The sequence below is a fragment of the Salinispora sp. H7-4 genome, assembly GCF_013416675.1.
Lineage (GTDB): Bacteria > Actinomycetota > Actinomycetes > Mycobacteriales > Micromonosporaceae > Micromonospora > Micromonospora vitiensis.
In genome coordinates, this window is record NZ_JABZED010000007.1 from 409,063 (window position 1) to 466,733 (window position 57,671).

The 57,671-nt window shown below is 71.4% G+C and carries 46 protein-coding genes (1 of these 46 running past the window's edge); 15 read left to right on the forward strand and 31 right to left on the reverse strand.

Annotation, left to right across the window (positions count from 1 at the left end; all coding sequences use genetic code 11):
- Nucleotides 1-189: 189 nt before the first annotated feature.
- Together H0524_RS09775 and pruA are read right to left on the reverse strand one after the other, a co-directional pair.
- Nucleotides 190-705, reverse strand: a complete 516-nt coding sequence (locus tag H0524_RS09775; RefSeq protein WP_180198337.1) for a PadR family transcriptional regulator — start codon at nucleotides 703-705, stop codon at nucleotides 190-192.
- 155 nt (nucleotides 706-860) lie between these two features.
- Nucleotides 861-2,489 (reverse strand): L-glutamate gamma-semialdehyde dehydrogenase, encoded by a 1,629-nt coding sequence (pruA, locus tag H0524_RS09780; protein WP_180198338.1) that lies wholly within the window; start codon nucleotides 2,487-2,489, stop codon nucleotides 861-863.
- A gap of 270 nt (nucleotides 2,490-2,759) precedes the next feature.
- Between pruA and H0524_RS09785 the strand changes: the two genes are divergently transcribed.
- Nucleotides 2,760-3,764, forward strand: coding sequence for a hypothetical protein (locus tag H0524_RS09785; protein ID WP_180198339.1), 1,005 nt, complete (start codon nucleotides 2,760-2,762; stop codon nucleotides 3,762-3,764).
- A 75-nt stretch (nucleotides 3,765-3,839) separates the two neighbouring features.
- Here H0524_RS09785 and H0524_RS09790 read toward each other — a convergent pair whose 3' ends face one another.
- Nucleotides 3,840-4,346 carry a DUF6912 family protein gene (locus H0524_RS09790; RefSeq protein ID WP_180198340.1) on the reverse strand — a complete coding sequence of 169 codons (507 nt, stop codon included), beginning with the start codon at nucleotides 4,344-4,346 and terminating at the stop codon, nucleotides 3,840-3,842.
- Nucleotides 4,347-4,561: 215 nt separating this feature from the next.
- On the opposite strand from H0524_RS09790, the gene H0524_RS09795 reads away from it, so the two are divergent.
- Together H0524_RS09795 and H0524_RS09800 are read left to right on the forward strand one after the other, a co-directional pair.
- Complete coding sequence (locus H0524_RS09795) at nucleotides 4,562-4,792, forward strand: helix-turn-helix domain-containing protein (RefSeq protein ID WP_180198341.1); 231 nt, start codon at nucleotides 4,562-4,564, stop codon at nucleotides 4,790-4,792.
- A 110-nt stretch (nucleotides 4,793-4,902) separates the two neighbouring features.
- Nucleotides 4,903-5,496, forward strand: coding sequence for an Rv3235 family protein (locus H0524_RS09800; RefSeq protein WP_180198342.1), 594 nt, complete (start codon nucleotides 4,903-4,905; stop codon nucleotides 5,494-5,496).
- A 43-nt stretch (nucleotides 5,497-5,539) separates the two neighbouring features.
- Here H0524_RS09800 and secA read toward each other — a convergent pair whose 3' ends face one another.
- Nucleotides 5,540-8,446 carry a preprotein translocase subunit SecA gene (gene secA, locus H0524_RS09805; RefSeq protein ID WP_180198343.1) on the reverse strand — a complete coding sequence of 969 codons (2,907 nt, stop codon included), beginning with the start codon at nucleotides 8,444-8,446 and terminating at the stop codon, nucleotides 5,540-5,542.
- 311 nt (nucleotides 8,447-8,757) lie between these two features.
- Here secA and H0524_RS09810 point away from each other — a divergent pair, with 311 nt between their 5' ends.
- Nucleotides 8,758-9,885: a GNAT family N-acetyltransferase gene (locus H0524_RS09810; protein WP_180198469.1), complete on the forward strand. Its 1,128-nt coding sequence runs from the start codon at nucleotides 8,758-8,760 to the stop codon at nucleotides 9,883-9,885.
- Between the two features lie 119 nt (nucleotides 9,886-10,004).
- Here the strand turns inward: H0524_RS09810 and hpf are convergent, their stop codons facing one another.
- The 13 genes from hpf to H0524_RS09875 form a co-directional block, all read right to left on the reverse strand.
- Nucleotides 10,005-10,631, reverse strand: coding sequence for a ribosome hibernation-promoting factor, HPF/YfiA family (gene hpf / locus H0524_RS09815; protein ID WP_180198344.1), 627 nt, complete (start codon nucleotides 10,629-10,631; stop codon nucleotides 10,005-10,007).
- A 244-nt stretch (nucleotides 10,632-10,875) separates the two neighbouring features.
- Entirely contained in the window at nucleotides 10,876-11,577 is a 702-nt protein-coding gene (locus H0524_RS09820) for a ComF family protein (protein WP_180198345.1), read from the reverse strand.
- 6 nt (nucleotides 11,578-11,583) lie between these two features.
- The gene (locus H0524_RS09825; RefSeq protein ID WP_180198346.1) at nucleotides 11,584-13,353 is read right to left on the reverse strand and encodes an LpqB family beta-propeller domain-containing protein; all 1,770 of its coding nucleotides are present in this window, start codon (nucleotides 13,351-13,353) and stop codon (nucleotides 11,584-11,586) included.
- On the reverse strand, nucleotides 13,350-15,101 hold the full coding sequence (mtrB, locus tag H0524_RS09830) for an MtrAB system histidine kinase MtrB (protein ID WP_180198347.1): 1,752 nt from the start codon (nucleotides 15,099-15,101) through the stop codon (nucleotides 13,350-13,352). The genes H0524_RS09825 and mtrB overlap by 4 nt, the downstream gene beginning before the upstream one ends.
- A gap of 12 nt (nucleotides 15,102-15,113) precedes the next feature.
- The gene (gene mtrA, locus H0524_RS09835; RefSeq protein ID WP_011904877.1) at nucleotides 15,114-15,803 is read right to left on the reverse strand and encodes an MtrAB system response regulator MtrA; all 690 of its coding nucleotides are present in this window, start codon (nucleotides 15,801-15,803) and stop codon (nucleotides 15,114-15,116) included.
- Nucleotides 15,804-16,129: 326 nt separating this feature from the next.
- The gene (gene ahcY / locus H0524_RS09840; protein WP_180198348.1) at nucleotides 16,130-17,620 is read right to left on the reverse strand and encodes an adenosylhomocysteinase; all 1,491 of its coding nucleotides are present in this window, start codon (nucleotides 17,618-17,620) and stop codon (nucleotides 16,130-16,132) included.
- 273 nt (nucleotides 17,621-17,893) lie between these two features.
- Nucleotides 17,894-19,057: a mannose-6-phosphate isomerase, class I gene (manA, locus tag H0524_RS09845; protein WP_180198349.1), complete on the reverse strand. Its 1,164-nt coding sequence runs from the start codon at nucleotides 19,055-19,057 to the stop codon at nucleotides 17,894-17,896.
- 3 nt (nucleotides 19,058-19,060) lie between these two features.
- On the reverse strand, nucleotides 19,061-20,032 hold the full coding sequence (locus tag H0524_RS09850; RefSeq protein WP_180198350.1) for a cation diffusion facilitator family transporter: 972 nt from the start codon (nucleotides 20,030-20,032) through the stop codon (nucleotides 19,061-19,063).
- Nucleotides 20,033-20,075: 43 nt separating this feature from the next.
- Nucleotides 20,076-21,272 (reverse strand): SIS domain-containing protein, encoded by a 1,197-nt coding sequence (locus H0524_RS09855; protein WP_180198351.1) that lies wholly within the window; start codon nucleotides 21,270-21,272, stop codon nucleotides 20,076-20,078.
- The gene (locus H0524_RS09860; RefSeq protein WP_018218673.1) at nucleotides 21,269-21,454 is read right to left on the reverse strand and encodes a Trm112 family protein; all 186 of its coding nucleotides are present in this window, start codon (nucleotides 21,452-21,454) and stop codon (nucleotides 21,269-21,271) included. The genes H0524_RS09855 and H0524_RS09860 overlap by 4 nt, the downstream gene beginning before the upstream one ends.
- Before the next feature lie 59 nt (nucleotides 21,455-21,513).
- Nucleotides 21,514-22,899, reverse strand: coding sequence for a phosphomannomutase/phosphoglucomutase (locus H0524_RS09865; RefSeq protein WP_180198352.1), 1,386 nt, complete (start codon nucleotides 22,897-22,899; stop codon nucleotides 21,514-21,516).
- A 96-nt stretch (nucleotides 22,900-22,995) separates the two neighbouring features.
- Nucleotides 22,996-23,898 (reverse strand): hypothetical protein, encoded by a 903-nt coding sequence (locus H0524_RS09870; RefSeq protein ID WP_180198353.1) that lies wholly within the window; start codon nucleotides 23,896-23,898, stop codon nucleotides 22,996-22,998.
- A gap of 178 nt (nucleotides 23,899-24,076) precedes the next feature.
- A complete protein-coding gene (locus tag H0524_RS09875; protein WP_180198354.1) occupies nucleotides 24,077-25,516 on the reverse strand; it encodes an aldehyde dehydrogenase family protein in 1,440 nt (479 codons plus the stop codon).
- 75 nt (nucleotides 25,517-25,591) lie between these two features.
- Between H0524_RS09875 and H0524_RS09880 the strand changes: the two genes are divergently transcribed.
- Genes H0524_RS09880 through H0524_RS09890 form a run of 3 tightly spaced genes read left to right on the forward strand, consistent with a single transcriptional unit; the run spans nucleotide 25,592 to nucleotide 28,802 of the window.
- On the forward strand, nucleotides 25,592-26,872 hold the full coding sequence (locus H0524_RS09880) for a GAF domain-containing protein (protein ID WP_180198355.1): 1,281 nt from the start codon (nucleotides 25,592-25,594) through the stop codon (nucleotides 26,870-26,872).
- A gap of 41 nt (nucleotides 26,873-26,913) precedes the next feature.
- Nucleotides 26,914-28,419 (forward strand): aldehyde dehydrogenase family protein, encoded by a 1,506-nt coding sequence (locus H0524_RS09885; protein WP_180198356.1) that lies wholly within the window; start codon nucleotides 26,914-26,916, stop codon nucleotides 28,417-28,419.
- A complete protein-coding gene (locus H0524_RS09890; RefSeq protein WP_180198357.1) occupies nucleotides 28,419-28,802 on the forward strand; it encodes a DUF779 domain-containing protein in 384 nt (127 codons plus the stop codon). The genes H0524_RS09885 and H0524_RS09890 overlap by 1 nt, the downstream gene beginning before the upstream one ends.
- A 70-nt stretch (nucleotides 28,803-28,872) precedes the next feature.
- Here H0524_RS09890 and H0524_RS09895 read toward each other — a convergent pair whose 3' ends face one another.
- A complete protein-coding gene (locus H0524_RS09895; RefSeq protein ID WP_026322755.1) occupies nucleotides 28,873-29,244 on the reverse strand; it encodes a DUF3499 domain-containing protein in 372 nt (123 codons plus the stop codon).
- Between the two features lie 151 nt (nucleotides 29,245-29,395).
- Between H0524_RS09895 and H0524_RS09900 the strand changes: the two genes are divergently transcribed.
- Nucleotides 29,396-29,845: a metallopeptidase family protein gene (locus tag H0524_RS09900; RefSeq protein ID WP_018727238.1), complete on the forward strand. Its 450-nt coding sequence runs from the start codon at nucleotides 29,396-29,398 to the stop codon at nucleotides 29,843-29,845.
- Between the two features lie 118 nt (nucleotides 29,846-29,963).
- Here the strand turns inward: H0524_RS09900 and H0524_RS09905 are convergent, their stop codons facing one another.
- The 3 genes from H0524_RS09905 to H0524_RS09915 all read right to left on the reverse strand — a co-directional run bounded on the left by H0524_RS09905 (nucleotide 29,964) and on the right by H0524_RS09915 (nucleotide 34,358).
- Complete coding sequence (locus tag H0524_RS09905) at nucleotides 29,964-30,221, reverse strand: WhiB family transcriptional regulator (RefSeq protein ID WP_018218664.1); 258 nt, start codon at nucleotides 30,219-30,221, stop codon at nucleotides 29,964-29,966.
- A gap of 625 nt (nucleotides 30,222-30,846) precedes the next feature.
- Nucleotides 30,847-33,357 carry a bifunctional FO biosynthesis protein CofGH gene (locus tag H0524_RS09910; protein ID WP_180198358.1) on the reverse strand — a complete coding sequence of 837 codons (2,511 nt, stop codon included), beginning with the start codon at nucleotides 33,355-33,357 and terminating at the stop codon, nucleotides 30,847-30,849.
- Between the two features lie 89 nt (nucleotides 33,358-33,446).
- A complete protein-coding gene (locus H0524_RS09915; RefSeq protein WP_180198359.1) occupies nucleotides 33,447-34,358 on the reverse strand; it encodes a hypothetical protein in 912 nt (303 codons plus the stop codon).
- Between the two features lie 99 nt (nucleotides 34,359-34,457).
- Here H0524_RS09915 and cofD point away from each other — a divergent pair, with 99 nt between their 5' ends.
- Nucleotides 34,458-35,405 (forward strand): 2-phospho-L-lactate transferase, encoded by a 948-nt coding sequence (gene cofD / locus H0524_RS09920; protein ID WP_180198360.1) that lies wholly within the window; start codon nucleotides 34,458-34,460, stop codon nucleotides 35,403-35,405.
- Nucleotides 35,402-36,490 (forward strand): coenzyme F420-0:L-glutamate ligase, encoded by a 1,089-nt coding sequence (locus tag H0524_RS09925; RefSeq protein ID WP_180198361.1) that lies wholly within the window; start codon nucleotides 35,402-35,404, stop codon nucleotides 36,488-36,490. Before cofD ends, H0524_RS09925 begins: the two co-directional genes overlap by 4 nt.
- Nucleotides 36,491-36,539: 49 nt before the next feature.
- Here the strand turns inward: H0524_RS09925 and H0524_RS09930 are convergent, their stop codons facing one another.
- Complete coding sequence (locus tag H0524_RS09930) at nucleotides 36,540-37,574, reverse strand: hypothetical protein (RefSeq protein ID WP_180198362.1); 1,035 nt, start codon at nucleotides 37,572-37,574, stop codon at nucleotides 36,540-36,542.
- Between the two features lie 64 nt (nucleotides 37,575-37,638).
- Here H0524_RS09930 and H0524_RS09935 point away from each other — a divergent pair, with 64 nt between their 5' ends.
- Complete coding sequence (locus H0524_RS09935; protein ID WP_180198363.1) at nucleotides 37,639-38,238, forward strand: NUDIX hydrolase; 600 nt, start codon at nucleotides 37,639-37,641, stop codon at nucleotides 38,236-38,238.
- Here H0524_RS09935 and H0524_RS09940 read toward each other — a convergent pair.
- Both H0524_RS09940 and H0524_RS09945 read right to left on the reverse strand, forming a co-directional pair.
- Nucleotides 38,207-39,304, reverse strand: a complete 1,098-nt coding sequence (locus H0524_RS09940; RefSeq protein ID WP_180198364.1) for a sugar phosphate nucleotidyltransferase — start codon at nucleotides 39,302-39,304, stop codon at nucleotides 38,207-38,209. The two genes, H0524_RS09935 and H0524_RS09940, sit on opposite strands and share 32 nt — an antisense overlap.
- A 55-nt stretch (nucleotides 39,305-39,359) precedes the next feature.
- Nucleotides 39,360-40,505 carry a glycosyltransferase family 1 protein gene (locus H0524_RS09945; RefSeq protein ID WP_026184987.1) on the reverse strand — a complete coding sequence of 382 codons (1,146 nt, stop codon included), beginning with the start codon at nucleotides 40,503-40,505 and terminating at the stop codon, nucleotides 39,360-39,362.
- Nucleotides 40,506-40,654: 149 nt separating this feature from the next.
- On the opposite strand from H0524_RS09945, the gene H0524_RS09950 reads away from it, so the two are divergent.
- Nucleotides 40,655-41,344 (forward strand): TIGR03089 family protein, encoded by a 690-nt coding sequence (locus tag H0524_RS09950; RefSeq protein WP_180198365.1) that lies wholly within the window; start codon nucleotides 40,655-40,657, stop codon nucleotides 41,342-41,344.
- 42 nt (nucleotides 41,345-41,386) lie between these two features.
- On the opposite strand, the gene H0524_RS09955 is transcribed toward H0524_RS09950, so the two are convergent.
- Together H0524_RS09955 and H0524_RS09960 are read right to left on the reverse strand one after the other, a co-directional pair.
- On the reverse strand, nucleotides 41,387-43,384 hold the full coding sequence (locus tag H0524_RS09955) for an acetoacetate--CoA ligase (RefSeq protein WP_180198366.1): 1,998 nt from the start codon (nucleotides 43,382-43,384) through the stop codon (nucleotides 41,387-41,389).
- 186 nt (nucleotides 43,385-43,570) lie between these two features.
- The gene (locus tag H0524_RS09960) at nucleotides 43,571-44,089 is read right to left on the reverse strand and encodes an acyl-CoA thioesterase (RefSeq protein ID WP_180198367.1); all 519 of its coding nucleotides are present in this window, start codon (nucleotides 44,087-44,089) and stop codon (nucleotides 43,571-43,573) included.
- A gap of 56 nt (nucleotides 44,090-44,145) precedes the next feature.
- Between H0524_RS09960 and H0524_RS09965 the strand changes: the two genes are divergently transcribed.
- The gene (locus H0524_RS09965; RefSeq protein WP_180198470.1) at nucleotides 44,146-44,763 is read left to right on the forward strand and encodes a hypothetical protein; all 618 of its coding nucleotides are present in this window, start codon (nucleotides 44,146-44,148) and stop codon (nucleotides 44,761-44,763) included.
- Nucleotides 44,764-44,829: 66 nt separating this feature from the next.
- Here H0524_RS09965 and H0524_RS09970 read toward each other — a convergent pair whose 3' ends face one another.
- Both H0524_RS09970 and H0524_RS09975 read right to left on the reverse strand, forming a co-directional pair.
- Nucleotides 44,830-46,665, reverse strand: coding sequence for a hypothetical protein (locus H0524_RS09970; RefSeq protein WP_180198368.1), 1,836 nt, complete (start codon nucleotides 46,663-46,665; stop codon nucleotides 44,830-44,832).
- A gap of 581 nt (nucleotides 46,666-47,246) precedes the next feature.
- Complete coding sequence (locus H0524_RS09975; protein ID WP_180198369.1) at nucleotides 47,247-48,410, reverse strand: acyl-CoA dehydrogenase family protein; 1,164 nt, start codon at nucleotides 48,408-48,410, stop codon at nucleotides 47,247-47,249.
- Between the two features lie 250 nt (nucleotides 48,411-48,660).
- Here H0524_RS09975 and H0524_RS09980 point away from each other — a divergent pair, with 250 nt between their 5' ends.
- Entirely contained in the window at nucleotides 48,661-50,088 is a 1,428-nt protein-coding gene (locus H0524_RS09980) for a UDP-glucose/GDP-mannose dehydrogenase family protein (protein ID WP_180198370.1), read from the forward strand.
- A 127-nt stretch (nucleotides 50,089-50,215) separates the two neighbouring features.
- Nucleotides 50,216-55,123: an SCO7613 C-terminal domain-containing membrane protein gene (locus tag H0524_RS09985; RefSeq protein ID WP_180198371.1), complete on the forward strand. Its 4,908-nt coding sequence runs from the start codon at nucleotides 50,216-50,218 to the stop codon at nucleotides 55,121-55,123.
- 25 nt (nucleotides 55,124-55,148) lie between these two features.
- Here the strand turns inward: H0524_RS09985 and purE are convergent, their stop codons facing one another.
- The 3 genes from purE to H0524_RS10000 form a co-directional block, all read right to left on the reverse strand.
- Nucleotides 55,149-55,640 carry a 5-(carboxyamino)imidazole ribonucleotide mutase gene (purE, locus tag H0524_RS09990; protein ID WP_180198372.1) on the reverse strand — a complete coding sequence of 164 codons (492 nt, stop codon included), beginning with the start codon at nucleotides 55,638-55,640 and terminating at the stop codon, nucleotides 55,149-55,151.
- Entirely contained in the window at nucleotides 55,637-56,818 is a 1,182-nt protein-coding gene (locus H0524_RS09995) for a 5-(carboxyamino)imidazole ribonucleotide synthase (protein ID WP_180198373.1), read from the reverse strand. The genes purE and H0524_RS09995 overlap by 4 nt, the downstream gene beginning before the upstream one ends.
- 149 nt (nucleotides 56,819-56,967) lie before the next feature.
- Nucleotides 56,968-57,671, reverse strand: partial view of a thioredoxin domain-containing protein gene (locus H0524_RS10000; protein WP_180198374.1) — the final stretch only. It continues 1,396 nt past the right edge of the window; the window shows 704 of its 2,100 coding nt (coding positions 1,397-2,100); the start codon falls outside the window, past its right edge — the gene reads right to left on this strand; it ends in the stop codon at nucleotides 56,968-56,970.

The window sequence follows — 57,671 nt, forward strand, 5'->3', positions numbered from 1 at the left end:
CGCGAGTCGGCGCGAGTCGGCGCGAGTCGGCGCGAGTCGGCGCGAGTCGGCGCGAGTCGGCGGGCCCCGCAGCCCACGCCGCAGCCGCCCCGCGGCCGAGGCGGGGGCTGCGTCAGGGCCGGTCAGATCCGGGGCAGGGTCCTCCGGACCTGGGGCTTTGTGCGCCCAGGCATGGGGGCTACCGCCGGGTCAGTTGACCTGGGCGGATTTGAGCCAGGACAGGGCGGCCTTGTGGTACGCGACGGCGAACTCCAAGGCGCTGGCGTCGTATGTGTCGCCTTCCTTCTTCGCATTCTTCACCTGCTCCCGCACCCGGGCCAGGGCCTCCGTGTGGTACTCGTTCGCAGCCGTCTGAAGGTTCTGGAGCTGGCTGGCCGAGTGCAGGTTCCCGAAGGCGAACCGCAGCGCGATCGGGTTTCGAATGGTGTCCCGACCGGGCTCCTCCGTCAGCCATCGGGAGAAGGTCCGTTTACCCGCAGCGGTGATCGCATACGGCTGGCTCATCCGCGGCCCCGGTTTACCGAGCCGCACCAGACCTTTCTCGGCCAGCACGGGCAGCTCTCGGTAGACCTGACTGCGGGTCATTGACCAGTACGGCGCCAACCGGCGCTCGGCGGCGGCCATCAGCTGACCACCTGTCATCGGGCCCTCGTGAAGCAGCCCGAGCAGGGCCGCCGCCGTGGGATTGACTCCGGAATCCGCCATGCCTCTCACGCTGCCACTTTGCAGTCGCGACGTCCAGGATTTCACGTTTTCGCCACCCGTCAGGGCTTCCTATGTGCACTGTCTATCCATATGGAGTGGATGAAAGGACCCCTCCCCCAAGCCGGGCGGTCGACCTGGCGAAGGGGTCCTTCTGGTTAGCGCATGTGGGGATAGGTGTGGTCGGTCGGCGGGACGAAGGTTTCTTTGATCGTGCGGGGTGACATCCATCGGACCAGGTTCTGCCAGGATCCGGCCTTGTCGTTGGTGCCACTGGCACGGGCACCGCCGAACGGCTGCTGACCGACCACCGCACCGGTGGGCTTGTCGTTGATGTAGAAGTTGCCGGCCGCGTACCGCATCCGCTCGGCGACCCGGTCGACCACCTGCCGGTCGGTGGCGAAAATGGCGCCGGTCAACGCGTACGGCGCGATCGACTCGGCCTGAGTGACCACCTCGTCGAAGCGGGCGTCATCGAAGACGTGCACGCCGAGGATCGGGCCGAAGTACTCGGTGGTGAAGGTCTCGTGGGCGGCGTCGGTGCACTCGAAGAGGGTCGGCCGGACGAAGTAGCCGACCGAGTCGTCGGCGGTGCCGCCGGCCACGACCTGGCACGAGTCATCCCCTGAGATCAACTTCAGGGCGGCGGTGTGCCGCGCGTACGCCTTGGCGTCGATGACGGCGCCACCGAAGTTACTGAAGTCGGTGACGTCGCCGTAGGTGAGCGCCTCCGCGGTAGCGGCGAGCCGGTCCCGCAGCCCACCCGCCCACAACGACCGTGGAATGTACGCCCGGGAGGCCGCGGAGCACTTCTGACCCTGGAACTCGTACGCGCCCCGGATCAGCGCGGTGTGCAGCGCGTCCACATCAGCGCTGGGGTGGGCGACCACGAAGTCCTTGCCGCCGGTCTCACCGACCAGGCGCGGGTAGGTCCGGTAGTGGGCGATCTCCTCACCGACGGTTCGCCAGAGCTGCTGGAAGACCTTGGTGGAGCCGGTGAAGTGGATGCCGGCCAGGTCGGGGTCGGTCAGCACCACGTCGGACACCTCCGCGCCCCGCCCGGTGACCATGTTGATCACGCCGGGGGGCAGGCCCGCCGCCTCGAAGAGCCGCATCGTGAAGTGCGCGGCGAACTGCTGGGTGGGGGCCGGCTTCCAGACCACCGTGTTGCCGAGCAGGGCCGGCGCCGAGGGGAGGTTGCCGGCGATCGCGGTGAAGTTGAACGGGGTGATCGCGTAGACGAAGCCCTCGAGCGGACGGTGGTCGAACCGGTTCCAGGTGCCCGACGAGGAGAGGGGCTGTTCGGCGAGGAGCCGGCGAGCGAAGTGGACGTTGAACCGAAGGAAGTCGATGAACTCACAGGCCGCGTCGATCTCCGCCTGGAACGCGGTCTTCGACTGGCCGAGCATCGTGGCGGCGTTGAGCGTGTCCCGCCAGGGCCCGGCGAGCAGGTCAGCGGCGCGCAGGAAGATCGCTGCCCGCTCCGCGAACGGCAACGCCCGCCAGCCGGGCGCCGCGTCCTTGGCGGCCTGCACCGCGGCGCGAGCGTTGTCGTGGGTGGCGTGGGCGGTGACGCCCAGCACGTGCGCGTGTCGGTGGGGCTGCACCACGTCGATCGAGGCACCGCCGGCCATCCGTTGCTCGCCCGCGATGGTCATCGGCAGGTCGATCCGGTCGCTGGCCAGCTCGACCAGCCGCCGTTGCAGCCGGTCCCGGTCGGTGTCCCCCGGCTCGTAGTGGCGTACCGGCTCGTTGTGGGGCTCGGGCACGGAGAAGACGGCGTCCATCACAAGGCTCCTGGGCGTTCGGGGCAGTGGGGGTAGCGGACCCGCGGAGCGTCGGCCGGGTGGCCGGACGCCAGACACCGGGGCCGCAGGGGCCAGACACGGCGGCGGGACCTCGACTGATACTCCCACGTTTGGACCCTTTTCCCCACCACCCAACTCTCCGCGCACCGGCCGACACGGCTCCCGGGCCGACGACGACGGACGCGTACCCTGGTGGGCCGGTGAAGCACCGGCCGCGCCGCCGGCCGACTGCCGGTCGAAGGGACAACGATGACGAAGCAGCCCGGCGACTCCGCCACCACGGAGCCCCCGAACGCGGCGGGCTCGCGCGCGACCGGCACGCCATCGGCGCCGACAAGGGCCGGCCTACCCGCCACCGGCGCGCCGATGCTCGGCCTGCTGGCGCTCGGCTGGCTGACCGCCATGCTCTGGTCGACCCGCGCGGTGATCGACTCGGCGGCGGCCGGATTCACCGTGATCAGCCTCTCCGCCTTCGCCCTACCCGGAGTGATCTCTGCCGCGCTCGTCGCCGGCACCGCCTTCGCGCTGTTCGGAGCGGAGTTGCTCGCCCAGCAGGGTCGAGACCGGGCCACCCTGCGCTTTGTCGTGGCGGTCGCCAGCGGACTGCTGATCGGGCTCGCCGCCGCCTTCGCCATCAACCTGACCTACGCCGACACGGCCACCACCAACGTGATCGCCGGCACCACCGCCGCCGCCGCCATCATCGGCGGGGGCATCGCCGCGGCGCGGACCGCCCCGGTGATCGGCGCGGTGGTGGCCGCCGGTCTCGGCACGCTCCTCTTCGTCGTGGCGTTCAGCTGGGCGCGGGACCCACTCTTCAACCTCTTCGGCGCCGGCGAAACCCAGGAGTCGCTGCTCAACGCCGCGACGTGGGTCTCCCGTACCGAATCCCTGCTCGCCGGCCTGGTGGCGGGGCTGTTGGCCTTCGGCTATCTGACCTGGTCCCGGCGCCGGGCGGCGATGCACCGCAACGATCCGCCCACCCTGCGCTGGCCGGCCTACCTGGTCGCCGGGGCCGGCCCCGGCCTGCTGCTGCTCGTCGCCGAGGTGATCCTGCGCATCGGTGGGCGGCGGCTGCTCGACCTGGCTGGCGCGCTCAGCGAGGCGGACGCCGTGGCACAGACCTCGCTCGGCACCTCACGGGTGGACAACGGGATCTGGGTGCTCTTCGTCGGCGCGCTGACCGCGATGATTGCCTTCGGCCGTACTCTCGGCCCGGCTCCGCTGGACGAGGAGGACCCGGACGGGGCGTAGCCCGCTTCCGACCGGAGGGCGTTCGGAGCCAGCCCGGAGCAGACCGGGTACGGCCGGCCGGGTCGAGCGGCTGGGCTAGCCCAATTCGAGGAGTTGGTCCAGCTCCGTGCTGTCGTACCACTCCAGCTCATGGTCCTCGGCGCCGTCAACGGCGAACTGCGCATCCGGATCACCGCCGAGGGCATCGGTCACCACCCGGGCCGCGGCGGCGACATCCTGGACCGCGTCCACCCCGTCCACGTGGATGGCGGCCACCGCCCCCACCGGTACCGGGCCGGCCAGCTCGACCGTGCTGGACCCCAGGTCCGCGTCACCCGGTCCGACCGTTGCCGCGGGCAGATCGGCCGAGACGACGACCCGGCGGCGTGGCGCCGTCTCGTCGGCCTGCAGGAGTTGGAGCGCGTCCTGGGCCGCTCGGGTGAACGCGACGTACTCCAGCTCCTCCTCGTCCCCCTCGGCGTACCACTCGCGCAGCGCCGGGGTGACCGCGTGTGCGGAGGCCGCGGGAAGCCCGGCGGTCCGCAGCAGGGTCAGCATCGGCACGGTCGCCGGGACATACACCCGGACATGCTCATTGGTCACCGGTTCTCCCTGGTTCAGCTCCACCGGCGGATGCCGGTCTGGGTGCGCCGGTCATGCCGTACGCCGTGACCGTCATACACCCCGGGCTGACTGGACGAAAGCCGGGCTCCCGGAGTGTTGCCGAGCGCACTCGCGGTGGCCCGGTGGACCCCACTGCCTTTGGGGCCCTGCTGGTGGCAAACTAAGGCAAACGCAGCCAACTCAGGGGAGTTTGCGTGGCGGAGCCGAGGTTCCTGCTGCTGTCCGAGGTCGCCACCGAGCTGAACGTGTCGGACTCGCAGGTTTACCACATGGTACGCAGCGGTGAGCTGCCGGCGATCAAGATCGGCGGACGTGGTCAGTGGCGGGTGGAGCGCACGCGGCTGGAGGAGTACATCAACCACAAGTACGCGGAGACCGCCGAGTGGGTTCGTGACAACCCGCTCGTCGAACGGGAGCCGGAGTAACCCCGCCAGCCGTCCCGCATCCACAGGCATTGACCGTTGCCTCTTTCGTCCTCCAGAATCGTGGCTGCCGTAGGCAAACGAAGGCAAACACAAGAATCTGGAGGGCCGGGATGCCTGCTGTCCGCCGCCCCGAGCCGACTCGTCCCCCCGTCCGGCTTCGCCCGGCCCCGTCTATCGACCCGCCCTGCGTCGAGGACGACCCCGCCCACTGGCCGATCGACGGGCAACTCGCCCTCGACCTGTTCCAGCTGGGCCCAGGCCCGCTGCCCCGCTCGCCCGACCAGCGTCGCGGAGTCGGGCCGGGCCCAGCCCGGCCCCGGCGCGCACCGACCCGACTGCCCGCCAGCGCGCTGGCCACCGCCACCCCCGAGGCGACCCGGGTTGCGCATCGGTTCGTCACCACCTGCCTGGAGGTGATCAACGGCTACCGACCCCACAGCCAGCTGCGCCGGCTACTCGACCCAGGCCGGGCGGCCGAGCTGGCGGCCGAGTTGACCCGCGCCACCGCCCGGGCGGGGCCGGCGCGACGCCGCTCCACCCGGCCCGGCACGCGCCTACGTCGGCTGCGGGTATGCCAGCCGCGAGCCGCGGTCATCGAGGCAGCCGCCGTGCTGGCCGGGCCAGCCGGCAGGACCTGGGCGATGGCGATCCGCCTCGAACAGCGTCGCGGCAGCTGGCACTGCACCGCTCTCAACGTTCTGTGAGAAGGTGCGCACACGTTGCGTGCACACCGTCAGCACAGGTCGGTCAGGCGCCGCCGTTGGGCGAGCCGTGGCAGCGCTTGTACTTACGGCCCGAGCCGCACGGACACGGCGCGTTTCGCGACGGACCGTTGCCGCCCTCGGCCTGCCCCGGTGCCGCCCGGCGGGCGGTGCCGGCGGCGACGGCGTGGCCAGGCGCACCGCGGCCCGGCCGTTGCGGGGCGGGCGGCGCGCTCTGCCCGGGGGCGGCCGGAGCGGTCCGGGCCTTCCGCGGCGCCGGCTCGTCGGCCTGCTCCACGGCGACCGAGCCGCGCCCGGCCTCCCCGTCGATGGTCGGCGCGGAGTATTGCAGGCCCTGCTGCTGTGGCGTGCGACCGAGGCCCTTGGCCCGGACCTCGACCGGCTTCTCCAGAAGCTTGACCTCGTCGGCCGCCGGCTCCGGCTCCTGAACCTGCACGTCCAGGTTGTAGAGGAAGCCGACCGTCTCCTCCTTGATGCCGTCCATCATGGTGGCGAACATGTCGAAACCCTCGCGCTGGTACTCCACCACCGGGTCCCGCTGGGCGTAGGCCCGAAGACTGATGCCCTCCTGGAGGTAGTCCATCTCGTAGAGGTGCTCACGCCACTTGCGGTCGATCACCTGGAGCAGGACCATCCGCTCGAGCTGCCGGACCCCCTCCGTGCCGAGCTGCTCCTCGCGGCGGCCGTACGCGGCGTTCGCGTCCTCCTTGAGCCGGCTGAGCAGGAAGTCGACATCGATGCTCGCCCGGCTTCCGCCGGCCTCCTCCTCCAGCTCCTCGATGGTGATGCCCACCGGGTAGAGCTGCTTGAGGCTGGACCAGAGCTGCTCGAAATCCCAGTCCTCGGCGTAGCCCTCGGCGGTGGCGCCGCGGACGTACGCCTCGACGACATCGTCGATCATGTTCCGGACCTGGTCCGACAGGTCCTCGCCGTTGAGCACCCGAAGCCGCTCAGCGTAGATCACCTGCCGCTGCTTGTTCATGACCTCGTCGTACTTGAGGACGTTCTTGCGGATCTCGGCGTTCTGAGACTCGATCTGGGCCTGCGCGGTCTTGATCTGGCGGGTGACCATCTTGGACTCGATGGGCACGTCCTCCGGGATGTTGAAGCGCTCCATGACCGCCTCGACGGCGCCGGAACGGAAACGCTTCATCAACTCGTCCTGCAGCGACAGGTAGAAACGGGACTCACCCGGGTCGCCCTGGCGACCCGATCGACCGCGCAGCTGGTTGTCGATGCGCCGCGACTCGTGCCGCTCAGTGCCCAGCACGTAGAGGCCGCCGGCGGCAGAGACCTCCTCCGCCTCGGCGTCGCAGGCCTGCTTCCAGGTGGGCAGGACCTCCTCCATCGCCTTGGCGTACTCCTCCTCGTGCTCGGCCGGGTCGAGCCCACGCTGGCGCAGCTCGTTGGCGGCGAGGAATTCCGGGTTACCGCCGAGCAGGATGTCGGTGCCGCGGCCGGCCATGTTGGTGGCGACGGTGACCGCGCCCTTCCGCCCCGCCTGGGCCACGATCTCCGCCTCACGCGCGTGGAACTTCGCGTTCAGCACCGAGTGCGGGATGCCGCGACGGCGCAGGAGCTGCGCGAGAATTTCGGAATTCTCCACCGAGACCGTGCCGACGAGCACCGGCTGGCCGGCCTGGTGCCGTTCGACGATGTCTTCGATGACCGCGTTGAACTTGGCCTTCTCGGTCTTGTAGATGACGTCGGAGCGGTCCTCCCGGACCATCGGCCGGTGCGTGGGGATGGTCACCACCCCGACCTGGTAGACCTTGTTGAACTCGCCCGCCTCGGTCTGGGCGGTACCGGTCATCCCGGCGAGCTTCCCGTAGAGACGGAAGTAGTTCTGGAGGGTGATGGTGGCCAGGGTCTGGTTCTCCTGCTTGATCTCCACCCCCTCCTTGGCCTCGATCGCCTGGTGCATGCCCTCGTTGTAGCGGCGCCCGTGCAGGATGCGGCCGGTGAACTCGTCAACGATCAGGACCTCGCCCTCGCTGACGATGTAGTCCTTGTCCCGCTTGAAGAGCTCCTTCGCCTTGATCGCGTTGTTCAGGTAACCGACCAGCGGCGTGTTGACCGACTCGTAGAGGTTGTCGATGCCGAGCCGGTCCTCGACCTTGCCGACTCCCCGCTCGGTCACCGCGACCGTGCGCTTGGCCCGGTCGACCTCGTAGTCGCCCTCACCCTCCTTGCCGACCTGGAGGCGGGCGACCACCGCGGCGAACTCGCCGTACCAGCGGGCGGAGTGTTCGGCCGGGCCGGAAATGATCAGCGGGGTGCGGGCCTCGTCGATCAGGATCGAGTCGACCTCGTCCACGACGGCGAAGTTGTGGCCCCGCTGGACCAGGTCCTCCTTCGACCACGCCATGTTGTCGCGCAGGTAGTCGAAGCCGAACTCGTTGTTGGTGCCGTAGGTGATGTCGCACTCGTAGGCGGCGCGGTGCTCGGCGGCGGGCCGGTTGGGCAGCACGACGCCGACGGTGAGCCCGAGGAACTCGTGCACCCGGCCCATCCAGGCGGCGTCCCGCTCGGCCAGGTAGTCGTTGACGGTGATCACGTGCACGCCGTCGCCGGAGAGCGCGTTGAGGTAGACCGGCATGACCGAGGTGAGGGTCTTCCCCTCACCGGTCTTCATCTCGGCGATGTTGCCGAAGTGCAGCGCCGCGCCACCCATCACCTGGACGTCGTACGGGCGCTGGCCAAGCACCCGGGCGGCGCCCTCGCGACAGACCGCGAACGCCTCGGGCAACAGGTCATCGAGGGTCTCGCCCTCCGCCAGCCGCTCCCGGAACTGCGCGGTCATCTCCCGCAGCTCGTCGTCGGTGAGGTTGACGTAGTCGTCCTCGATGGAGTTGACGGCGGCGGCGATCGCCTTGAGTCGGCGCACCAGGCGCCCCTCGCCCGCACGGAGGACCTTTTCCAGAATCGACACGGATCAACGCTCCCCTAGACAGTCTCGAACCATCGTAGGCGCTCCATCGCGGCGATGGTCACTGGTGGCGGGGTCCGCTCTGCCAAAGCGGACATAACGCACCCGGTCCGAGCGGGCGGGACCAATCCGGTTACGCCGTGGGCGAACAATCCGGCACGATGACCCAGGTGAGACGAATCGAGATCAATGAGCCGGACGGAGACCTCCCCGCGGAGCCGCCGGCCGGGACCGAGACCGGGCCGCGGCGGACCGAGACCGGATCGAGACCGGGGCCGGACCGATCGACACCGCGCCCCGGGCCGGCGGCGGCCATGACACCGGAGACCATCGACGGGCCCGGGATCAGGCTGCGCCTGTCCCGCCTCGAGGACATCCCCGACACCGCAGCCGCCTGCTCCGACCCGCTGGTCCAGCACTTCCTGCCAGCGCTGCCATCGCCGTACACCGAGGCGGACGCCCGGTGGTGGATCACCGAAGGGGCGCCCGCGGCCTGGGCCGGCGGTGGGGCCGCGTACGCCATCACGGACCGCGAAACGGATCGGCTCCTCGGCACGGTCGGGCTGAACGACCCGGCCCCCAGCCGCCAGGAGGCGGCGATCGGTTACTGGGTCGCCCCGTGGGCGCGGGGGCGCGGCGTCGCCACTGCGGCGACCCGGACCCTCGCCGAACGGGCCTTCGCCAGCGGGATTCGCCGGCTGGAACTCCTCACCGTCCCGGAGAACATCGCCAGCCAGCGGGTGGCGCTGGCCGCCGGCTTCCGCCCCGAGGGCGTACGCCGGTTGGCGAGCCGCGGCCGAGACGGCGAATGGGCTGATCTCCTCACCTGGGCGCGGCTCGCCGACGACCCCCCGGGGCCGGCTCCACGGTTGCTGCCGGACCTACCCGACGGCCGGCTCACCGACGGCGTGGTGGAGCTCCGACCGCGCGGCCCGCAGCACGCGGAGGCCATGTACCACCTGCACACCCAGCCCGAGACGGTCGCGGTCATGGTGCCGTCGGAGCCGCCGCGGCGGGCGGACATCGAACGGAACTGCCGGGAGGTGCAGTCCCGCTGGCTGCGGGACCAGGTCGCGAACCTGGTCATCATCGACGCGAGCAGTGGGGTCACCGCCGGCATCTGCCAACTGGTCCTCGACAACCCGCAGTTCCAACAGGGCATGGTCGGCTACGGCCTGCTGCCGGCCTGGCGCGGACTCGGGTACGCGTCCCGGGCGGTCCGACTGCTCGCCGAGTGGGGATTCACCGAGGTCCGGCTCGGCCGGATCTGGGCGGACACCCACGCCGGCAACATCGCCTCGGAGCGGGTGTTGGAACGGGCCGGGTTCCGCCGGGAGGGACGGGTACGCGGGCGCTTCCCCGCCGGGGACGGGCTACGGAGGGACAGCACGCTCTTCGGCCTGCTCCCGGGCGACCTGACCGAGGCGCCCGGAGCACGCTGAGCCCGCTGACCAGCCCCGGCTCCAGGCCGGTCAGCGAAGCGCTGCTCGGCCTGAAGCCCAACCCCGACGGACCGTGTCCGGGGGCCGGCCACCGATGTGCTCGGCCCGTACCTGGGGTGTCAGACGGCCAGGGAGATGATCCCGTAGTCGTAGGCATGCCGCCGATAGACGACGCTGGGCCGGCCGGACTCCTTGTCCTGGAACAGGTAGAAGTCGTGCCCGACCAGCTCCATCTGGAACAGGGCGTCGTCGATGGTCATCGGCTCGGCCGGGTGGATCTTCTCCCGGGCGATGTGCCACGGCTGGTCGTCGCGCTCCTCCTCGGTCCGCTCGGCAACCGCTGTCGACGTGGCAGCGTCGGCGGACAGCGGCCCGGCGACGAGGTCGGTCACCGGCAGTCCGGCGGTGGCGGCGGCGACGGAGATGGGGGCATGCCGGCCGTGGTGGACCCGACGGCGGTCGGCCGCCCGGCGCATCCGGGCGTCCAGCCGGGCGATGGCCGCGTCGAGCGCGCTGTAGAAGTCGCTCGTGCCCGCCTCGGCCCGCATCACCGGGCCCCGCGAAACGCAGGTGATCTCCACCCGCTGACAGTGGTCCGCCTGACGCGGATTGCGCTCATGGAACAGCTCGACATCAACCCGGATGATCTTGTGGTCGTAGCGTTCGATCTTGGCGAGCTTCTCCGCTACGTGCACCCGGAAATGATCTGGAACTTCGACGTTCCGGCCCTTGACCACGATGTCCACGTGACCTCCCTCGTTCGGATGGTCGTTACTGCGGTACCCCGGTCGCGCCCTCGGGACGGTCCCACCCAGCGTCGACCGGTCAGTGCGGCTACGCCTCCCTTCACCGCCGGGAGGTGGGAGAACTCCTACTTCCCCCGACAGCAGAACGCTAACTCCTGTTCGGCCGACCGTCACCCCTGGTTTTCAGGACAGTCCAGTATTTTTCCTGAATCGTTCACCCAGGGGAGAAAGAAATTACGGTCAGTTACCGGCGCCTCCGCTCGGTCGCCGCAAGCACCGCCGCGACCGAAGGCACCCCGCCAGTCGCGGTCAGCACCCGACTCACCGCGGTGAGCGTCGAGCCGGTGGTGACGATGTCGTCCACCACAACCAGCGCCGCACCCGCCGGCATCGGCCGCCACCGGCGCCGGGCCCGAAACGCCACGGCGGCCGATGCCGCCCGGCCCGCGCTGTCCAACGTCACCGAGTCCGGCCGGGGCAGCGCCCGCACCGCGGAACGGACCTCGACCGGCCAGCCGGCCCGCCGCAACCGGTCCGCGCAGTGCCGGGCCAACCGGCTCAGGTGGTCGCCGTACCGGGCCCGCGCCGCAGCCGGGGTGTCCGGCACCGGCACCAACGACACCGGACGCACCGGGCCGACCGCGGCCGCCACCACCTCGGCGAGCAGCGCGCCCAGCGGCCGAGCCAGCCCGTGCCGGCCATGGTCCTTGTACGCGAGCAGCACCTCGCGCAGCGGGCCCGTGTAGGGGCCGAGCGCCACGCAGGGCGGCAGCCCCTCCGGAGCCGGCGTCGGACGTACCGGCCGCGGACGCAGGTCGCCCAGCACCGCGACGCACTCCGGGCAGACACCGTGCCGCAGCCCGGGTCGCCGGTCCCGACATCCGGCGCACTCCACCGGCAGCACCAGTGTGCCGAGATCCTGGACGACTCGACCGAGGCCCCGCATCGCTGATCAGAAAAGCAGGAGGGGCGCGGACGGGTCGCTGGTCTGGGCGTCGTTCGGCGCGAGGTCCCGTACCTGCTCCGGGGTGATCCGCTCGAACGGAAAGCCCTGGTACGCCACATCGTTGGCCTCATACATCACCGTGCGGTACGGGGCCTCCGGATGCACCGGGTACGCCGCCAGGTGCGTCACGATAGCGCCGGTGACATGCAGCTTGGTCTCCCGGGACCCATCCACTCCGACCTCGTAGAGCACTCGTTTGCCGCCCTTCGAACCGGCCACCACCAGGCTGTTCTCGCTGTACCAGTCGACCGCGGTGAGCCCGCCGAGGGAGGTGTGGGTCCGGCGGGGCGGCCCGACGGCGAGGGTGTCCCCATCGTGGCTCACCGCCGCCAGGTAGAGCTCGCCTTCGCTGACGATCGCGAGTCGATGGCCGTCCAGGGCACCGGCCACCGCTGTCACGCCCCCGAGGCTCAGCTGCACCGGCTCCAGCTTGGCCGCCTCGTCAAAGCGGTACAACCGGTCGTCGGCGACGACCAGGCCGACCGGCCGCTGCGGTTGCGCCGAACGCAGCCAGACCGGACGACCCACCGTCCGGAACGTCTCCTGACTCGCGGTGAACGAGGTGAGGGGGGCGGAACCGACCTCGACCGCGAGTCGCTGCCGCCCATCCCCGGCATCAACCGCGAGCGCCGCGAGGGTGCGTTGCCCGGAATAACTGATACCGGCCGAGAGCACCTTGTCGTTCTCGGCCGTCGTCACCGGCGCAGCGGTCGGGCCGAGGGAACGGATCGCCCCCTCGTAGACGCAGAAGGGCTGCGGGATGGTATTGACCTGATACACCGGATTCAGCCTCCGGTGCTCCCCCACATCCTTGATGGTCACCTGCGACTGGTTGCGGATCTTGAGTTCGAGCTGCCCGGTCAGCTCCGGCAGCGACCACACCAGCTGGGTGGCGAGCAGATTCAGCCGGGTACTGTCCGCACCGGCCATGTCCAGGTTGACCTCCCAGCGGTCGTCCGTCCGGGTGGCGTTGTTGATCAGGTTGGTACCGTCCGGCAACCCGCTGATCGCCCGCTTCAGCCAGGCGGAGTGGCCACCGACCAGCCACCGGACCACCTCACTGACCAGCCGGTCCTCGGGCACGGCGAGCGCCAGGTAACGCTGGTCCGGCACCAGGCGCAGCCGATCCGAGCTCCAGAAGTAGATCGTCCAGGGCTTGTAGTAAAACTGCAGCGCCTCGACGCTGAGCAGGAGCACGTTCGGTGGATTCGTCACATACCACTCAACGTCGTCCCCACCCTCCGGCGCGAACGGCCGCAGGCCGAATTCGTACGTGGCCGGGGTGGCCTCCGGTGGCGCCAGCACCCCGTCGGCGGTCAGCTGCCCGACCTGCTGCACCGTCAGGGTGACCTGGATCTCCTCCGGCCCGGGGACGATGACCGGCTCCGCGAGCAGCCGCACCACGGTCAGCGCTACCTCGCTCCCCTCTTTCCGCGGCAACCGGGCTCGGTCCTCGGGAACGACGAACTCGCTAACCCGGTCGTACGCCCCACCCGGCTCCCCGGCCGTGGCGGCGAGGAAGTTGTCGACAAACTCCTCCCGGCTGTCCGCCGCGGTACGAGGCGGCGGCGCGAACCGGCCCCCGCTACTCGTACCCGTCTCGGCCGCCGGGCCGGGGCCCTCGACGCGTACCTCGGTCTCTCCCGGGATCCCGCAACCGCCCGCGGTGACGAGGAGAACGCCACCGAGCAGGCCGGCGAGCACCTGCCGGCTCACGGTCGGGCCTCCGCGCCATCGGTCGGTGCGGGACCGACCGCCAGCGCCCCCGCGCTGCCCGGACCGATGGCGAGCAGGCCGCCCTCGCGTGGGCCGCCACACGGCAGCCGCACGTCGGCGGGAACCAGCCGCAGCGGCGAGGAGGTCAGCCGGTCGCCGGCCCGCGCCGGCAGGGTGAGCCGGAACTGGGCCCCCTGCCCTGGTGCGCCCCACGCCTCCAGCCACCCGCGGTGCAGCCGGGCGTCCTCAAGGCTGATCGACAGGCCCAACCCGGTGCCCCCGGTCTGTCGGGCCCGCGACGGGTCAGCTCGCCAGAACCGGTTGAAAATCAACTTCTCCTCCCCCGGTTTGAGCCCCAACCCACGGTCACGCACCGTGACCGCCACCGCGGTCTCGTCCGCCCCCAGGGTGATGTGCACCGGCTTACCCTCGCCGTGCTCGACGGCGTTGCCGACCAGGTTCCGCAGCACCCGCTCGACACGACGCGGATCGACCTCGGCGATGACCGGGCCTCCCGGCAGATCCAGCTCGACGGTGACCCCGACCCGCTCGGCGAGGCAGGCCAGCCGACCCACCACCCGGTGCACGACCGGTACCAGATCGGTGGGTTCGGCATCCAGCGCGGCGAAGCCGGCATCGAATCGGCTGATCTCCAGCAGGTCGGTCAGCAGTTCCTCGAACCGGTCCAGCTCCGTCTGGAGCAGCTCGGCGCTCCGGGCCACGGCCGGATCGAACTCATCCCGCTCGGCGAAGATCAGGTCTGCGGCCATCCGGACCGTGGTCAACGGCGTCCGCAGCTCGTGCGAGACATCCGAGGTGAAGCGGCGCTGCAGCCGCGACATCTCCTCCAACCGGAGGATCTGCCGTTGCAGGTTGGTCGCCATCTGGTTGAAGGACTCGGCGAGCAGCGCCAGATCGTCCTCGCCGTTGACCGCCATCCGCTGGTCGAGCAGGCCGGCGGAGAGGCGTTGCGCGGTCCGGGCCGCCACCCGGACCGGCAACACCACCAGCCGGGTCACCAGAGCGGCGAGCAGCCCGAGCAGCACCACCAGGGCGATACCGGTCCCGACCACGGTCGCCCGCGCGTCGGCGGCGGTGGCATCCTGCCGGGTTAACGGAACGAGGTAATAGAGCTCTACCTGACCGAACTGGGTCGGTACCGGCGAGCCGTAGGTCAGATACTTCGTATCGGTCTCACCGAGCCGGCCGGTGCTGATCTGACTGGCGACCTCGCCCGCGGCGACAGTGGCGCGCATCTCTGGGCCGATCAACGAGCCGAAGTTGTCCACCGCCGGGGCGGTTCGGGGCTGGATCACCCCCTCGGCATTGTCCGCGATCAGGGCGACCACCACCCCGGTCGCCTGCTGGGGGCCGCCGCCGGCCAGGTAGTTCACCGTCCCGTCAACGGTCTCCTGGAACTGCGCCTCTTCTGGCTTGTGGTAGAGCCCGAGCTGTTTGGCCGCGTACGCCGCACCACTGTTCAGCCGGTCCTGCACATCGGCTTCGGCGTTCTCCAGCAGGATGTTGGTGATCTTGTCTGCGATGAGGTAGGCGAAGCCACCAACCAGCAGGCTGGAGGTGAGGAGCGTAATGGTCACGACCCGCACCTGCAACGAGCGCCGCCAGCCCTGGTGCAGCCCGGCGACCAGCCGAGCGCCCCACCCGCCGACGGCACGCCACAGTTCCCCGGCGCCGAGGCGGCGCGGGGAGCCGTTCGTGGTGGAGTCGGGAACCAGGGAGTTGGCCACAGTGTGGCCAGGTTATCCGGTACCCGCCTTGTAGCCCACGCCGCGCACGGTGAGGATGATTTCCGGGCGCTCCGGATCTGGCTCGATCTTGGCCCGGAGCCGCTGGACGTGCACGTTGACCAGGCGGGTGTCGGCGGCGTGCCGGTACCCCCAGACCTGCTCCAACAGGACCTCCCGGGTGAAGACCTGCCGCGGCTTACGGGCGAGCGCGACCAGTAGGTCGAACTCCAACGGCGTCAGCTTCACCTCCTCGCCGTTCCGGCTGACGGTATGCGCCGGCACGTCGATGGTGATCTGGTTGCCCGGGGGACCAATGGTGAGCAGTTCGGGGGCGGCATCCTCGCCCCGGCGTAGCCGGGCCCGCATCCGGGCCACCAGTTCCTTCGGCTTGAAGGGCTTCACCACGTAGTCGTCCGCCCCGGACTCCAGCCCCAGGACGACATCAACCGTGTCGCTCTTGGCAGTCAGCATGACGATCGGTACACCCGACTCGCCCCGGATCGACCGGGCCACGTCAATGCCGCTCATGCCCGGCAGCATCAGATCGAGCAGTACGATGTCCGGCCGGTTCTCCCGGAACGCGGCCAGCGCACGTTCGCCGTCGGCCACGAACGAAGGCAGGAAGCCCTCGCTGCGCAGGACAATGCCCAGCATCTCGGCGAGGGCGGGGTCATCGTCAACCACCAGTACCCGAGCTCTCATGGGATTAATCTTCCATCCCCATCTCCGTCATGGGATCCACGTCCGCCTCCGTGGCGGGATCCACGTCCGCTGGCACCGATGCCGTCGGCCGCCGTTACCCAGCACCCCGCGGCCCGGACGTCACCGTCGGCCGCACGGTCGGCTGATCGGACCAGCCTGTCACCATGATCCCTGGCAGCGCCCACCGACGCCAGTACCGAACGTGGGATCCGGTGCTCGCCCGGGCTGGCGGCGGGCAGCAGCGGCCGCCCCGGGCTGGCCGGCCCCGCCCAGTTGGGCGGCGCCGGCCAACACACGAGATAGCCAACCGTGCAGGGCGTCGCGCCTCAGTAGCGGTAGTGGTCCGGCTTGAACGGACCCTCCTGCTGCACCCCGAGGTACGCCGCCTGCTCCTTCGTCAGCGTTGACAGCCGCGCACCCAGCGCGTCCAGGTGCAGCCGCGCGACCTTCTCGTCCAGGTGCTTCGGCAGCACGTACACGCCCGTCGGGTACTCGTCGGTCTTCGTGAACAGCTCGATCTGAGCGATCGTCTGGTCGGCGAAGCTGTTGGACATCACGAACGACGGGTGGCCGGTCGCGTTGCCCAGGTTCAGCAGCCGCCCCTCCGAGAGCACGATCACCGCGTGCCCGTCATCGAACCGCCACACATCCACCTGCGGCTTGATGTTCTCCCGCGTCACATCCGTCCGACGCGCCAGCCCCGCCATGTCGATCTCATTGTCGAAGTGCCCGATGTTACCGACGATCGCCTGGTGCTTCATCCGCGCCATGTGCTCGTTGGTAATCACATCGAAGCAACCGGTCGCCGTGATGAAGATATCGGCGGTCTCCACCACGTCTTCCACCGTGGCGACCTGGTAACCGTCCATCGCCGCCTGGAGCGCACAGATCGGGTCGATCTCGGCCACCACCACGCGGGCTCCCTGGCCACGCAGCGATTCCGCGCACCCCTTGCCCACGTCGCCGTAGCCGATGACCACCGCGACCTTGCCACCGATCAACACGTCGGTGGCGCGGTTGATCCCGTCGACCAACGAGTGCCGACACCCGTACCGGTTGTCGAACTTGCTCTTCGTGACCGCGTCATTAACATTGATCGCCGGGAACAGCAGCGAGCCCGCCCGGTGCATCTCATACAGGCGGTGTACGCCCGTGGTCGTCTCCTCCGTCACGCCACGGATGCCGCTCGCCAACCGGGTCCACTTTCCGCCGTCGCGCTCCAGCGACTGACGCAGCAGGTCAAGGAAGACCGTGAATTCTTCGCTGTCATCGGCGCCCGCAGCCGGCACCGCACCGGCCCGCTCGAACTCGACGCCCTTGTGCACCAGCATTGTGGCGTCGCCACCGTCGTCGAGGATCATGTTCAGACCCTCGTCACCCGGCCAGGTCAGCGCCTGCTCGGTGCACCACCAGTACTCCTCCAGCGACTCGCCCTTCCAGGCGAAGACCGGCACACCCGCCGGCGCCTCCGGGGAGCCCTCCGGACCCACCACCACCGCGGCAGCGGCGTGGTCCTGGGTGGAGAAGATGTTGCAGGACGCCCACCGGACCCGTGCCCCCAACACGACCAACGTCTCGATCAACACGGCCGTCTGCACCGTCATGTGCAGTGAACCCGAAATCCGCGCACCAGCCAACGGCCGCGACTGCCCAAACTCCTGCCGAAGCGCCATCAGCCCCGGCATCTCATGCTCCGCGAGCCGAATCTCCTTGCGCCCAAACTCAGCAAGCGACAGGTCCGCAACCTTGTAGTCACCGTCGGAGACGGTGGTGGGCTGGGACGTCCCGCTGGCGGACGCCGGAAGGGTGCTGGTCATGAAGTACTCCTGTCGACGATGTGCAGCGCGATAGACACCTTACGCGCGCGTACCGGCTGACCGCGCCCCTCCCCGGACAGCGCACGGGGCGGCCGGCACCGGGGCGAACGCTCCGCCCCTGGTCCGACCGCCCCGCACATCCCCCCGGTTTGGTTCCCCACACGCCCCCGCGACCGTCGTCGCGACAACGCTGCACCCAAAGAGTCACACCACTATCCCGGCAAGTCAAGCCATTCCGGAAAAATCGGACTTGCGAGTTGCGGGGGATGCGACTCAGCGCAGCCCAGAGCTCGCCACGTACGCCTCACCCGTACCCACGATCCGCAGCGCGCCGGCGGCAGCCGGGCTCACCGCGGCCTGCCCCGGCCCCAACTCCACCGGCCCGGCACCGTCGTCCACGGTGAGGGCGCCGGCGCTGCAGAGCACCACCCGCGGCCCGACCAGCGGCACCGTCACCTCCGGCCGATCCGAGCCCACCTGGACCTGATGCAACGCGAAGTCGTCCACCGGCACCGGCCAGCAGACCAGACCCGGCGCGACCGGCACCGCCCGCACCACCGGATCGTCCAACACCTCGAACCGCAGCACCCGCAACAGTTCGTCGACGTCGATCCGCTTCGGCGTCAACCCCCCGCGCAGCACGTTGTCGCTCGCCGCCATGATCTCCACGCCGGTTCCGCGCAGGTACGCGTGCAGGTTCCCGGCCGGCATCCAGATCGCCTCCCCCGGCGCGATCCGCACCCAGTTGAGCAGCAGCGCCACCAGCACACCGGGATCGCCCGGGTAGCTGTCGGCGAGCGACCGGGCCAGCCGCGCGTCCGGAGTGTCCAACGCCGCCGCCGCCACCGCCGCCACCAACCCCGCACGCTGATCGGCGGGGAAGGTCAGCAGGAGACGTACCGCGTCGGCGAGGCCCGCCGCGCCCGTCCGCAGGGCGGCCACCACCGGCTCCAGCGACGGTACGCCGAAGGCGGCGAGCACCTCCGCGGACTCCGCCGGAGCACGGAACCCGCAGAGCGCCTCCATCGGCGTCAGCGCCACCAGCAGCTCCGGCTTGTGAAACGGATCAACGTAGTTGCGCTGCCCCGCCTCCCGCGCCGCATCAGCGGCGTGGCCGGCGCGGGCCTGCTCCGGATCGGGGTGGGCCTGAAGACTGAGCGGCGCGTCGGCGGCGAGAACCTTGAGCAGGAACGGCAGCCGAACGCCGAACCGATCAACGACCTGCTGGCCCAGCCAGTGCCCCGGCTCGGCCGACAACAACTCGACCAGACTGACCCGGGCCCCGTCCCGGTCCACGCTGGCCGGTGCACCCGGATGCGCGCCCAACCACAGCTCCGCCTCCGGCTCCGGACTCGGCGTAGGTCGCCCCTGAAGGGTGGCGATCGCCGAGCGAGAGCCCCAGGCGTAGTTTCGGATCGGCCCGTACAACAATTCCATGGGTCAACCCCCAGACAGCCCGGCGTTCTCGCCGGGTTCACTTACGGTCCGCTCAGCACCAGACGCGACAAAGACGTCCGGCTCCAGATAGATCACGCGAGCAATCGGCACGGCGGCGCGGACCCTTGCCTCCACCGCGTTGATATCCCGGGCCAGCTCCTCGGCGCTGCCAACCGCGGTAACGGCGATCTTCGCCGCCACCATGAGCTCCTCGGGGCCGAGGTAGAGCGTCTTCATGTGAATGATTCGCTCCACCTCGCCACCGGAGGTCATCGCCTGCTCGATTGCCTGGATCTCATGCTCCTCGGCGCCCTCACCGAGGAGCAGGCTCTTGGTCTCGATGGCGAGGATGACCGCGATCACCACCAACAGGACACCGATCATCGCGGTACCGGCGGCGTCCCACCGGCCATCGTTGGTGACCAGGGTCATGCCGACCCCGAAGAGCGCGAAGATCAAGCCGACCAGCGCACCCAGGTCCTCCAGGAGCACCACCGGCAGCTCGGGAGCCTTGGCCCGCCGGACGAACCGCACCCAGGACTGCTTTCCCCGGACGCGATTCGACTCCTGGATCGCGGTCCGAAAAGAGAATGTCTCCATCACGATGGCGCTCACCAGAACCACGACCGGCACCCACTGCCAGCTTTCGATACCCTCCGGGTGCGACCACTTGTGGTACGCCTCGTACAGTGCGAAGAGGCCACCGACGCTGAACAGCACGATGGCCACGATGAACGCGTAGATGTAGCGTTCCCGGCCGTACCCGAACGGGTGCTGTGGGGTGGCGGCGCGCTTCGCCCGCCGCCCGCCGAGCAGCAGCAGGCCCTGATTGCCGGCGTCTGCGACCGAGTGGATCGATTCGGCCAACATCGACGACGAGCCGGTCAGTAAGAATGCGACGAACTTTGTTACCGCGATACCCGTGTTGGCCAACAGGGCGGCGATGATTGCCCGTGTCCCACCACCGGCGCTCACGTCCCGGCCCCGCTTCGCTGGGTCGCGGCGGCCCTACCTGCGCTCACTGATTGGCCAACTCCTTCATCTCGGTGACCGCGGGAACGGCCATCGGATCCAGGCCATGCGCCAGCGCAAGATAGATCGAGGCGAAGTCCGGCACCGCCACCAGCGAGGCGAGCCGCTCCAGCGCCGAGCCGCCTTCGGCGGTGACCACGTCAACGCGCACCCCCCGCCGCTCGGCGAGGGTCTGGACCGCGTCGGCACGCCGCTCCTCAACCGCAAGCGGCTCGTCGGCGTCGTCCTCCGGGTTGAGGCCGCCGTCACGCAGCAGCACCAGCCGCAGTCGAGTCCCCACCGTCGCCGTGAGGTCAGGATCGGCGAAGATGTCCCGCTCCCCCTCAGCCAACCCGCCGAAGACCCCGTCGAGCAGGCCGACCCGGCCGCGCCCGGCCTCGCCGAGCGCCCCGGAGACAACCGGGTACCGGGCATTCGCCGAGAGCGTGTCGCCGAAGCGGCGGGCCGCGACGGTGGCCAGTGGGGACGACCCCCAGACGATCGGAATCGAGCCGGCCAGACCCAGCGCGAGGGACTTGGCCGGATTGACGAAGGACTCAGCGGACGACCGACACCGGTCAGCCTCAGCGTCCAGGCGGGCCGCGGTCTCCGCCAGATCCGCCTCGTTGACCTTGACCAGACCGAGCATCCGGGCGGCCAGCAGCACCGGCACGGTCAGCGCCCAGAGACTCGCTCGCGCCGGGGCCCGTCGGGGTACCGGGATGAACGGCGCTCGGGCCCGCTCCGCGACCGACTGTAGCCGGGAATCCGGGGCACCGACCGCGACCAGGCGGGCGCCCCGCCGGTGGGCCGCCTCGGCCGCCCCAAGCGCCTCCGGGCTACGGCCAGAGGCGCTGACCGCGATCACCACGTCGGCGGCGCCCACCCAGCCGGGCACGCCGGCACTGCGATGTGGGATCACCGGCACCGGGCAGCGCGGCCCGGCGACCGTCGCCAGCACGTCACCAGTACGCCCGGCCGTGCCGATTCCCGCGATAACCACCGCGCGCGGACGGCCCTCGTCGGCCAACACCGACAGGTTGGCCTCGGCGGCGAGGGCGGCCGACTCGCGGACCTGCGCCCCGCCGGACGCGATGTGCCGCAGCATCCCACCGGGGTCCCGCTCGATGAGCGCGGCCAGATCGTCCAGCCGGGCCTCGTCGACGTCCTGGTGGCCGCTGACGCCAGCCGTACCGTCGATCACGACCGCTCCGCCGGGCCGCCGCGCGCCTCATCAAGTAGGAGTACCGGCACATCGTCGCGGACCTCGAAGATCCGGCCGCACTCGGTACAGGTGAGCGTCTGCGCGTCGGCGTCATAGTCGAGTGGGGCGTGATGTGTGTCCGGGCAGGCGAGAATCTCCAGCAACTGCGGATCTAGGGCCACGGCGCGGCTCCTTCCACCTCTGGGTTACCGGTCGGTGGCGCCGACCGGCGCACGGGATCTTATCGGCGAACCCGGTCGAGCACCGCATCGCGGAGCGAGGCCATGCGTTCCCGGGTCGGGGCTTCGACGTTGAGTCGCAGCAACGGTTCAGTGTTGGAGGCCCGTAGGTTGAACCAGGCGCGGTCGGCGAAACGCAGGGTGAGGCCGTCGGTCTCGTCAACCTCCGCGTCCGGGTACGCGGCCCGCACCTCGGCCACCCGCGCCGCCTGGTCCTCGACGGTCGAGTTGATCTCGCCGGAGGCGACGTACCGCTCGTACTCTCCGGCCAGCACCGACAACGGCAACGACTGCTCGCCCAGCGCTGCCAGGGTGTGCATCGCGGCGAGCATCCCGGTGTCGGCGAACCAGAAGTCCCGGAAGTAGTAGTGCGCGGAGTGCTCGCCGCCGAAGACGGCGTTGGTCCGGGCCATCTCGGCCTTGATGAACGAGTGCCCGACCCGGGACCGGACCGGTTGCCCACCGTTCTCCCGGATGATCTCCGGTACGGCAGCCGAGGTGATCAGGTTGTGGATCACCGTCGAGCCGGGGTGCTTGGCCAGTTCCCGCGCGGCGACCAGCGCGGTGATCGCCGACGGCGACACCGGCTCCCCACGCTCGTCGACCACAAAGCAGCGGTCCGCGTCGCCGTCGAACGCCAGGCCGATATCCGCCCCGCCGGCCCGCACGGCCCGCTGCAGGTCAACCAGGTTCTTCGGGTCCAGCGGGTTCGCCTCGTGGTTGGGGAAGGCGCCGTCCAGCTCGAAGTAGAGCGGCACAATCTCGAGCGGCAACGCGGCCAGCGCGGCATCGCCGAGCACCGTCGGGACCGTGTAACCGCCCATGCCGTTACCGGCGTCCACCACGACCTTCAGCGGTCGAATCCGGGTCAGGTCAACCAGCTTGCGCAGGTACGCCGCGTAGTCCGCGAGTAGGTCGCGCTGCTGGACCGGCGCGCTCGCCCCACCCACCGGCGGGGCCGCACCCTCGTCCAGCAGCGCCTGGGCCCGCGCCCGGATCTCGGCCAGACCGCTGTCCTGCCCGATCGGACGCGCACCCGAGCGGCACATCTTGATGCCGTTGTACCCGGCCGGGTTGTGGCTCGCCGTGAACATCGCCCCCGGCAGGTCAAGCGATCCGGAGGCGTAGTACAGCATGTCGGTCGAGGCCAGGCCCAGCTCGATGACCCCCCGGCCGGCGGTCCGGACGCCGGTGGCGAAGGCCGCCGCGAGCCCGGGCCCACTGTCCCGCATGTCGTGCGCGATCAGCACCGCGTCACCGGGCTCCCCGCCAGCGTTGAGAACCTGGGCGAAGGCGGCGCCGAGCACCTCCGCGACCTGTTCGTCCCACTGGTGCGGCACCACCCCACGCACGTCGTAGGCCTTCACGATCTGGGACAGGTCAGTCACCGTGCTCCGCTCCTCGCGCTGGCGTCGTCAACGGCCTGAGCGTATCGGAGCACGGACGATCGCTCCGGCCCAGCCGAAGAGCTGACAGTACCCAGCTCAGTCCGGCAGCCGGGGGATGAACCGGGTGCGGTCGTCCGGTGCCGGCGCGCCCGGCCCGCGCTGGCCGGGAATTGGGGGCACCGGCGGGATGCCCGGCGGCTGACCGGGGCCGGCATACCCGTACCCGGCAGGGGGGTGGGTGCCGCCGGCGGGAACCGACCGGTCCTCCCGGAACCGCCGGACCAGCAGGATGATCAGGACGACGCCGACCGCGACCATGGCCAGGCCGGCGTAGAGGAAACCCGAACCGCCGGACGACCGCGCCGGTGCCGCGCTGTCCGCGTCACCCCCCGGATCGGTTACCGCGTCAACAGCCGTTGACGCCGCCGTAGTTGCGGCCGCCGTCGCCGCGACGGTCGGCACCGGCGTGGCGCTGGGCGTCGGAGCCGCGGCGGGGCTACCGCCGATCACCTTGGCGGCGTCGGAATCTCGACCGATTACCTGACCGTCCGGGCTGACGGCCTCACCGACGACGGTGAGCTGCCCGTCCACCGTGTCCGCCGCGAACGCCACCTCGTACCGCAGCTTGACGCGCTTGCCCCTGCAGAGCTGCGGGTTCTCTGGCGAGGCCGCGGCGGTGGCCACCCCGCCCCGACCGGCCGAGAGCTCCACCGGAAGCCACCTACCCCCGGCATTGACCTGCACCCGCACCTGATCCGGCCGGAGGCCCTCGAGGTAGAGGGTGAGCGCGGCCTGCAGCTGTACGCAGCCCTCGGTGCGCTTGCGCACCTCGACCACGACCTCCTCCGCCGAATCACCGGCCCTGAACTTCCCGGCCGCGCTGACCCGCACCGTGTCCTCGGCGGCCTGCGCGGGCGACACACCGAGCGCCAGCAGGGTGCCAGCACCCACGCAGACCGCCGCGAGCCGTGCCGTGGAGCGCCACACCGCCATGATCACCTCGCCGTTTCTCGCTGCCGGGATTCGCCGGTCAGGCTACTACCGCGAACAACCGACGCTTGGCCCGCCGGCGTCCCGTGCCGACGGGCCGACGGGCCGACGCGGGCCCGCCCGAGGGGCGGCGGCCTGTCGCGGCGGCGGCCCGACCAAGCCGGCGCAGACCTTGACCGGCGCAGACCTAACCGGCGATGTCGGTGAGGACCAGGACCCGGGGTTCGGTGTAGTCGTCCATCGCACTGCGAACCCCCTCCCGCCCGACGCCAGAGCCCTTCACCCCGCCGTACGGCATCTGGTCGGCCCGGAACGACGGCACGTCCCCGACGATCACCCCACCCACCTCCAGCACCTGCCCGGCCCGGAACGCGGTGTCCAGCCGGTGGGTGAAAACGCCCGCCTGCAACCCGTACGCCGAGTCGTTGACCGCGGCGAACGCGGCGTCGTCGGTGCTCGCCCGGGCGATCACCAACACCGGTCCGAACACCTCCTCCACACTGACCTTGGCGTCCCTCGGCACCCCGGACAGCACCGTGGGCGGGAACGCGGCCCCGACCCGGCGCCCACCGACCTCGACTGTGGCGCCCGCCGCGACCGCCTCGTCCACCCACTCCTCGACCCGGCGGGCGGCTGACTCCGAGACCAGCGGACCGACCTCGGTCAGCTCGGACGAGGGATCACCCGTGCGCAGCGCCCGCACCGCCGCGACCAGGCGGGGCAGGAATCCGTCGTAGAGCCACTCGTGCACGTAGACCCGCTGCACCGCGATGCAGGACTGGCCGGCCTGGTAGTTCGAGAACGTCGCGATCCGCTGCGCGGCGTGGGTCAGATCCTCCTCCGTGCTCCAGTCCTCGCAGATCACCACGGCCGCGTTGCCGCCCAGTTCCAGGGTGACGTGTTTCTCCGGTACCGAACGGCGGATAGCCGCGCCGACCGGGCCGGAGCCGGTGAACGACACCACCGGCAGCCGCGGGTCGGCGACGAGGCCGGCGGCCTGCTCGTTGGGGAGCGGCAGGACCGAGAACATCCCCTCCGGCAGGTCGGTCTCGGCCAGCAGCTCACCGAGAAGCAGCGCGGACAGCGGAGTGGCCGGTGCCGGTTTGACGATGATCGGTGCGCCGACCGCGATCGCCGGCGCGACCTTGTGCGCCACCAGGTTCAGCGGAAAATTGAACGGGGAGATCCCCAGCACGGGGCCCCGTGGTGCCCGCCGGACCAGAGCCAGCCGGCCGGCGGCGGCCGGGTCGGTGTCCAGACGTTGCAGCTCACCGGAGAAGCGCCGGGCCTCCTCGGCGGCCCACCGGAACGTCTCGACCGCCCGCCCCAGTTCGGCGCGCGCCCACTTCACCGGCTTGCCGTTCTCGGCGGTGATCAGTGCCGCCACCTCGTCGGCCCGCTCGGCGAGCCGCCGGGAGACATGCTCCAGAGCCGCCGCACGCCGGTAGGCGGGGAGGGCCGCGGCCGTCGGGGCCACCGCGGCTACCGCCGCGACGGCCGCCTCGACCTGATCACCGGTGGCGAAGGTGGTACGCGCGACAACACGGCCATCGTACGGATGGCGCACGATCAGCTCCTGCGCACCGTGGGCGGGGCGGGAGGCGACATGGAAGGCGATGGACTCCACATCTAGCAGCGTAGACGACACATCACTTGGCGATCCGGGGTGAGCTGGGTCACGATGGGCGCCAGGAGGTCGCCGATGGCTGACCCGTGGCTCGCCCTGGAAATCGGCGTCGATCCGGCGGAGCGGATCGCGCAGGTGGGTGCCGCCCACGCGGCCTTTCTCACCGGGGCGAGGCCGCAGCGGGTGCGGGAGGTGGTACGCCGGTCGTGGGAACGGTCGATGCCACTGGACCCGGAGGGCACCCCACCCGTTGACCTCGTTGACGACATGCTGGAGAGCTACCGGGCCGGGCACCCGCTGGCCCCGGTGCTGCCGATCTTCCGAGACCTGCTCGGTGGGATCGCCCAGGACGGCGCACACCTGATGGCGGTCTGCGACACCCACGGCCGGCTGCTCTGGGTGGAGGGGCACCCGGGGGTACTGCGCCGGGCCGAACAGATGAACTTCGTGCCCGGTGCCCGCTGGGACGAGACGCACGCGGGCACCAACGCACCCGGCACCGCTCTCGCCATGGACCACAGCGTGCAGATCTTCGCCACCGAACATTTCAGCCGCCGCGCCCAGCGCTGGACCTGTGCCGCCGCGCCGATCCATGATCCGGCCACCGGTCGAATGCTCGGGGCGGTCGACATCACCGGTGGTGATCACCTCGCCACTCCGCAGAGCCTGGCCCTGGTCCGGGCCACCGCCCGGGCCGCCGAGGCGTTCCTGGCCGGGATGACCCAGGTCGAGCCGGAGGTGGTGCAGGTGGCCGCGCTCGGCCGGGACGAGGCTCAGCTACGGGTCGGTGGCCGCCGGATCCGGCTGGGCCGGCGGCACAGCGAACTGCTGGTGTTACTGGTGGACCACCCGGAGGGGCGCACCGGGGAACAGCTCGCCCTCGACCTGTACGGCGAGGACCGGCTGCACCCGGTCACCCTCCGGGCCGAGCTGTCCCGGCTACGCCGCGTACTCGGCCCGGAGTTGCTCGACTCCCGCCCGTACCGACTGCGCTGCCGGGTACGGGCCGACTTCCGTACCGTCACCGACCGGCTGGAACGGGGCGACCCGGCGGGTGGGATCGACGCGTACGCCGGGAGCCTGTTGCCCGGCTCGGATGCGCCGGGAGTGGCCCGACTGCGCCGGCTGGTCGACGGACAACTCCGGGCCGCCGTGTTGGCGGCCGCGGATCCGGCACTGCTGGTCTCCTGGACCGCGACCCCCGCCGGCACGGACGACCTGACCGCCTGGGAGGCACTGGCGCGGGCGCTGCCGCCGGGCGCCCCGCGTCGGCCGCTCGCCCTGGCGCGGGCCCGCCAGCTCGCCCGGGAGTACGGCGTTCCGCGTGCAACGTCGCTGCAACGTCGAGAAACATAAGTTCGATGCCGTCCACTCCTCATCGACGGCGGAGGTACCCCATGACGCGTTACGACGCGCCCACCCACTGGCAGTCCCGCTACGACCACTTCATCGGTGGCGAGTACGTCAAGCCGCATGGCGGGCGGTACTTCGAGAACCCGACCCCGGTGACCGGGCAGCCCTTCTGCGAGGTGGCCCGGGGTACCGCCGAGGACGTGGAGCGAGCGCTCGACGCCGCGCACGGTGCCGCCGGGGCCTGGGGCCGTACCCCGGCCGCCGACCGCGCCCTGGTGCTCAACCGGGTCGCCGATCGGATGCAGGAGCACCTGCAGGCCCTGGCGATCGCGGAGACCTGGGAGAACGGCAAGCCGATCCGCGAGACACTCGCCGCAGACATCCCGCTCGCGATCGACCACTTCCGCTACTTCGCCGGCGTGATCCGGGCCCAGGAGGGTTCCCTCGCCGAAATCGACGATGACACCGTCGCATACCACTTCCACGAGCCGCTCGGTGTGGTCGGGCAGATCATCCCGTGGAACTTCCCACTGCTCATGGCGACCTGGAAGCTCGCCCCGGCACTCGCCGCCGGCAACGCGGTGGTACTCAAGCCCGCCGAGCAGACGCCCGCGTCGATCCACTATCTGCTTTCCCTGGTGGCTGACCTGTTGCCGCCGGGTGTGGTCAACGTGGTCAACGGTTTCGGGGTCGAGGCGGGCCGGCCGCTGGCCTCCTCGCCGCGGGTGGCCAAGGTGGCGTTCACCGGCGAGACCACGACCGGGCGGCTGATCATGCAGTACGCCAGTGAGAACATCAGGCCGGTCACCCTGGAGCTGGGCGGCAAGAGTCCGAACATCTTCTTCGACGACGTCAGCGCCGCGTCGGACGACTTCCGCGACAAGGCGCTCGAGGGTTTCACCATGTTCGCCCTGAACCAGGGCGAGGTCTGCACCTGCCCGTCGCGGGCGCTGATCCAGCAGGGCCACTACGCCGACTTCCTGGCGGCGGCCGTCGCGCGGACCCGGGAGATCAGGCCGGGGCACCCGTTGGACAGCGCGACCATGGTCGGCGCGCAGGCGTCCAACGACCAGCTCGAAAAGATTCTTTCCTATCTGGACATCGGCCGGCAGGAGGGCGCCCGGGTGCTGACCGGTGGCGCACGGGCGCAGCTGGACGGTGAGCTCTCCGGTGGGTACTACGTCGAGCCAACGATTTTCGAGGGCAGCAACTCGATGCGAATCTTCCAGGAGGAGATCTTCGGCCCGGTGGTGTCGGTGACCTCCTTCGCCGACCTCGACGACGCGGTGAAGATCGCCAACGACACCTTGTACGGGCTCGGCGCCGGCGTCTGGACCCGGGACATCAATACGGCGTACCGGGCGGGACGGGCTATCCAGGCTGGACGCGTCTGGACGAACTGCTACCACGCGTATCCCGCACACGCCGCGTTCGGCGGGTACAAGCAGTCCGGAATCGGCCGGGAGAACCACAAGATGATGCTGGACCACTACCAGCAGACCAAGAACCTGCTGGTCAGCTACGCCCCTAAGAAGTTGGGCTTCTTCTGATGAGCCACCTGGTAGCGGTGACCCCCGCAGCGGCCGAGCTGATCCGGTCGCTGCGGGGGCAGCACGGACCGTTGATGTTCCACCAGTCGGGTGGTTGCTGTGACGGCAGCGCGCCGATGTGCTACCCCGCCGGCGAGTTCCGCACCGGCTCGTCGGACATCCGGCTGGCCGCGCTGATGGTGGACGGCGTGCCAGAGCCAGTCGAGTTCTGGATCTCGCGCGCCCAGTGGGACCGCTGGCAGCACACGACGCTCACGATCGACGTCGTTCCCGGCCGTGGCAGCGGATTCTCCCTGGAGGCCCCGGAGGGCCTGCGCTTCCTCCTTCGCTCCACCCTTGCCCGCCGCACTAACGACCTACCGGACGAGCCACGTCAACCATGACAGACCGGGTGATGCTGCTGTCGAGCTGCTGGCCTGGTTCGCCATCCCCGCCGACCGCCGGCGGCGGCGGTCAGTGACTGGGGGGAATCACGCGGAGGTGACCGCGACGCCCGGTGGATGGCGCCGCGGCCCCCGGGTCGGTGCCGTCCTCCGGGGGGCGAGGGGCTACCGGGCGGGCTGCCTCGCGGACCGCCTCGGCGAGAGCGACCAGGTCGTCGGTCGTGGGCGGCGGCGGCTCGAACTCCCCCTCGTGCCGGACGACATCCCAGCCCCGTGGCGCGGTCAGACTGCGCGCGTGCGGCTCACAGAGGTCGTACGTGTGCGGCTCGGCGAAAGCAGCCAACGGCCCCACCACGGCGGTGGACTCGTGGTAGACATAGGTCAATGTGGCGACTGCTTGCCGGGGGCAGCCGTTTCGGGTGCAGCGCCGTGGTGACCTCACCGCGGCAGGGTATCTCCATTACCGGCTCCGGCGCACCGGTTCGCGACTCGACACGCCCGTCTTGGTGATCACATTTCAGCCATTCGGATCCGGCGCGCCAGTGCGCCCCGGCTGCCGTGGGACAGCACCGGCCGGAGACTACCCTGGGCGCATGGGAAGCCCGGAACACCGCCGCCCCGGCACCGGCCGACGCACCCGCCGCGACCGTCATGGACGTGGCCTGCGCGGTCGTCTGGTGCCGGCGACGGTGCCGCTGGCCCGAACAAAGGCCGAGGTCTTCGATGAACTGGTGCTGGACACGGTGGAGACCCTCGAACGGCGTTTCGCCAAGGAACTGGCCGGCGTCGAGTTCGCGGTGGAGGATGTGCCGCCGGAGCTGAATGTCTACGACTCGGACGTGCTCGAGGATGGCGCTGTGCCCCTCGCCCGCCTGTTGCCGGGGCGACCGGGCCGACAGGAGATGCCGCCACGGATCGTCCTCTACCGCCGGCCGCTCGAATTTCGGGCGATGGACCGTGAGGACCTGGCCGACCTGGTCCACGACGTGATCATCGAACAGGTGGCGAACCTACTCGGAGCCGACCCGGACGAGTTGGCCTGAGCCCGGCCGCGGTGGCTGGACCGCGCGTCGCGCATCGGCCCGCTCCCGCGACGCCTGCACGGTCGGGGCCACGGCGGCGGTCCGGGGCAGCCCCCACTACCCCGGATCCACCCTGTTGTCAGGCGGCACGCCGCTTGAGCCGGCGGCGCTCCCGCTCCGAGAGACCGCCCCAGATGCCGAACCGTTCGTCGTGACCGAGCGCGTATTCGAGGCACTCGGTCTTGACCTCGCAGCGCGAGCAGATCCGCTTTGCCTCACGGGTCGAGCCGCCCTTCTCGGGGAAGAACGCCTCCGGATCGGTCTGCGAGCAGAGTGCCCGCTCCTGCCACTCCGGCTCGTTTCCGAGCAGGTCGGCCGCCTCGAGCTGGCCGTCCATCCAATGCCTCCTTGTCGCGCACCGGCGTCGTCGCCGCTGCAACCCCCCACGCGAAAGGCGTGTTGTCCGTCCGGTACCGAAATGTAGTGTTTCGCGAACAAACCCCAGTCAAATTACACGCGTGTCATTCGTGCGCCGTCAAGCCAAACTTGATAATGGGGTTGCCCTCCAAACCTCACCCGGTCCGGCCCATCCGGTCTCCCGGCCTCGCAACCTGCCCTACCGATTCAGACCCCCGCCGGGTAACGCCCACCCCGGCGAGTTGCCGGAGTTTTCTCCGTGGCGCGGCACCGAACACCCGTCCAGCCAACCCACCGAACCGACACATTGATCTTGGTGCCGCCCAGGCTATCCCGCCACCACGATGCCCGCCGCCCAGGGTGACCGAGGGGTGCAACCACCATCCACATGGTGGACAGCCGATGAAGACGGGGATCTGGCCTGGCCGCCGGCCAGGCCACTGGAGTCTCGTCCAGGAAAGAGAAAACAGACTTTCGTCCATGAGGGAGGAATATCCCGGACGTCCGACATGGGCTCCCACCAAGTGGAACGGCGACCCTGCGGAAGACCCAGGCGGGCCACCGCCGGCCCCGGTTCCACGGCCGGCGGTGGGGAAGGTCCGGCGCTACCCGGCCCGGTGGCCGTACGCGGTTGTTCGCTTGCGCGCTGGCCGCCCGGCCGCTGCCGCAATCGCGATCAACTGTTCCTCGGTCCGGGCCGACCCGTTGCCGGAGCCCGCCATCCGGGAGATCGTCTCCTCCATCAGGGTCCCGCCCAGATCGTTGCAGCCGCCCCGGAGCAACTCGGCGCTCCCCTCGTCACCCAACTTCACCCACGAGCACTGGATGTTGTGGATCCGACCGTGCAACAGCAGCCGGGACATCGCATGTACCACCCGATTCTCCCGCCAGGTAGGCCCCGGACGGGCGATCCCCGCCAGATAGATCGGGGCGTTGGTGTGTACGAACGGCAGCGCGACAAACTCGGTGAAGCCACCCGTACGGTCCTGCGTATCGGCCAACACCCGGAAATGGGTAAGCCACTGCGCGGGATGGTCAACGTGCCCGTACATCATCGTGGAGCTGGACCGAATCCCCAGCTCGTGCGCGGTGGTGACCACCTCGACCCAGGCGGCCGTCGGCAGCTTGCCCTTGGTGAGAACCCAGCGCACCTCATCGTCGAGAATCTCGGCGGCGGTACCCGGGATGGTGTCCAGCCCGGCCTCCCGCAGCGCGGTCAGCCACTCCCGGATGGAGACGCCCGCCTTACCGGCCGCGGTAACGACCTCCATCGGGGAGAAGGCGTGCACATGCAGCCCCGGCACCCGGGTCTTGATCGCCCGCACCAGGTCGGCATAGGCCGTCACCGGCAGCTTCGGGTCGATACCCCCCTGAAGGCACACCTCGCTGGCTCCGGCCCGCCACGCCTGCTCGGCCCGGTCCGCGATCTGATCAACCGAGAGCCGGTACGCGTCAGCGTCCCGCTCACGCTGTGCGAAGGCACAGAAGCGGCAGCCCACGTAGCAGACATTGGTGAAGTTGATGTTGCGGTTGACCACGTAGGTGACCTCGTCGCCGACCGCGTCGTGGCGTACCTCGTCGGCGATTCGGCACAGCTGGTCCAACGCCGGGCCATCCGCCGCGAAGAGCGCCAGCGCCGCAGCGGTCTGCGCGGGCTCCAGCAGCGCCGCCGGATCGTCGGCGGCGAGGCGCAGACCGGCCCGCAGGTCGTGATCGCCTACCCCGACGGTCGCTCCGGCGCCCACCCGGTCGGCCACCATCGACCAGTCGCCGTAGACCTGATCGAAGTCGCCCCGCCGATCGGTGGTACGGCCGGTGGTGTCGATGGTGGTGTGCAGGTCCACCCGCCCGCCGTAGGCCTCGTCCGGCTCCTGCCACGGCCGCCCCGTCAGGCGGGCACCGGGCACCGCCAGCCCGGTCGCCGGGTCCGCCAGGGCCGCAACGTGCGGCAGCAGGCGCGGGTCGAGCCACGGGTCACCGGCGCGGATGTACTCCGGGTAGATCGTCAACCGCTCCTGCAGCGCGAATCCGGCCTGCTCGGTGCGGCGGGACAGCTCGTCGAGCTGCGGCCAGGGCCGCTCCGGGTTGACGTGGTCCGGGGTCAACGGCGAGACGCCGCCCCAGTCGTCGATGCCGGCGCGCAGCAGCAGATCGTACTCGCCCGCAATGAGGTTCGGTGGCGCCTGGAGGCGGGCCTGGGGACCGAGCAGCACCCGGGCCACCGCGACGGTGGCGGCGAGATCGTGCAGCTCCGCGTCGGGCATCCCACGCATCGCCGTGTCCGGCTTGGCCCGAAAGTTCTGCACGATCACCTCCTGGAGGTGGCCGTACTCCCGGTGGGACCGGCGAATCGCGAAGAGCGCCTCGACCCGCTCGGCCGGGGTCTCCCCGATCCCGATGAGGACACCGGTGGTGAAGGGCACATTCACCCGACCGGCGTCCGCCAGGACCCGCAGCCGAACGGCCGGCTCCTTGTCCGGCGAGCCGTAGTGCGGGCCTTTCGGGGAGGACCACAGCCGGGTGGCGGTGGTCTCCAACATCATGCCCATGCTCGGCGCGACCGGCTTGAGCCGCTGCAGTTCAGACCAGCTGAGCACCCCCGGGTTGAGGTGTGGCAGCAGGCCCGTCTCCTCCAGCACGGCCACCGCGCAGGAGCGCAGGTAGTCCAGGGTCGAGTCGTAGCCACGCTCGTCCAACCACTGGCGCGCCGCCGGCCAGCGTTCCTCCGGCCGGTCACCGAGGGTGAACAACGCCTCCTTGCAGCCGAGCTCCGCGCCCTGCCGGGCGATCGCCAGCACCTCGTCGCGGTCGAGGAACGCCGCCGGTAGCCGGTGCGGCACCGTGGCGAAGGTGCAGTAGTGACACCGATCCCGGCAGAGTCGGGTGAGCGGAATGAAGACCTTCTTCGAGTACGTCACCACCCCGGGCCGACCGGCCGCATGCAGCCCCGCGTCCCGGATCGCCGCGGCGACCCCCAGCAACTCGTCCAGCGCGGCGCCCCGGGCATTCAGCAGTGCCGTCGCCTCGTCGGCGTCCAGCGCCCGCCCAGACGCCGCTCGACGTAGGGCCCGCCGCACACTCGCCTCGGTGGGGGCCGGCTCCGTGCGATCAACCATCCGCTCAGCGTAGGCGCTCCACCCGCCTCCCCGCCCTGCCGGTTTGATCACTGCACCGCCCGGACCGCCGCGGGCCGGGGCCAACGTGGTCAGTCGGGGCTGTCGGACGGATTGATCCGCCGGGTGCGGTCCTCATCGGGTGACGGCGCCGGGGGCTCAACCGACTGGCGGGGAATGGCCTGGTTCGGCTCCGCCGACGGCGGCTGCCCGAACGGCGGGGACGTCCCGGCGTGCGGCGCAGCCGGCTGGCCGTAGACCACACCGGGCTGGGGCGGAGCGGGCTGGGGCGGAGCGGGCCAACCAGCGCCCTGACCCGGGCCGGACCAACCAGCACCCTGGCCGCCGCCGGGCCAACCACTTCCCTGGCCGGCGCCGGGCCAGCCAGGGCCCGGGCCCGGGCCCTGGCCCGGCCAACCAGCACCCTGGCCGGGCCAACCGGGCTGGCCGCCCGGCTGCCCACCGGGGGGCGGAGCCGGCCAGCCGGGCTGGGGAGCGCCGTAAACCCCGGGCTGGGGCTTGGGCTTGGGCACGTAGTAGAGCCGCCGCCAGATCCGATACACCATGAACCCGGCCACCAGCAGCAGCCCCAGCCCGGCCAGCTGGCTCAGGAAACCGAGGAACGCCTCGAGCAACACCGCCGAAACCAGCCGGTCAACGGACCAGATCAGGAAGGTCAGGGTGCCGAAGAACGCGCTGAAGGCGTACTGGCCCAACGCCACCTGGGTGATCAGCTTCGCCCGGGGAAGCACCGGGTGCAGGTGGGTCGCGAGCAGGACCGCCAGCAACGGTAGGACGATCACCTCGATGCTCGTGAACGTGATCGCCGCGCTGCCGGCCCGCCCGGCGGCGGAGGTGGCCGAGGTCAGGAGCCGAAGCAGGCCGACAAAGAGGAGGAGGGAATTCGCGCCGAGGAGCACGAGCGCCACCGGCTCACGCAACGGCTGGGTCAGTTGACGGGCCGGCGTCGGCTCGGTGGACGCCGGTTCGACAGGGCTGGTCACGGTATCCCCCTACGAGCGGAAGCGGACAACTGCCGACGTGAGCCTAGTCTCTTGGGTGGCCCAACGCCCGAAGGCCGCGGGTAGGCGAGGATGGACGGCATGCGCATCGTGGTTCTGACCGGAGGAATCGGCGGCGCCCGTTTCCTGCTCGGGGTGCGGGCTTACGCCCGGGCGATCGGCGCCGAGGTGACCGCCGTGGTCAACGTCGGCGACGACCTGTATCTACACGGTCTGAAGGTCTGCCCGGACCTGGACAGTGTCATGTACACGTTGGGTGGGGGCGCCGACCCGGAGCGTGGCTGGGGACGCGTCGCGGAGACTTGGACGGTGCGGAAGGAACTGGCCGCGTACGGGGCGGAGCCGGCCTGGTTCGGGTTGGGCGACCGAGATCTCGCCACCCACCTGGTCCGCACCACCAAGATCACGGCGGGCTACCCACTGCACCAGGTCACCGCCGCGCTGGCCACCCGCTGGGAGCCCGGCGTACACCTGCTACCGGCGACCGACGACCGCCTGGAGACCCACGCGGTGGTCGACCTCGACGGCGGCCAGCGGGCGCTCCACTTCCAGGAATGGTGGGTACGGCACCGGGCCGAGCTGCCCACGCACCGGTTCGTCTTCGTCGGCGCGGAGGACGCGAAGCCGGCGCCGGGAGTGACCGAGGCGATCGCCGCGGCGGACCTGGTGCTGATCGCGCCGAGCAACCCGGTGGTGAGCATCGCCCCGATCCTGGCCGTGCCCGGGGTGCGGGACGCCGTCGCGGCGGGTCCGGCCCCGGTGGTCGGCGTGTCCCCGATCATCGGCGCCGCGCCGGTCCGCGGGATGGCCGACCGATGCCTGGCCGTGCTCGGGGTCGAGTGCAGCGCCGCCGGGGTGGGTGGCCTCTATGGTGGACGGGCCGGCGGCGGTCTCCTCGACGGCTGGCTGGTGGCCGAGGAGGACGCGGCGACGGCGGTGCCGGGGGTGACGGTCCACGCGGCACCGTTGTGGATGACGGACGAGGTGGCGACCACGGCGATGGTCCAGGCCGCGGTGGGGTTGATGTGAACCTGGAGATCATGCCGGTACCCGGCATCGGCCACGTGTCCGAAGGCGACGACCTGGCCGCCATGATCGTCACGGCGGCGCCGTGGCTACGCGACGGCGACATCCTGGTGGTGACGAGCAAGGTCGTCTCGAAGGCGGAGGGCCGGCTGGTGGACGTCCCGGCCGACGGGCCGGAGCGGCTCGTGGCCCGCGCGGAGGTGCTGGCGGCGGAGACCGCGCGGGTGGTCGCCGCCCGTGGTGCGACCCGGATCGTCCAAACCCACCACGGCTTCGTGATGGCCGCCGCCGGTATCGACGCCTCCAACGTCGACAAGACCCGGCTGGTGCTGCTCCCGGTTGACCCGGACGCCTCCGCCCGGGCACTACGTGCCGCCCTCCGACACCGGTACGGCCTCGACGTGCCGGTCATCATCAGTGACACCATGGGTCGACCGTGGCGCAACGGGCTCACCGATGTCGCGCTCGGCGTCGCCGGCCTCGACGCCATCCACGACCACCGGGGTGAGGTCGACCCGTACGGCAACGAGTTGGAACTCACCCAGATGGCGGTGGTTGACGAACTGGCTGGCGCCGGCGAACTGGTCAAGGGCAAGTGCGACCAGGTGCCGGTCGCGGTCGTACGCGGCTACCCAGCCACCCCGCAGGCCGACGACGGCCTCGGGGCCAGGGCCCTGATCCGGGACTCGTCAATGGACCTGTTCTCGCTCGGCACTGCCGAGGCGCGGGCCACCGGGCTGGCCGAGGCCGCCACCCTGCCGAACCGCACCGGCGCGACGTCACCCGACCCGGCGGCGATCGACCGGGCGATCGCCACCGTCGGCACGACCGCAGCCCCCGGCACGGTCTTCACCCACGTCACCGACCCGGCGGCCCACGACCAGCTGGCCGGGACGATACCGGGCTGGCCGGTCACGGCGAACACCCTGCTCCTCGCCGCCCCGCCGACGCCGGTGGACCCGTTCGGGCTGGTCCGGTTCGGTGCGGACGTACACCGCCTGCGCGCCGCCCTCGCCGCCGAGGGCCTGCCGTCGACCCTGCTACCGCCCCCACCCGGGACCTCCGCCACCGCGGCCCTGGCGCTCTAGGGCAGGTGGCATCGGGTCGCGGGGCGCCTGCCCGCGACCCGGCCGGGGGTCAGCCCACCCAGAGGGCGACCCGATGGTCCTCGTCCGTGACGTAATACCGGCTCCCGTCGAGCTCGGCAAGCCCTTCGACGTGGTGAAACGGCGCGAGGTCGGCGACCAACTCACCGGTGATCCGGTGCCCCTGACCCGGAAGCCGGAAGCGGACGTGTCGGGAGGTCACCTCCCCACCGGCCGGGTGGTCGGCCAGCAGCACCGAGCCCTTCCCGAGCGCGTCGATCGAACCGATCACCGCCGCGTAGCCGCCGTCCGCGGTGGGCGCCATCGCCCGGAAGCCGGCCAGCGCGCCAGGCGGGGTCACCCCGGTCAGCACGTATCCGCCCAACGCCTCCGGCCAGGTCGGACTGGGCGCGAAGAGCCGGGGTACGCCGGCCAACTCGACCAGGATCGGGTCGCCGTCGGCGGTGACCGGGAACCGGAGCCCGAGCAGCGCCGTGCCGGCCGGGGTGAAGGCGACCGCCTCCACGTTCAGCGGCAGGTCGTCGGCGCTCAGCCGCTCGACCCAGCCCTTGGACCGGGCGGTCCCCCGCGCCACGGTGGCGCCGATGAACCGGGAACGGACCTGGTCTCCTGGCGGCAGCGACGCGAACGGGGCCTTGCGCAGGGCGTCGTTCACCACCCGGTGCAGCCGGAACCGGTTGCGTACCACCTGCACCGGCAGCAGGCCGCAGGCGGCGTCCTGCTCCCGGAACCGGGCCACAAACGCCCGCCGCGGACGCAGCGGGCCGGCCTTCGACCCGAAGTGTGACCCGAAGACGTACACCCAGCCGTCGTGGTGGGCCAACGCCTCACCGTCCTCGGTCCGGCCGTTCTCAGCTCCGGCGTCGGCGATCACGTGCTGGGCCGTCCAGGTGCCGTCGGCAAGCTCCAGGAGCAGCGCGAGGCACCGCTCGACCGGGCCCTCGTCCAGCACCGTCCAGAACCCACGCCGGGCACCGTGGGCCCGCAGCAGCACCGGCGAACGCACCGGGAGTAGATCACTGGCCTCGTTGTCGCCCACCACGAATTCCAGGAGTCGCAGAGTCACCGGCCAAGCGTACGAACACCGCACCCGTAGGGTTGCGGGCGCACCCGAAACGTCAGGAGGCCCCTTGTCAACGCCGGATCTCCCAGCCGACGCGCCGCCCAATCCCGCCCTGCACGCCGACGCTCTCACCGTGCTGCGTGGCTGGACACCCACCTCGGTGCCCGCCGCCGAAGCCCGAGACCGAACGCTGGACCTCCTCGCCGCCGGGCCGGAAGCGATGAGTCGGACGCACCGGGCCGGCCACGTCACCGCCAGCGCGCTGGTGCTCGACGCCACCGGTTCCCGGGTGCTGCTCTGCCTGCACGGCAAGTTCCACCGGTGGGTGCAGCTCGGCGGGCACTGCGAGCCCGCCGATTCGACACTGGCCGGGGCGGCGCTGCGGGAGGCCACCGAGGAGTCCGGCGTGACCGGCCTGCGGATCGATCCGGTACCGATCGACGTGGACATCCATCCGGTCGCCTGCCAGGGCGGGTCATTCCACTACGACGTACGCTTCGCCGTCCTCGCCCCGCCAGGCGCGCAGGCCCAGGTCAGCGAGGAGTCCGAGGAGTTGGGCTGGTTCCCGCCACACCAGCTTCCGACTCCGTTGGCCGGCGGGACCGCCCAGCTGATCACGCCGGCCCTGGCGACGCTCAGACGAGCCCCGCTTCACCCCGCTCCTTGAGCTCGTCAACGAGTTGTTTCACATCCTGGGCGCGGTCACGCGGGCAGACCAGCACCGCGTCCGGGGTGTCGACCACGATCAGATCATGCACCCCGACCGTCGCGACGAGCCGTCCCGAGTGCGGGACAACCACCAGGTTCGTGCTGTCCCGCAACAGGACACCGGACTTCGCCTCCCCGCCCAGGACCATATTGCCGGCCGCATCCGCCGGCAGGACCTCGCCGAGGGTGTGGAAGTCGCCGACGTCGTTCCAGCCGAAGTCGCCGGGGACGGTCGCCACCCGGCCCGCGGTCGCCGCCCCCTCCATCACCGCGTAGTCAACCGAGATCTTCGGCAGCGTCGGCCAGACCGTGCCGAGCACCTCGTCCTGCTTCTCGGTGCCCCAGGCGGCGGCGATCTCGAGAACACCCGCATGCAGTGCCGGCTGCTGTCGGGCCAACTCGGCGAGGAAGACATCCACCCGCCACACGAACATGCTGGCGTTCCAGAGGTGCCGCCCAGATCGGAGGTACGCCTCCGCCACCTCGGCGTCCGGCTTCTCCTTGAACTCGACCACCGGGCGCAGCGATCCGGCCCCGGTCGGCTCCCCGGTTTCCAGGTAGCCGTAGCCGGTCTCCGCCCAGGCCGGGGTGATCCCCACGGTCATCAGCAGCCCCTGCTCGGCACCCTGGGCGGCCTGGCGAACAGTCTCCCGCCACCCGGCCGGGTCACCGATCAGATGGTCCGCCGCGAACGAGCCCATCACCGCGGTCGGCTCCTGCCGGGCGATCACGGCGGCGGCCAGTGCGATCGCCGCGCACGAGTCCCGCGGCGACGGCTCGACCAGGATGTTCTGCTCCGGCATCCCGGCCAGTTGGCGGGCCACCGCGGTGGCGTGTGCCAGGCCGGTGACCACGAAGGTGTGTTCCGGCGTCGCCAGCGGACCGAGCCGCTCCACAGTCGCCTGCAACAGCGACACAGCGGACCCGGTGAGCGGGTGAAGAAACTTTGGATGCCCGGCGCGGGACAACGGCCACAGCCTGGTGCCGCTGCCACCCGCCGGGATGACGGCGTAGATCACCCGCACATTCTCCCTGAACCGATCGACTGAGGCCGCGGGGTCAGCCGAACCGGCGCCCCGTTCACGCCCGGGCCCGCGACCAGGCGGCGAGGTGCACCTCGGCGCTGGACTGCCAGGTGAACTCCTTGGCCCGGTCGAAACCGGCCTGGGCCAGCGCCAGCCGGCGGTGCTCGTCGTCCAGCAACGCGACGAGGTCGGCGGCGATCTGATCCGGTGCCTCGCTGGTGTAGGCGACCGCCTCGCCGCCCACCTCGGGTAGGGAGAGCCGGGGCGTCGTCAGCACCGGGGCGGCACAGGCCATCGCCTCCAGGATCGGCAGGCCGAACCCCTCGCCGTACGACGGGTAGGCGGAGACCAATGCCCCACCGAGGAAACCTGGCAGGTCGGCGTAGCGCAGGTAGCCGGGGCGGAGCAGGCGCAGGTGTGACGGCACCTCGGCGACCGCACGATCGATCTCGTCGTCGTGTCCCTGCCCCCCGGCGACCACCAGAGCCGGCGGCTGGTGCCGGTCCGCCACGGCCCGCGCCCAGCCCCGAATCAGGTTGGGGACGTTCTTGCGGGGCTCCTTGGCGCCGAGGAACGCGATGTAGCTCTGGCTGCCGAGCCCCAGCCGAGCCCGGACCCGGGCCTTCTCCTCGGCGCTCGGGGCGTGGAACGCAGCATGATCAACACCGTGGTACGCGACGTCGATCCGGGTCGGGTCGGCGTCCAACAGCCGGATCAGCTCGTCCCGGGTGGCTTTGCTGGGCACGATCACCCGATCGGCACGGCGCAGCGACGTCCGGATCGCGCTGCGGAAGAAGGTGCGACGTGACTTGTCGTAATGCTCCGGCTCGGTGAAGAAGGTGGCGTCATGCACGGTCACCGTGACCGGGCAGCCCGCTCGCAGCGGGCAGGTGTAGAAGGGCGAATGCAGCACCTGGGCGCCGACCTGCTGGGCGAGCAGCGGCAGACCGGTCTGCTCCCAGGCAAGCCGCGCGGGCCGGTGCGCCACCGCGGCCGGGGCGGGGATGACCTCCGCCCCGGGCAGCATCCGGGAGTAGCGCTCGAGGTCCGTCCGAAGGCTGACCACGACCAGGTCGACGCTGGTGCCGCAGACCTTCCCGAGCGCACCGAGCAGGCCATCAACGTATCTACCGACGCCGCCACGATCGGCGGGAACACTCGTGGCGTCAATGAGCACACGGGGCGGGCTGCCGGCGGTCAAGGGGCGACTCCTTGCACTCGGGGGTGTGCGGTACCACACTTTCGCCGTAAGCCTACGCCGCGCCCCCGCCCCGGCGGGGACTGCGACCCGGCGCCGCACCAAGTCGTCGTCGCCTCGGCTCCGGGCGGCGGAGCGTATCGTTCGCGCTGATGGCCGACAACCTTGCCCGGGTCCTCGCCGACGCGATCGCACCCGACCCGACCCGACCGCTGCTCACCTGGTACGACGACGCCACCGGCGAACGCACCGAACTCTCCGGCGCGACCTGCGCGAACTGGGTGGCCAAGACCGCCAACCTGCTGGTCGACGGGGTGGGACTCGCGCCCGGCGATACCGCCGGGGTGCTCCTGCCCCCGCACTGGCAGACCGCCGCCGTGCTGCTCGGATGCTGGTCGGCCGGCCTCACGGTGGCCGACCCGCCGGACGATGTGGACGTTCTCTTCGTCGCCACCGGCCGGCTCGCCGAGGCGGAGGACGCCAGCGCCGGGGACCGCTACCTGCTCGCGCTGGACCCGTTCGCCCGGCCACTGCGGGAGGTGCCACCGGGGTACGCCGACTTCGCCGCCGAGGTACGGACGCACGGTGACCACTTCGGGGCGCCTCCGCCCGGCGGGCCGGACCAGGCTGGCCTGGCCGCCCGGGCCGTGGCGCGCGCCGCGGACCTCGGGCTCACCCCCGGCACCCGGGTCCTGATCGACGTTGACCGCTACCCGGACCCGGTCGACTGGCTCCTGGCCCCGCTGACCGCGAGCGCCTCCACGGTCCTGGTTGCACACGCCGACGCCAGTCGTCTCGGCGCCCGCGCCGTCGCCGAGCGGACCACCCTCACCCTGCCCTGACCCCGCGGTGCCAGCCGATCCCGGGTCGTCCGGGCCCCGCCGTCACCGGGCTCGCCGGTCCGCGGTGTCGTCGTGGGCGGCTCGGCGCTGGGCCAGACCGGCGAAGGCGGTCAGCGACTCCGGGTTGGCCAGCGCGCCCCGGGCCGCCGCCGAGTCGACCGGGGTACCGGTCAGGATCTTCTTGACCGGTACCTCCAGCTTCTTCGCCGACAGGGTCCGCGGTACGGCTCCGACCGGATGGATCTCGTCGGGCACGTGCCGGGGCGAAAGGGCGGTACGCAGTTCCCGGCCGATCCGCTTCCGCAACGTGTCATCCCACTCCACGCCCGCGGCGAGCACCACGAACAGGAGCAGCTCACCAGCGCCGCCCTCGGCGTCCTCCAGGTGCACGACGAGGGAGTCCGCGACCTCGTCCAGCCCTTCCACGACCGAATAGAACTCGGCGGTGCCCAGGCGAACCCCGCCCCGGTTCAACGTCGCGTCGGAGCGGCCGGTGATGACGCAGCCACCCCGCGGGTTGATCGTGATCCAGTCGCCGTGTCGCCAGACGCCGGGGTAGCGGTCGAAGTACGCCTCCCGGTAGCGGCTGCCGTCGGCGTCGCCCCAGAACCCGACCGGCATGCTCGGCATCGGTTCAGTGATCACCAGCTCGCCCAGCGCACCGATGACCGGGGTGCCGTCGCCGGAGCGCGCCTCCACCTTCGCCCCGAGCGCCCGGCAGGCGATCTCGCCCGCGTGCACGGGCAGCAGCGGGGTTCCGCCGACGAAGCCGGTGCAGACATCGGTTCCGCCGGAGAGCGACTGGAGTTGGAGGGCGTCGCCGACGTTCCGGTAGACCCAGTGAAAGCCCTCGGGGGGCAGGGGCGCGCCGGTGGAGCCGACCCCGCGCAGGGCGGACAGGTCGGCGAACTCGGTGGGGACCAGCCCGGCCTTGCGGCAGGCCAGCAGGAACGGCGCCGAGGTACCGAGGTAGGTGGTGCCGGTGCGCTCCGCCAGCCGCCACAGCGCGCCCAGGTCGGGATAGCCCGGGTCGCCGTCGAAGAGCACGATCGCCGCCCCCACGACCGGCCCGGAGACGAGGAAGTTCCACATCATCCAGCCGGTCGTGGTGAACCAGAAGAACCGGTCCGCCGGGCCCAGGTCGTGGTGCAGGGCGAGCATCTTCAGGTGCTCGAGCAGGATGCCGCCGTGGCCGTGCACGATCGGCTTGGGCAGGCCGGTCGTGCCGGAGGAGTAGAGCACGTAGAGCGGGTGGTCGAAGGGCACCGGTGCGAAGGTGAGCGGCTCGTCGGTGGCCGCGGCGACGTCGGCCCAGGCGATCGTGTCCGGCGGCGGAGGGCCGGCCGGGTCGAGGTACGCGATGCCGACGGTGTGGGACAGCGACGGCAGGGCGGCACGGATGGCGGCCACCTCGGCTCGCCGGTCAATCGACTTCTGGCCATAGCGGTAGCCGTCAACGGCGACCAGGACCGTCGGCTCGATCTGCTGCCAACGGTCGGTCACGCTCCGGGTGCCGAACTCCGGCGCGCAGGAGGAGAAGATCGCGCCGAGGCTGGCGGTGGCCAGCAACAGCACGTACGTCTCGGGAATGTTCGGCGCGTACGCGGCCACCCGATCGCCCGCGCCGACACCGAGCCGGCGTAGCCCGGCGGCGACCCGGCGGACCTGCTCCCGCAGCTCGGCGGCGGAGAGGGTGACCGGTGGCCGGGTCTGCCCGTGGGCGATCACCACCGGGTCGGCGTCGGCGCGGCCCGGCATCCGCAGCACGTTCTCCGCGTAGTTCAGGGTGGCGCCGGGGAACCAGCGGGCACCGGGCATGGTCCGCTCGGCGAGCGCGGCCGTGGCCGGGGCGTGCGACACGACCTCGAAGTGGTCCCAGATCGACTGCCAGAAGGCGGGCAGGTCGGTGACCGACCAGCGCCACAGTTCGTCGTAGTCGGCGAAGTCCAGCCCCCGGTGCGTGCTCAGCCAACGCAGGTAGGCCCCGATCCGGGACCGCTCACGCACGTCCGCCGGCGGCGTCCACAGCACCTCACCCATCGCTCCACCCTCCCTCGGCCCGGCACAACGCTGTCCGGCCGTGGCGCCATCTTGCCCTACCTCGAGGCGCCGTAGCCCGCACCCGGTCCGGACGATCAGGGTGCGGGCGATCCCGCGCCGCGCCGGACCGCCGGCTTCCCACCGGTCGGCACCGCCGGATTTCCACCGGTCTGGGCCGGCGACGACTCAGCCGCGCCGGTGCGCCTGGATCGCCCGCCGCCGGGCGAGTCGGTGCGCCCGCCGGATCTCCGCCTCCCGGAAGCGCCGCTGGTCCGCGACGGTCTCCGGGGATAGCGGTGGGACCGGACGCGGGCTGCCGTCGGCGTCGACGCCGACAAAGACGAGGTACGCGGTGGCGACCCGCACCGGCTCCCCCTCGGCCGAGTCCCACCGTTCGGCGGTAACCCGCACCCCGACCTCCATCGAGGTCTGCCCGGCCCAGTTGACCTGGGCGTAGGCGTGCACCAGGTCTCCGACCCGCACCGCCTCGGAGAAGACGATCTCGTCGATCGCCGCGGTCACCGCCGTCCCGCCACTGTGCCGGGCGGCAGCGGCCCCGGCGACGTCGTCCACGAACTTCATCAGCACCCCGCCGTGCACGGTGCCGTAGAGGTTCACATCGACTGCCGTCATGATTCGACTCAGCGTGACCCGGGAGTATGCGGTCGGCCGACCCGGTGCGGTGGTGGCGGGGTACTCGCTCATATCGGAGACGGTACGGTGCGCGGATGCGACATCTATGGAGCTTCCTAGCGGGTCTCGTGGTGGCACCCGTCACGTGGATCCTGGTTACTCTCGGTCAAGATGGATCGGCGCGTACCGTCAACCGCTGGGTGGACCTCGGTCAGTTCAACTCGGCCAACCTGATCGAGCCCGCGGTCTGGCTGCTCGTCGGCGGTGTCCTGCTCGGACTCCTCGGCACGCTGCGCGTCTCGCCGATCGGCCCGATCGTCGCCGGGCTGCTGCTCGCCACCCCGTACCTGGGGCTGGCCATCCGTCCCTTCGCTGTCCGCGACCGCATCCCGACAGACTGGAAGGTCCTCGGCGACCCGCTGCCGCTTCAGCTGCCGCTGGAGAACGGGACGCTCTTCCTGATCGGCCTCCTGCTGCTGGTCGCCGGCTTCAGCGGTCAACGTTGGCGGCAGTGGCCGACGACCGGGGCGGAACCGAAGACGGCGGAGAACCCCAACCCGTCGGACACTCCGCTCGACGACTGGCCCCCCACACCGGAGCGGGACAGCACCGAGCCGGTCCTGGGCAACCCGACGTCCGACCCGACCGAAGCGCTACCCCAGCCCCAACAGACCGGTGGCGAAAACCCCTGGTCCGCTCCGGGGCCGGGCAGCCACCGGCAGCCGACCACCACCGGGCTGCGCTGACCGCCGAGCCCCACGTCCGGCCCGTTCCCCGGCCGGGGCGGACGTGGGGCATCCGGGGGTGCCTCGTCAGGGCCGGTAGTCGTCGTGGAGAACGACGCGGGAGAGCTCATAGCCACCCTGGGTACGCCAGTAGTGCAACCGCCGGGCGGCGGCCGACTCCCGCTGCAGGGCCACCCGCCAACAGGTCGCACCGTCAGCACGACGCACATAGCCACTGCCGGCCCGGCCGGTGCGGATCTGATGCGGATAACGCCCGGCGAGGTGCTGGACCTGACCGGTGAGCACCTCGACCACGACCGTCACGACCTTCGCCCGACTGATGCCCTCCAGCTGTTCCAGGGAGTCCAGGAAGCCGGGACCCAGAACGTACGAGGCGAGCGGCCGGCCGGCCTTCTCGGCAGCGGGAACGCGCTGCGCCCACTCGCAGGTGACCTCATAGCGGAACTGTTCCTCGGGATCGAGGAAGAGCATCGCCTCCCCGGTTGCTGGCTGACCAGCGCGGTCCTGGGCGCTCCGGAGCTGCTTGACCAGCCGCTGCCGAGCCAGATCGGCGCCGCGGTAGCGGGTCTGTAGCTGCTCGATGGCGCCAACCGCCCGCGCGAGCTCGGCCTCCAGCTCCGCCGCCCGGAATCGCAGATCCGCCAACTCGTTGGCGAGGGCCTTGCGGGTCGCCTGCTCGGCTGCCAACTCATTACGCAGCTGCACGACCTGGGCCTGCGCCCCTGCTGGCGCAGTGCTGGCCGGACGCGCCAGCACCGGATGCAGGGCCGAGGGAAGGCGTCGGGCCAGATCCAACGGCGTCGGCTGCCGCGCCGGCACCCGCCGTACGACCTGCTGCGGTGGCGTGGCGGGCGGCAGCGGGGGCGCTGGTGGTCGAGGCGTCGATGTCGGTGCGGGCCGCTGGTCGGGCGGACGTAGCCAGGGAGGCCCGCCGGGGAGCAGACTCAGCGCGGGTTTCACCTGTTCCGTGTCGTCAACGTCGTCAAACCGCAGCGCCGGCGGGGTGAGCGTGACGAGCCGGCCGGCGACGGTCTCCCCAACACTGAACAGGCCGCTCAGCCGGTCTTTCCAGTTGGAGGTGACCGCATCCAGGCCGACCTCGACGGTGAGCCCGGGCAGCAGTCGTACGGTGACAGCTTCGTCGGCCACCGCCACCACCTCGGCCAGCACCACATCACCGACCTGGTACGCCTCGTTGACAGCCGCCAGGGCGCTGGGGACGTCAACGAAACGCAGCGCCGCCCGCAGGTCCAGACAGCGCGAGACCCGGTCATAGCTGCCGGTAACCGCCTGTCCCTTGGCGAGTAGTTGATCCAAGGCAACGCCGGGGAGTGTCAACTCCTCCCATACCGTCGCCACCGCCTGGTCATCCAACGTCACGAGCGCTCGGGACCCGATCAGGCCCTGCACCCGTCCCGATCGACGCTGAGCCTCGGGACGAGCGCGGGGTTCGACCAGTCCGGCCGACAGCGCCGCCTGCAGCGCATCACTGATCAGCTGTTCGGTGATGCGGCGACGGTCCTGGCGGGAGTAGGCGAACCGCAACCTACTGCGGGTCGGGTCGTGCACCCAACCGTGGTCGACCGAGTACACCCGCCCCGCCCCGCCGTAGACCTGGGTCATCGGCGGCATCACCCGCGAGAATGCCCAGGAGACATCGCTCGTGGGCATCAGTACCACCTCAGCCAGATCCCCCACCGCCGCTTTGAGCTCGTCGGGATCACCGAAGGGCTCGTCATACCCGGTGGGCAGGGTGAGTACCGCGACCGGCCACCGCCGCCCCGGCGTCAGCAACCGGTGGGCGAGTTCGCTGGCCTCAGCCGCGGAGGTGATCCGCTGTACCGCCGCCGCCGGCGGTGGGGCGGCGCCGACGGCCACCTCCCGAATGGGCACCTGCCCCATCAGTTCCGACCTCCTACCGGTGAAAGCTGTAACGACCGCAGCATCGGGGCGACGGCCAGTCCGGGCAGGCTGGCAGTGGCCCGTATGGTCGCTGGCGCCAGACCGGTAGCACGGATCTCCCGCCAGGAGGGATTGCAGCGGACGTTTACGGCCCTCGACGAACTCGAGGGTGCGGGACAGACCGCCCCGAGGGGACCATGGACGGGTCACCTGGTCCGTACCGGCGAGGGGTTGGCCTTCCCTCTTGAGAACCCGAGCTAAACCGTATAGCGACTATGCAGGGGGACAGTGGACGACACAAGGCGAAGAGCACGTCGGAGCCCCTGCCTTGTCCGTTTGACCGACCACTGCCGACAAAATTGTTGACACTGTCGCCCGCTTGGGGGAACGACAAATCGCCTTCGACACCAGCACGCCGTCGGAGAAGCACAACCGGAACAGGTCGCCGGAGAGGGTGAAGGGGTTGGGTGCGGGTGGCCGCAGAACCCGGCAGCGCGGTCCACGATCAACCGACAGCACCGTCCAGGGTCGCCGACGGCCACCGGACCGTACCCGCTCTGAGCTCCGAAAACAGCTTCCGATCAGCCCTTCAGAAGCTGCCGCGCCATGACGATCCGCTGCACCTGGTTGGTGCCCTCGTAGATCTGGGTGATCTTTGCGTCGCGCATCATCCGCTCGACCGGGTAGTCCCGGGTGTAGCCGTAGCCGCCGAGCAGCTGCACGGCGTCGGTGGTGATCTCCATGGCGGCGTCGGAGGCGAAGCACTTGGCCGCCGCGCCGAAGTAGGTCAGGTCCGCGTCCCCCCGCTCGGACCTGCTGGCTGCGGCGTAGGTCAACTGCCGGGACGCCTCCAGCTTCATGCCCATGTCCGCGAGCATGAACTGGATGCCCTGGAAGTCGGCGATCGGCTTGCCGAACTGCTGACGCTCCTGCACATACCCCTTGGCGTAGTCGAGCGCACCCTGCGCGATGCCCACCGCCTGCGCGGCGATGGTGACCCGGGTGTGGTCCAGGGTCTGCATCGCGGTGGCGAAGCCGGTGCCCTCCGCGCCGATCATGCGGTCGGCGGGGATACGGACGCCGTCCAGGTAAACCTCACGGGTCGGCGAGCCCTTGATCCCCAACTTCTTCTCCGGTGCGCCGAAACTCACCCCCGGGTCGGACTTCTCGACCACGAAGGCCGAGATACCCCGGCTCCGGGCGGTCGGGTCGGTCGCGGCGAAGACCGTGTAGAACTCGGACACCCCGGCGTTGGTGATCCACCGCTTGACGCCGTTGAGTACCCAGTCGTCGCCGTCCCGGACGGCCCGGGTGGTCATCGCGGCGGCGTCGCTGCCCGCCTCCGGCTCGGACAGGCAGTACGAGAACATCCCGTCGCCGGCGGCCACCGGGGTCAGGTACTTCCGCTTCAGCTCTGCGGAGCCGGCGAGAATCAGCGGCATGGTGCCCAGCTTGTTGACCGCCGGAATCAGCGAGGAGGAGGCACAGGCCCGCGCCACCTCCTCGATCACGATGGCGGTGGCGAGGGCATCCGCACCGGCGCCGCCGTACTCGACGGGGATGTGCGGGGCGTGAAAGTCAGCCGCCCGCAACGCGTCGAAGGACGCCTTCGGGAACTCACTGGTCTCGTCCGCCTCAGCGGCGTGCGGTGCCACCTTCGCCGCGCAGACCTCCCGGACCGCCTCCCGGACCGCCTGCTGCTCGTCCGTCAATCGATAGCCGTCGAATGCCTGCTCTGCGGCCATGCCGGCCCCTCCTCTTCACCGCTATCATGCGCAGTCTGTAGCGTCATCTGACCGCGGACCGCGCAGACTGAAGGATAGCGACCCCGGAATCGGGCGATGTTACCGCCGCGTAGGCTACGAAGTGTCGCACTGACCGGCCCGCGCGGGAGCATGGTCAAACAAACGAACAACCCCACCTTCGGTGCCCCGGCAGGCGCCGCGGTCGACAGCGACGCCACGAGCGGCGCCAGTGCGAGCGGAGAAGACAGGCGTGACGATCCCGTACCCGAACACCCAGCCAGTGCCTCCGATCGGGGCGGTAACCCCCCCATCCGGCGCCCCTCGCCCCCGAGTGACCTTCCTCGGCACCGGCTACCTCGGCGCGACATACGCCATCTGCTACGCCGAGCTGGGCTACGAGGTACTCGGCTTCGACGTGGACGCCGACAAGATCGCCATGCTCAACGCGGGCGAGGTGCCGATCCACGAGCCCGGCCTCGACGAGCTACTGAAGCGCAACCTCGCCGCCGGGCGGCTGCGGTTCAGCACCGACATGGCCGAGGTCGCCGAGTTCGGGGACGTGCACTTCATCTGCGTCGGCACCCCGCAGCGGGCCGACGCGCTGGGGGCGGACCTGTCGTACGTCGAGGCAGCCGTCACCAGCCTGGCGCAGCAGCTCACCCGTCCGGCGCTGATCGTCGGCAAGTCCACCGTGCCGGTCGGCACCGCGGAGTGGGTCGAGCAGCTGGTGAGCAAACACACACCGGCTGACCTGGGCATTGAGGTCGCCTGGAGCCCCGAGTTCCTCCAGGAGGGCTTCGCCGTCGACGACGTACTCCGCCCGAACCGGATCGTTGTCGGTGTCAAGAGCGAATGGGCCAACGGGATGCTCTACGCCGCACACAAGGGCGTCTTCGACCTGGCTGCCACGGAGGACCGCGAGGTGCCGATGGTGGTCACCGACTTCGCCACTGCGGAGCTGGTGAAGGTCGCCGCGAACGCCTTCCTGGCCACCAAGATTTCGTTCATCAACGCGATGGCGGAGGTCTGCGAGGCCGCTGGCGGCGACGTGACCCACCTGGCCCGGGCGGTCGGCTTCGACCCTCGGATCGGCAACCGGTTCCTCCAGGCCGGCCTGGGCTTCGGCGGGGCCTGCCTACCCAAGGACATCCGTGCCTTCCAGGCCCGGGCCCAGGAACTGGGCGCCGGCGAGGCGCTGCGTTTCCTGCACGAGGTCGACCTGATCAACCTGCGCCGCCGGACCCGGGTGGTCCAACTCGCCGCCGACCTACTCGGCCGGCGCGCCGGCCCGGCCGGCCCCGACCTCTCCGGCACCCGAATCGGTGTGCTCGGTGCGACCTTCAAGCCCAACACCGACGACGTCCGCGACGCCCCGGCCCTCGCCGTGGCATCGCTGCTCCACAAGGCCGGCGCTGACGTGCACGTCTACGACCCGGAAGGGATGGAGCGCGCCCGCGCCGTGGCGCCCGAGCTGACCTACGAGCCGGGCATCAACGAGGCGGTGACCGGTGCCGACCTGGTCTGCGTCCTGACGGAATGGGCTGACTTCCGCAACGCCGACCCGGTCACGCTCGGCACCCTGGTCGCCGGGCGCCGGGTGGTTGACGGTCGCAACTGCCTCGATCCAGCGTTGTGGACGCAGGCTGGCTGGGAGTACCGCGGCATGGGACGCCCGTGACCCGTCGCCGGCCGCACTCCGCGGGTTAGGGCGCCACGCACCCTGGACCCGCCGGCAACTGTCGAAATCCGCGCCAGCATTGGGCATGCTGCGACAGTGAGGTCCGCCGCATGGCTGGAGGGGTGTTGTGGTGAGCTTTCAGTGCTCCTCGTGCGGCCGGGAGTTGAAGCCGGCCGCCCGCTGCCCACACTGCGGCGCGCAACAGCCGCAGCGGCTCGAACACCTGGCGGAGGTCGAGCGGTCGATCGCGGAGATGAAGGCGCGGGACGCCGAGATCTCCGGTGAACAGCGGAAGATCGCCGCCAGGATGCAGGCTGCGCTCTTCCAGCGGGACATCCTCGCGCATGCCGATGAGGAGAACGTCAAACAGGCCACCCGTCCCCGGCGCGTGCTCCGTCGCCGGCCAGACCGGCGGCCACCGACCGCTCCCCCCGGCACACCGCCCCGGGTACCCCGGCAGGGCACCTCGTCCGGGCCGGCGGAACCGCCGTCGGCGACCGCTGGCTGGCTTGACGCCGACAACCCCGAGCATCCGCCGGAGGCGTCCAGCCGCGAGGTGCAGAACATTCCCCTCGGGCTCGGCGCGCTGCTGCTCGGCGTCGCCGCGGTGGTCTTCGCCGCGGTCGCCACCAGTTCCCTGGACGCCCTCGCCCGGCTGGGCGTGCTCTGCCTGGCGACGGTCCTGATGCTGCTCGCCCCGCCGGTGCTGGCCCGCCGCGGGCTCACCTCCACCGCCGAGACCATCTCCGCCGTCGGCCTGCTCCTGGTGCCGTTGGCCGGGTACGCACTCTGGTCCGTCACCAGCGTCGGCGGCGCGTCCCGGGCGGTGTTCGCCGGAGCCGTCTTCGCGGTCACCGCCGGGGTTGCCCTGGCGTACGGCGGCTGGACCGGACTGCGCGCACCGCGGTTCGCCACGGTGCTGGCCCTCCAGCCGATCCTGCCACTGCTCGCCTACGGCCGAACCAGCGCTCTGGCGGGCTGGGCCGCGGTGCTGGCCCTCGTGGCCGTCCTGAACTTCTCGCTGGCCGGCTCCGCCCTCACCCGGGCCCGACCGGTCCGCCAGGACCTACCCGAAGCGCCCCCGACCCCACCGGCGACGGCGGGGGGCCAGACCGGCCCGGAGCGGCCCCCGGATCCCCCTGTCGCCCCGCGCCAGCGGTCGGGGGCCGGCCGACGAACCGATGACGGGGCCGAGACCGACCAGGTACCCGGTGGGGACGGCGCCGCCGTCCGCCCAGTGCCCGGGCTCCGTGAGTTGATCTTTGTCCTTTACAGCGTCGCCGCGCTGGCGGCCCTCGGCTACGCCAGCACCGCGCTGCTGCGGGTGACCACCGTGCCGGCGACGGTCGGAGCGGGAGCCGCGCTCCTGCTCACCGCCACGGTGGCCGGCGCGGGAATGGTGGCAGCCCGCCGCACCCCATTCCCCGACATCGGCACCGGCCTGCTCACCCTCGCCGTGATCAGCGCGTCGAGCCGGCTCGCCTGGGTGGCCGCACCCGACCAGGCACTACTTCTGATCACCGCCGGCATCGCGCTCACCGGGCTGGTCGTCCGCACGGTGCCGACTGTCCTGCGGCGCGGCCCGCAGTTCGCCTCCGCCATCGCGTTGACCGTCAGTGGCGTCGTCGTCGCCGCTGGTGCCCTGCGCGCCGGAGTGACCCCGGTCCGCGCTGCCCTCCCGGCGTGGACCGCCGACCTCGACCGTTACCCAGCCCAGCTGGCCGCGGTGGGCGCCCCCGCCGCCAGCCAGCTCGCCGCCAGCGCACTGCTGCTGACCGTGGCCGCCATGGTCGCCCTGCCACCGAAGATCCGCCGGGAGTTCGCGGTGGTGGGCGCCGCGCTGACCGCGCTCGCCGTGCCCGCCGCGTTCGGACTCGGCTGGGCGGCCGCGCCGTGGCCGATGGTGGTGGCGGCGGTCGGGATCGGGGTGGCCGGGTTGTCGGCGAGGAGCAGACGCGCGGCGCGAGCACACGCCGTAGCCGCCGCCGGGGTGGGGCTGTTCGGTGCCGGAGCCGGCCTGGCCCGGCCGTCGCTGACCGCCGCCGTCCTACTCACCCTCTGTGTGGCGGGCGTGCTGGTGGCGGCGGTACCCCGGCTCCGGGCAACCTCGGTCGGAGCGGAGCTCCTCTCCGGCTGGGCCGCGGGCGGGGCGGCCTTCGCCCTGCCCGGCACGGTAGCCGCGGTCGTCGCCGCCGGTCCGGCGGCGTCCGGCACCGCGCTGCGGGAGATGACCGTCGCGCTACTGGCGGCGAGCTTCCTCGCGGTCTGCGTCACGCTCGGTTACGCCGCGCTCATGCAGGTTTCCCACCGGCATCTCCCGATGCCGCTGGCGACGGGGGCGGTACTGGGCGCCCTGGCCGTCGCCGCGGCCTCGTTCATGGCGCCCGCCACCACCGCCGCCGACGCCTGGGTCGGCGCGCTGCTGGTGATCGCCGCAGTGCTCCTGTTCTTCGCGCCTTCCGTTGACGCCCGGCGCCGCTCCGACCTCCGCCTGGACGGCTCCGACCTGGCTTGCGCCGCCGTAACCGCCGCGTTGGTCGCCACCCTGGTTCGGATCGCCGCTGTCCTTGCGCCGGGCGCGCAGCTGGCGGTCGCGGCCGGGCTGCTGCTGGTGGTGGCCGTGGCGGCCCGCGCACTGCCACCGCAGTGGCGGCGCGGCCCAGTCCTCGGCCTGGCCCTGGGGGGCGGACTGGTCGGGCTGCTGGCCGCCGGGATGGCGCTCCGCGGGGGCATCGGCGTCCTGCTCACCGCCGGCCCGATCTGGGCCGGCGACCTGAACACGTGGCCGGCCGCTCCGATCGGCGGCTCGACCTGGCAGGCACCAGTCGCGCTGGCGCTGCTGGCGCTGGCCGCCGCGGTCCTGTTGCCGCCGCCCTGGCAGCACGACATCTCCGGCGCGGCCGTGGTCCTGGCCACCATCGGCGCACCGGCCGCGTTCGCGCTGCCCTGGTGGTCGCCGGTGCTGGTGGGTTCGCTGGTCGCCACCGGGTACGGCCTGGCCTCGGTGGCGTCGGTGGAGGCCCGAGCCGCGTTCTCCCGGGCCGTCGTGGCCAGCGTACTGGCGCTGCATGTCGCCGGCGCTGGGCTGGTCCGGCCGTGGACGACCGCACTGGCCCTCGGCAGCATCGCGCTGATCGGTGTCGCCGTGGCGGCCTTCGCTCGCGCCCTTTCCCCGCCGCTGGGCACCGAGGTGGACGTCGAGGGACCGCCACCCCACCCGATGCAGATCGGTGGTGCCGCGACCGGGGCCATGCTCTTCGCGCTACCCGGTGCGGTGGCCGCCCTGGCTGCCGAGTTCGGGCACTCATCGCGCGGGGTGCTGATCGCCGCCCTGGCCGCCTCCGGCCTCAGCTTGGCCGCCGTGCTGGCTGCCCGACACCGGGTTCCGCAGTACCTGCCCTGGGCCAGCGCCGCGCTGGTCGGCGGCGCCACGGTAAGTGCCCTCGCCGCCATCCCCGCCGGCCTGCAGGTCGGGGTGTACGCCGCCGCGGCGGCCCTGATCGGTGTCCTCGCCGAGCTGAGCCGCGGCGCCACTGAGCCGCCAGCCGGGCTCGCGGCAGCGACTCGCCGGTGGCGGGTAACCCTCGGGGGTGCCCTGGGCCGCTCCGCCGGGCCCGGTACCCGCCGGTGGCGGGTAGACCCGGCCGCCGGGGCGCTCGCCGCGGCGACGGTGCCCACGGTGCTGGCCCTGGTCTCGCTCGCACCGGCGCTGCACGTGGCGCTGGTCGAGCCACACCGGACGCTCAGCCGCACCTGGCAGGGCCCGCCGCCGGAGCTACTCCTGCCCGCACCCGCGGCGGCGGACCCGACACACGTGCTCACCGCGCTGCTGCTGACCGCCGCCGCCGCGCTGGCTGCGGTCGCTTTCAGTGGCGGCCGGCGCAGTCGGGCGGTGCCGGTCATCCTGCCGGGTGCGGCGGTGACCCTGCTGATCACGCCGGTGGCGCTGAATCTCGCCTGGCCGGCGAGCACGCTCGCCGGGCTCACCGTGTTCACCCTGGCCATGCTCGGGCTTGCGCTCACGCCGCCGCCCGCCCTGGTGGAGCGGGCCCGCTCGCTCCGGCTGGCCCGGATACTCGTCTTCGGCATCGGTCTCACCGCCGGCGGCGCGGGGCTGGCCGGCAGCCTGGCCACCGAGAACCTGACCCTGGTCACGCTCGGCGGCGCGGTGGGCGTCGGTACGGTGGCGGCGCTCTTCGGTGCGACCGGGCACGCCCGCATCCTGGGCTGGCTGTTCGCCGCCCTGATGGCGCAGCTCTTCGTACTCACCACCGGTCTGGTCGCCGGTCTGAGCGCACGCTGGTCGGCGTTCGGCGTCCTGGCCGTCGGGGCGGCCCTCCAGGTCTTCGCGGCCACCCTGCCGCGCCTGCGTCGCCCGGAGGCGGGGCGGGAGGCGGCCACGGTGGAGTGGAGTGGCTTCGCCGCCGCGCTGATCGCCCTGGCGCTGGCCTACGACTCACCCCGGCACATCGCGGCCCTGCTCGCCGCCGCGGGCGCCATCCTCGGAGTGGCGGCGGCCCGACCGGGCCGGCGCGACAGCGAGCGGCGAATCCTCTTCTGGGCGGTGGTGAGCTGCGAGATCACCGCGTGGTGGATTCTGATGTGGGTGGCGGACGTGGCCCTGCCCGAGGCCTACACCCTGCCGTTCGCGGTGCTGGCCCTGCTCGTCGGCGTACTGGAGCTGCGCCAACGCGCCGAGGTCAGCAGCTGGGTGGCGTACGGGCCAGCGCTGGTGACCGCCTTCGCTCCGACCGTGGCGATCGTGCTGGTCACCGAGAGCAGCATGCTGCGCCAGGTGCTGCTGCTACTCGGGGCGGCGGCGGTGCTGGTCTTCGGCTCGCTGCGGCAGCAGCAGGCGCCAGTGATCGTGGGGGCCACGGCCACCGCGATCACGGCGATCCACGCGCTGTTCAGTCTCGGGCCGTGGCTGCTGCTGATCCCCGTCGGCCTCCTCCTGCTGGTCCTCGGGGCCAGCAACGAGCGTCGCCGTCGGGCCCAGGAACGTCTCCAGGCCGCCCTGCGCGGCATGCGCTAGCCGGCTGCGGCGACCACGCCAGGGGTCAGCTCAGCGAGGCGCGCAGGGCCGCGTTCTTCTCCGCGACCACCTGCTCCAGCTCGGATTGGTACGCCGCCATCCGATCGAGCAGCGCCCGGTCCTCGACGCCGAGGATCCGGACCGCGAGCAGGCCGGCGTTGCGGGCGTTGCCGATCGAGACGGTGGCCACCGGCACGCCGGCCGGCATCTGCACGATGGAGAGCAGCGAATCCATTCCGTCCAGGTACTTCAGGGGCACCGGCACGCCGATCACCGGCAGTGGGGTGACCGAGGCGACCATGCCCGGCAGGTGTGCCGCACCCCCCGCCCCGGCGATGATCACCTTTACGCCACGGTCAGCGGCGTCCCGGCCGTACTCGATCATGCGAACCGGCGTCCGGTGTGCCGAGACCACCTCGACCTCGTACCCGACCCCGAACTCGTCCAGTGTCTCGGCGGCGGCCCGCATCGTCGGCCAGTCCGAATCGCTGCCCATGATCAGCCCGACCGTGCTCATCCGTGCCCCTCCCGCAGCCAACGGGCCGCCCGCGCCGCCCGGCTGCGTACCTCGTCCAGGTTGTCGCCGAGTACGGTGACATGGCCGATCTTGCGACCTGGGCGCACCTGCTTGCCGTACAGGTGCACCTTCGCGCCGGGCTCGGCGGCGAAGAGATGGTGCAGGCGCTCGTCGATGGAGATACCGCCCGGCTCACCGCCCAGCACGTTCGCCATCACCACCACCGGCGCGGCCAACGAGGTGTCCCCCATCGGGTAGTCGAGCACCGCCCGCAGATGCTGCTCGAACTGCGAGGTCCGGGCCCCCTCGATGGTCCAGTGCCCGGAGTTGTGCGGCCGCATCGCCAGCTCGTTGACCACGAGGCGGCTGCCCGTCGGCTCGGCCGGGTCGGTCACCTCGAACAACTCGACGGCCAGCAGACCCACCACACCCAGCTCGGTGGCGAGGTCGATGGCGAGCTGCTGCGCACCGACCGCCAGCTCCTCCGGCAGCTCCGGCGCGGGGGCCAGGACCTCGACGCAGATCCCGTCCCGCTGCACGGTCTCGACCACCGGGTAGGCGGCGACCTGCCCGAACGGGGAACGGGCCACCTGCACCGCCAGCTCCCGGCGCAGCGCCACCCGCTCCTCCGCGATCAGGCGCATCCCGGTGGCCAACAGCGTGGCCGACAGTTCGGCCGCCTCAGCGCCGTCCTCAACCAGCCACACGCCCCGGCCGTCATAGCCGCCCCGGGCCGCCTTGAGCACCACCGGCCAGCCCACGGCGGCACCGAAGGATTCGAGCCCGGCCGGGGTCTCGACCGGCCGCCAGGCCGGGTTCGGCAGACCCAGCGCCGCGAGACGTTCCCGCATGACCCGCTTGTCCTGGGCGTGCACCAGCGCCTCGGCCGGCGGAAAGAGCTTGACGCCCTCGCCGGCGAGGGCCTCGATGTGCTCGGTGGGAACATGCTCGTGGTCAAAGGTGACCACGTCGCAGCCCTTGGCGAAGGTACGCAGCGCCGCGAGATCAGTGTGCTCGCCGTACTGCACGTCGGCGGCCACCAGGGCGGCGCCATCGTCGGGAGCGAGCGCGAGCAGGCGCAGCGACTGGCCGAGGGCGATCGCGGCCTGATGGGTCATCCGGGCCAATTGGCCGCCACCCACCATGCCGACAACGGGCAGACCGGTGTGGGAGTCCATAGCCAGGTCAGCGTATCCGGCCAGCGGAGCCAGCCCGCCACCCGGCCCCGCCACCCGCCTACCGGCCCGCCCAGTCGCTACCCGGCCCGCCCAGTCGCTACCCGGCCCGCCCAGTCGCCACCGGCCGGTGATCCGGGCCGACCGGCCGCCTACCGGCCCGTCAGCTGCGCCACCAGCTCGTCCACCCTGGTTACCGGCCGGTCACAGACAAAGCCCCGACAGATGTACGCGGTGGCCTGCCCGTCAACCAGCTGCCGACCGGCGAGCAGCGGCACCCCGGGCTGGTCCGGCCGCCCCGCCACCACCACCGCACCCGGTGGGGCGTACCGGTGCGCCGCATGCACCAACGGCTCACCGACCGGATCGGGGGTCACCACCGCGATCTCGTACGGGCCGGCGAGCAGCGCCGCACCGGCGGCGGCCGCGTACCCGGTGAAGCGGGCGTGCGCGGCGACGATCGGCGCCACGGTGGCCAGCGCCGCCTCCGCCGCCTCCCGATAGCGGGTCTCGCCGGTCAACGCCGCGTACGTGACCAGGGCGGCGACGATCGCCGACCGGCCGGACGGGGTGGCGTTGTCGGTGGGGTCCGCGGGCCGGCTGACCAGACGCTCCGCGTCATCAGCGGTGTCGTAGAAGCTGCCCTGCGGTGCGGCGAACCGCTCCAGCGCCACGTCGAGGAGCTGCCCCGCCAGGGTCAGCCACCGTCCCTCGCCGGTCAGCTGGTGCATCGCGCAGAACGCCTCGGCCACGCAGCCGTAGTCCTCCAGGACGCCGGCGGCCTCCCCGACCCGGCCGTCCCGTGAGGTGCGGCGCAGCCGCCCGGCCACCAGGTGCACTTGTGCCAGGTGCTCGG

Coding starts and splice junctions, on each gene's coding strand:
- H0524_RS09775 (WP_180198337.1), bottom strand. CDS start 705: ATGGCGGATTCCGGAGTCAATCCCACGGCGGCGGCCCTGCTCGGGCTG.
- pruA (WP_180198338.1), bottom strand. CDS start 2,489: ATGGACGCCGTCTTCTCCGTGCCCGAGCCCCACAACGAGCCGGTACGC.
- H0524_RS09785 (WP_180198339.1), top strand. CDS start 2,760: ATGACGAAGCAGCCCGGCGACTCCGCCACCACGGAGCCCCCGAACGCG.
- H0524_RS09800 (WP_180198342.1), top strand. CDS start 4,903: ATGCCTGCTGTCCGCCGCCCCGAGCCGACTCGTCCCCCCGTCCGGCTT.
- H0524_RS09810 (WP_180198469.1), top strand. CDS start 8,758: ATGACACCGGAGACCATCGACGGGCCCGGGATCAGGCTGCGCCTGTCC.
- H0524_RS09820 (WP_180198345.1), bottom strand. CDS start 11,577: ATGCGGGGCCTCGGTCGAGTCGTCCAGGATCTCGGCACACTGGTGCTG.
- mtrA (WP_011904877.1), bottom strand. CDS start 15,803: ATGAGAGCTCGGGTACTGGTGGTTGACGATGACCCCGCCCTCGCCGAG.
- ahcY (WP_180198348.1), bottom strand. CDS start 17,620: ATGACCAGCACCCTTCCGGCGTCCGCCAGCGGGACGTCCCAGCCCACC.
- manA (WP_180198349.1), bottom strand. CDS start 19,057: ATGGAATTGTTGTACGGGCCGATCCGAAACTACGCCTGGGGCTCTCGC.
- H0524_RS09880 (WP_180198355.1), top strand. CDS start 25,592: ATGGCTGACCCGTGGCTCGCCCTGGAAATCGGCGTCGATCCGGCGGAG.
- H0524_RS09885 (WP_180198356.1), top strand. CDS start 26,914: ATGACGCGTTACGACGCGCCCACCCACTGGCAGTCCCGCTACGACCAC.
- H0524_RS09890 (WP_180198357.1), top strand. CDS start 28,419: ATGAGCCACCTGGTAGCGGTGACCCCCGCAGCGGCCGAGCTGATCCGG.
- H0524_RS09900 (WP_018727238.1), top strand. CDS start 29,396: ATGGGAAGCCCGGAACACCGCCGCCCCGGCACCGGCCGACGCACCCGC.
- H0524_RS09905 (WP_018218664.1), bottom strand. CDS start 30,221: ATGGACGGCCAGCTCGAGGCGGCCGACCTGCTCGGAAACGAGCCGGAG.
- H0524_RS09910 (WP_180198358.1), bottom strand. CDS start 33,357: ATGGTTGATCGCACGGAGCCGGCCCCCACCGAGGCGAGTGTGCGGCGG.
- cofD (WP_180198360.1), top strand. CDS start 34,458: ATGCGCATCGTGGTTCTGACCGGAGGAATCGGCGGCGCCCGTTTCCTG.
- H0524_RS09950 (WP_180198365.1), top strand. CDS start 40,655: ATGGCCGACAACCTTGCCCGGGTCCTCGCCGACGCGATCGCACCCGAC.
- H0524_RS09955 (WP_180198366.1), bottom strand. CDS start 43,384: ATGGGTGAGGTGCTGTGGACGCCGCCGGCGGACGTGCGTGAGCGGTCC.
- H0524_RS09960 (WP_180198367.1), bottom strand. CDS start 44,089: ATGAGCGAGTACCCCGCCACCACCGCACCGGGTCGGCCGACCGCATAC.
- H0524_RS09970 (WP_180198368.1), bottom strand. CDS start 46,665: ATGGGGCAGGTGCCCATTCGGGAGGTGGCCGTCGGCGCCGCCCCACCG.
- H0524_RS09975 (WP_180198369.1), bottom strand. CDS start 48,410: ATGGCCGCAGAGCAGGCATTCGACGGCTATCGATTGACGGACGAGCAG.
- purE (WP_180198372.1), bottom strand. CDS start 55,640: ATGAGCACGGTCGGGCTGATCATGGGCAGCGATTCGGACTGGCCGACG.
- H0524_RS09995 (WP_180198373.1), bottom strand. CDS start 56,818: ATGGACTCCCACACCGGTCTGCCCGTTGTCGGCATGGTGGGTGGCGGC.